The sequence below is a fragment of the Flavobacterium hungaricum genome, assembly GCF_015182285.1.
In the GTDB taxonomy this organism is placed as follows: domain Bacteria; phylum Bacteroidota; class Bacteroidia; order Flavobacteriales; family Flavobacteriaceae; genus Flavobacterium; species Flavobacterium hungaricum.
Genome location: NZ_PRDM01000005.1, coordinates 287,480 through 345,150, shown reverse-complemented (window position 1 = coordinate 345,150; position 57,671 = coordinate 287,480). Strand labels below are relative to the sequence as shown.

The 57,671-nt window shown below is 36.4% G+C and carries 39 protein-coding genes (1 of these 39 cut by a window edge); 24 read left to right on the top strand and 15 right to left on the bottom strand.

From position 1 onward, the window contains the following. Positions 1-47: 47 nt before the first annotated feature. The 3 genes from bioB to C4F50_RS20930 form a co-directional block, all read right to left on the bottom strand. Positions 48-1,136 carry a biotin synthase BioB gene (bioB, locus tag C4F50_RS20940; RefSeq protein ID WP_194140594.1) on the bottom strand — a complete coding sequence of 363 codons (1,089 nt, stop codon included), beginning with the start codon at positions 1,134-1,136 and terminating at the stop codon, positions 48-50. 169 nt (positions 1,137-1,305) lie between these two features. Then, on the bottom strand, positions 1,306-1,743 hold the full coding sequence (locus C4F50_RS20935) for a hypothetical protein (protein WP_194140593.1): 438 nt from the start codon (positions 1,741-1,743) through the stop codon (positions 1,306-1,308). A gap of 114 nt (positions 1,744-1,857) precedes the next feature. Next, positions 1,858-2,790: a bifunctional riboflavin kinase/FAD synthetase gene (locus C4F50_RS20930; protein ID WP_194140592.1), complete on the bottom strand. Its 933-nt coding sequence runs from the start codon at positions 2,788-2,790 to the stop codon at positions 1,858-1,860. Positions 2,791-2,985: 195 nt separating this feature from the next. Between C4F50_RS20930 and C4F50_RS20925 the strand changes: the two genes are divergently transcribed. Further along, a complete protein-coding gene (locus C4F50_RS20925; protein ID WP_194140591.1) occupies positions 2,986-5,670 on the top strand; it encodes a zinc-dependent metalloprotease in 2,685 nt (894 codons plus the stop codon). An 81-nt stretch (positions 5,671-5,751) separates the two neighbouring features. Here C4F50_RS20925 and C4F50_RS20920 read toward each other — a convergent pair whose 3' ends face one another. Beyond that, on the bottom strand, positions 5,752-6,432 hold the full coding sequence (locus C4F50_RS20920; protein WP_348537026.1) for a ComF family protein: 681 nt from the start codon (positions 6,430-6,432) through the stop codon (positions 5,752-5,754). A 98-nt stretch (positions 6,433-6,530) separates the two neighbouring features. On the opposite strand from C4F50_RS20920, the gene C4F50_RS20915 reads away from it, so the two are divergent. The 5 genes from C4F50_RS20915 to C4F50_RS20895 all read left to right on the top strand — a co-directional run bounded on the left by C4F50_RS20915 (position 6,531) and on the right by C4F50_RS20895 (position 12,410). Then, positions 6,531-8,069: a glycine--tRNA ligase gene (locus C4F50_RS20915; protein ID WP_194140590.1), complete on the top strand. Its 1,539-nt coding sequence runs from the start codon at positions 6,531-6,533 to the stop codon at positions 8,067-8,069. Between the two features lie 271 nt (positions 8,070-8,340). Further along, the gene (locus tag C4F50_RS20910) at positions 8,341-9,147 is read left to right on the top strand and encodes a LytR/AlgR family response regulator transcription factor (protein ID WP_194140589.1); all 807 of its coding nucleotides are present in this window, start codon (positions 8,341-8,343) and stop codon (positions 9,145-9,147) included. Positions 9,148-9,320: 173 nt separating this feature from the next. After that, entirely contained in the window at positions 9,321-9,575 is a 255-nt protein-coding gene (locus C4F50_RS20905; RefSeq protein ID WP_194140588.1) for a hypothetical protein, read from the top strand. Between the two features lie 95 nt (positions 9,576-9,670). Further along, a complete protein-coding gene (locus C4F50_RS20900) occupies positions 9,671-11,722 on the top strand; it encodes a tetratricopeptide repeat-containing sensor histidine kinase (protein WP_228012101.1) in 2,052 nt (683 codons plus the stop codon). After that, a complete protein-coding gene (locus C4F50_RS20895; protein WP_194140587.1) occupies positions 11,712-12,410 on the top strand; it encodes a response regulator in 699 nt (232 codons plus the stop codon). Before C4F50_RS20900 ends, C4F50_RS20895 begins: the two co-directional genes overlap by 11 nt. An 86-nt stretch (positions 12,411-12,496) precedes the next feature. On the opposite strand, the gene thiL is transcribed toward C4F50_RS20895, so the two are convergent. Together thiL and C4F50_RS20885 are read right to left on the bottom strand one after the other, a co-directional pair. Then, entirely contained in the window at positions 12,497-13,543 is a 1,047-nt protein-coding gene (thiL, locus tag C4F50_RS20890; RefSeq protein ID WP_194140586.1) for a thiamine-phosphate kinase, read from the bottom strand. A gap of 277 nt (positions 13,544-13,820) precedes the next feature. After that, complete coding sequence (locus tag C4F50_RS20885; RefSeq protein ID WP_194140585.1) at positions 13,821-17,870, bottom strand: T9SS type B sorting domain-containing protein; 4,050 nt, start codon at positions 17,868-17,870, stop codon at positions 13,821-13,823. Positions 17,871-18,103: 233 nt separating this feature from the next. On the opposite strand from C4F50_RS20885, the gene C4F50_RS20880 reads away from it, so the two are divergent. Beyond that, complete coding sequence (locus C4F50_RS20880; RefSeq protein WP_194140584.1) at positions 18,104-18,583, top strand: DinB family protein; 480 nt, start codon at positions 18,104-18,106, stop codon at positions 18,581-18,583. A 37-nt stretch (positions 18,584-18,620) separates the two neighbouring features. Here C4F50_RS20880 and C4F50_RS20875 read toward each other — a convergent pair whose 3' ends face one another. Further along, entirely contained in the window at positions 18,621-19,601 is a 981-nt protein-coding gene (locus C4F50_RS20875) for a helix-turn-helix transcriptional regulator (RefSeq protein WP_194140583.1), read from the bottom strand. Positions 19,602-20,033: 432 nt separating this feature from the next. Between C4F50_RS20875 and C4F50_RS20870 the strand changes: the two genes are divergently transcribed. Continuing rightward, complete coding sequence (locus C4F50_RS20870; protein ID WP_194140582.1) at positions 20,034-20,318, top strand: hypothetical protein; 285 nt, start codon at positions 20,034-20,036, stop codon at positions 20,316-20,318. 313 nt (positions 20,319-20,631) lie between these two features. Here C4F50_RS20870 and lepA read toward each other — a convergent pair whose 3' ends face one another. After that, a complete protein-coding gene (gene lepA / locus C4F50_RS20865; RefSeq protein ID WP_194140581.1) occupies positions 20,632-22,428 on the bottom strand; it encodes a translation elongation factor 4 in 1,797 nt (598 codons plus the stop codon). Positions 22,429-22,898: 470 nt separating this feature from the next. On the opposite strand from lepA, the gene C4F50_RS20860 reads away from it, so the two are divergent. Next, the gene (locus tag C4F50_RS20860) at positions 22,899-23,132 is read left to right on the top strand and encodes a bacteriocin (RefSeq protein ID WP_194140580.1); all 234 of its coding nucleotides are present in this window, start codon (positions 22,899-22,901) and stop codon (positions 23,130-23,132) included. Between the two features lie 41 nt (positions 23,133-23,173). Here the strand turns inward: C4F50_RS20860 and C4F50_RS20855 are convergent, their stop codons facing one another. Beyond that, positions 23,174-23,872 carry an NUDIX hydrolase gene (locus C4F50_RS20855; protein ID WP_194140579.1) on the bottom strand — a complete coding sequence of 233 codons (699 nt, stop codon included), beginning with the start codon at positions 23,870-23,872 and terminating at the stop codon, positions 23,174-23,176. A 49-nt stretch (positions 23,873-23,921) separates the two neighbouring features. Then, positions 23,922-24,638, bottom strand: a complete 717-nt coding sequence (locus C4F50_RS20850) for an NUDIX hydrolase (RefSeq protein WP_194140578.1) — start codon at positions 24,636-24,638, stop codon at positions 23,922-23,924. Between the two features lie 627 nt (positions 24,639-25,265). On the opposite strand from C4F50_RS20850, the gene C4F50_RS20845 reads away from it, so the two are divergent. The 11 genes from C4F50_RS20845 to C4F50_RS20795 all read left to right on the top strand — a co-directional run bounded on the left by C4F50_RS20845 (position 25,266) and on the right by C4F50_RS20795 (position 48,797). After that, positions 25,266-28,355: a SusC/RagA family TonB-linked outer membrane protein gene (locus C4F50_RS20845; RefSeq protein WP_194140577.1), complete on the top strand. Its 3,090-nt coding sequence runs from the start codon at positions 25,266-25,268 to the stop codon at positions 28,353-28,355. A 12-nt stretch (positions 28,356-28,367) separates the two neighbouring features. Further along, positions 28,368-29,945, top strand: a complete 1,578-nt coding sequence (locus tag C4F50_RS20840; protein ID WP_194140576.1) for a RagB/SusD family nutrient uptake outer membrane protein — start codon at positions 28,368-28,370, stop codon at positions 29,943-29,945. A gap of 18 nt (positions 29,946-29,963) precedes the next feature. Further along, entirely contained in the window at positions 29,964-30,833 is an 870-nt protein-coding gene (locus C4F50_RS20835) for a hypothetical protein (RefSeq protein ID WP_228012100.1), read from the top strand. Positions 30,834-30,971: 138 nt separating this feature from the next. Beyond that, the gene (locus tag C4F50_RS20830) at positions 30,972-33,470 is read left to right on the top strand and encodes a glycoside hydrolase family 2 TIM barrel-domain containing protein (RefSeq protein WP_194140574.1); all 2,499 of its coding nucleotides are present in this window, start codon (positions 30,972-30,974) and stop codon (positions 33,468-33,470) included. Positions 33,471-33,693: 223 nt separating this feature from the next. After that, positions 33,694-36,093, top strand: coding sequence for a glycoside hydrolase family 31 protein (locus C4F50_RS20825; protein WP_194140573.1), 2,400 nt, complete (start codon positions 33,694-33,696; stop codon positions 36,091-36,093). A gap of 272 nt (positions 36,094-36,365) precedes the next feature. Then, on the top strand, positions 36,366-38,372 hold the full coding sequence (locus tag C4F50_RS20820; protein ID WP_194140572.1) for a glycoside hydrolase family 97 protein: 2,007 nt from the start codon (positions 36,366-36,368) through the stop codon (positions 38,370-38,372). Positions 38,373-38,667: 295 nt separating this feature from the next. Further along, positions 38,668-40,224: a GH39 family glycosyl hydrolase gene (locus C4F50_RS20815; RefSeq protein ID WP_194140571.1), complete on the top strand. Its 1,557-nt coding sequence runs from the start codon at positions 38,668-38,670 to the stop codon at positions 40,222-40,224. Positions 40,225-40,327: 103 nt separating this feature from the next. After that, positions 40,328-42,565, top strand: coding sequence for a glycoside hydrolase family 3 C-terminal domain-containing protein (locus C4F50_RS20810; protein ID WP_194140570.1), 2,238 nt, complete (start codon positions 40,328-40,330; stop codon positions 42,563-42,565). Between the two features lies 1 nt (position 42,566). Continuing rightward, the gene (locus C4F50_RS20805) at positions 42,567-44,072 is read left to right on the top strand and encodes a cellulase family glycosylhydrolase (RefSeq protein ID WP_194140569.1); all 1,506 of its coding nucleotides are present in this window, start codon (positions 42,567-42,569) and stop codon (positions 44,070-44,072) included. A gap of 113 nt (positions 44,073-44,185) precedes the next feature. Then, a complete protein-coding gene (locus C4F50_RS20800; RefSeq protein WP_194140568.1) occupies positions 44,186-46,132 on the top strand; it encodes a sialate O-acetylesterase in 1,947 nt (648 codons plus the stop codon). 262 nt (positions 46,133-46,394) lie between these two features. Then, the gene (locus tag C4F50_RS20795) at positions 46,395-48,797 is read left to right on the top strand and encodes a glycoside hydrolase family 95 protein (protein ID WP_194140567.1); all 2,403 of its coding nucleotides are present in this window, start codon (positions 46,395-46,397) and stop codon (positions 48,795-48,797) included. 963 nt (positions 48,798-49,760) lie between these two features. Here the strand turns inward: C4F50_RS20795 and C4F50_RS20790 are convergent. After that, positions 49,761-50,312 (bottom strand): CvpA family protein, encoded by a 552-nt coding sequence (locus tag C4F50_RS20790; protein WP_194140566.1) that lies wholly within the window; start codon positions 50,310-50,312, stop codon positions 49,761-49,763. Between the two features lie 366 nt (positions 50,313-50,678). On the opposite strand from C4F50_RS20790, the gene C4F50_RS20785 reads away from it, so the two are divergent. From C4F50_RS20785 to C4F50_RS20770, 4 genes are all read left to right on the top strand, one after another. Continuing rightward, positions 50,679-51,035 carry a hypothetical protein gene (locus C4F50_RS20785; RefSeq protein ID WP_194140565.1) on the top strand — a complete coding sequence of 119 codons (357 nt, stop codon included), beginning with the start codon at positions 50,679-50,681 and terminating at the stop codon, positions 51,033-51,035. A gap of 178 nt (positions 51,036-51,213) precedes the next feature. After that, on the top strand, positions 51,214-51,663 hold the full coding sequence (locus C4F50_RS20780) for a hypothetical protein (RefSeq protein ID WP_228012099.1): 450 nt from the start codon (positions 51,214-51,216) through the stop codon (positions 51,661-51,663). Positions 51,664-51,750: 87 nt separating this feature from the next. Next, on the top strand, positions 51,751-52,770 hold the full coding sequence (locus C4F50_RS20775; RefSeq protein ID WP_194140563.1) for a phenylalanine--tRNA ligase subunit alpha: 1,020 nt from the start codon (positions 51,751-51,753) through the stop codon (positions 52,768-52,770). Positions 52,771-52,934: 164 nt separating this feature from the next. Continuing rightward, positions 52,935-53,342: a hypothetical protein gene (locus tag C4F50_RS20770; RefSeq protein ID WP_194140562.1), complete on the top strand. Its 408-nt coding sequence runs from the start codon at positions 52,935-52,937 to the stop codon at positions 53,340-53,342. Between the two features lie 244 nt (positions 53,343-53,586). Here C4F50_RS20770 and C4F50_RS20765 read toward each other — a convergent pair whose 3' ends face one another. The 4 genes in view from C4F50_RS20765 to C4F50_RS20750 are tightly spaced (at most 11 nt apart) and all read right to left on the bottom strand, a layout consistent with a single transcriptional unit that may run on beyond the window. Further along, complete coding sequence (locus C4F50_RS20765; protein WP_194140561.1) at positions 53,587-54,726, bottom strand: cytochrome-c peroxidase; 1,140 nt, start codon at positions 54,724-54,726, stop codon at positions 53,587-53,589. Positions 54,727-54,729: 3 nt separating this feature from the next. Further along, positions 54,730-56,319: a DUF6850 family outer membrane beta-barrel protein gene (locus tag C4F50_RS20760; RefSeq protein WP_194140560.1), complete on the bottom strand. Its 1,590-nt coding sequence runs from the start codon at positions 56,317-56,319 to the stop codon at positions 54,730-54,732. 11 nt (positions 56,320-56,330) lie between these two features. Continuing rightward, positions 56,331-57,641, bottom strand: a complete 1,311-nt coding sequence (locus C4F50_RS20755) for a DUF4876 domain-containing protein (protein ID WP_194140559.1) — start codon at positions 57,639-57,641, stop codon at positions 56,331-56,333. A gap of 11 nt (positions 57,642-57,652) precedes the next feature. Beyond that, positions 57,653-57,671, bottom strand: partial view of a TonB-dependent receptor gene (locus tag C4F50_RS20750; protein WP_194140558.1) — the final stretch only. The gene runs 2,672 nt beyond the window's last position; only the last 19 of its 2,691 coding nucleotides appear in the window; its start codon lies off the right edge, out of view; it ends in the stop codon at positions 57,653-57,655.

Below are 57,671 nucleotides of genomic sequence, written 5' to 3'. Positions count from 1 at the left end.
TTACAAGCAATTTAATACTGTTTTTTGAAATGTATGAACTCTTTTGCTTAAATTTTTGACTTCATCGATGCTTCAATATTTCTTTCTATAGTATGTCCTGGTCTTGACCATCTTGGTTTTTCACCCAATGGAAGAAATTGAGATTCTGATGCCTCGATTGTTTGGGGCTGCGAAATTTTTATGAAAGGCTTTTGAGGAACCAGTCCCAGCATTTCAAACATTTTCATGTCTTCGTTTACATCTGGATTTGGGGTAGTGAGCAGTTTATCTCCTGCAAAAATAGAATTTGCACCCGCAAAAAAGCACATCGCTTGTCCTTCTCGGCTCATATTGGTTCTGCCTGCAGACAAACGAACCTGCGTTTCGGGCATTACAATTCTAGTGGTAGCAACCATGCGGATCATTTCCCAGATTTCAACTGGTTTTTCATCTTCCATCGGCGTTCCTTCTACTGCGACCAATGCATTTATAGGAACAGATTCTGGCTGCGGATTTAGCGTTGAAAGCGCGACAAGTATTCCAGCTCTGTCTTCTATACTTTCGCCCATTCCGATAATACCGCCGCTGCAAACCGTAACATTTGTTTTACGAACATTTTCTATCGTTTCCAGACGATCCTCAAAACCGCGTGTAGAAATAACATCTTTATAATATTCTTCAGAAGTGTCTAAGTTGTGATTATAAGCATACAAACCTGCCTCAGCCAAACGCTGTGCCTGGTTTTCGGTTAGCATTCCCAGTGTACAGCAGACTTCCATATCAAGTTTATTAATCGTACGAACCATTTCTAAAACCTGATCAAACTCTGCTCCATCTTTTACATTTCGCCAGGCAGCCCCCATGCACACGCGCGAAGAACCGCTGGATTTGGCACGCAGAGCCTGAGCTTTAACTTGACTTACCGTCATTAAATCATTTCCTTCAACACCCGTATTGTATCGTGCCGCTTGAGGGCAGTAACCGCAATCTTCAGGACATCCTCCAGTTTTTATAGATAAAAGCGTAGAAACTTGTACGACATTAGGATCGTGTTCTTGTCTGTGAATAGTGGCTGCCTCATAAAGCAAATCCATTAAAGGCTTGTTGTAAATGCCGATTATTTCTTCTTTGGTCCAGTTGTGTTTTGTCTTGCTCATTAAATACTGTTTTTTGGAATATTAAAAGTAAGTAAATTATTATAATGAAGACATCTGCGAAGTATAAATGAATTTTTAGAAGCTTTTTTCAAAAAAGAAGCGCTCTAAAAGCAAAGAATTTTTACTTTCTCTGCTTTTAGAGCGCTAAAATTTTAATTTTATTGAAAGATTAATCAGCGGCGTATTTGTTGTTCCAATACAGCATCATCATCAAAGTAACAATGACAGATGAAGCAATTCCCTCAAACAATAAACAAATGCAGTAAGTTGGCACCGAAGGATTACCTCCAAACATAAAAGTTTCGGATAAAGTTCTAACATAAGCATCACCGCCTCGAGCATAACTGTAAACCAATAGTCCAAAAACACTCATCGATACACCGACTACAGAAGTCGTCATGGCAGAAACGGCGTTGGATACAAAATTGGTTTCACCTTCGTGAAGATTCATCTGCATCGTCCTGTTAACCCCGTAAAATATAAAAAAGACGTTAAGTGTTCTTAGATAAAACAGATCGGCTAAACCTAAGACATTCATCAATAAAAAATAAATGCCAATTCCGAGAAAAATCAGAAAACCGTTGGTAATTTCTTTAGGTAGTTTCATAGTGGTTATTTTTAAAGAAGTTAATAGTATGTGTTTGAAGAACAGATCTCTATCAAATTTACTAAAAAAATAACTACGCTGATTTAAAAAGGCAGAAAACTCGTTTACAGCCTGTTAAGAAAGCTGGCCTATAAAAGATAATGCGTTTAATTTGTCCTGATTTAATTGGTCTTTCAACAACTCTACAGAACCAAATTTTTGTTCCTCGCGAAGATAATGAAGAAGGGAAACTTCTATTTTTTGGTCGTAAATATCTTCGTCAAAATCAAAAAGATGAATTTCGATACTTTGTTTTTCTCCGTTTACCGTTGGATTAAAACCGATATTCATCATTCCAAATACTTCTCTGCCCTGAATCTGTGCTTTTGCAGCATAAACTCCGTTTTTAGGTATCAGTTTGTACTCTTCTTCAATTTGAATATTGGCGGTTGGAAAACCAATTGTTCTTCCCAGCTGTTTCCCTTTAACAACCTGACCCGTCAAAAAGTATTGATAACCAAGATAGTCGTTCGCCAGACTCATGTTTCCTTCCTTTAAAGCATTTCTGATTTTTGTCGAACTCACCGATACATCTTGAATTTCCTGTGCCGTAATTTGTTCTACTTCAAAACCATATTCGGCACCAAATGCTATAAGATTATCAATATTAGCCGTTCTGTTTCTTCCAAAGCGATGGTCGTGGCCAATGATTATTTTGTGAATGTGAAACTGATCCACCAAAATAGAATGTACAAATTCTTCGGCGGTTAATCGGGAGAAGTTTTCGTTAAACGGATGAATAACCAGATTTTCTATTCCAGTATTTTCAAGAAGTTTTGTTTTTTCTGAAATCGTATTCAGTAACTTTATTTCCGATTTTTCCTGAAGAACCATTCTCGGATGCGGAAAAAAAGTAAGTACTAAACTTTCATACTTTCCGTTTTCAGTCTGCTGTCTAATGCGTTCTAGAATTTTTTTATGTCCAATATGAACGCCGTCAAAAGTACCAAGAGTTAAAATGGTTTTTTTATCGGACTGAAAATCGTTTATAGAATGAAAAAGCTTCAAAACAAAAATTATTTAAACATGCCGCAAATTTATACTATTCTATTTTAAATTTGGTGTTAATGTGTTACTGATTTTTGAGCAGGTTGGGTTTCTTTTTGTGAAAAATGGCCGACTCGTCGATAAAAAAGCGTTAATTGTCTTATAATTGTAAGAATTAAATTAAATTGAACTAATTTTGAATTTCAATCCCCAGATATGAGAAAAAAATTACTCTACATATTTTTTAGCCTTTGCTGTACAGCTGGTTATGCGCAGAAAGAAACTTTATGGCAGCAAGTTAACGCTGGTTCCGTTTCAAGTAAAAAAATAGAAACTTCGAGTTCTGATAAGTTGTATTTTGCTTTGAATTCGGACTTATTGACATCGAAACTTTCTATTGCAGATAAGACGAATTCAGGAAATGCTGTCGAATTGACGTTTCCCAATTCCGAAGGTGTTTTGGAACGTTTTTCTGTTTGGGAATCTTCTAATTTTGAACCCGAACTTCAAGCCAAATATCCCGAAATTAGAGCCTACGAAGGAAAAGGAATTGATGATAAAACGGCAAAAATACACTTTAGCGTAGCCCCGATCGGAGTACAGACAATGATCTTTCGTGCCGAAAAACCTACTGAATATATCGAGCAGAATACAGAAAATAAATCACAGTACGTTTTATTCAAGTCTGCAGACAATGCCGGTTCCAAGTCACTTTTAGAATGTAAAACAGCCAATTTAATTACAGAAAATGCTGCGTCTTCAAAAACAGCCAAAACAGCTTCTAACACAAAACAGTTTAGAACATTTCGTCTGGCATTATCATGTACGGCAGAGTATACAACTTACTTTGGAGGAACCAAAGCAGCGGCTTTGGCAGGAATGAACGCGACAATGACACGTGTTAATGGTGTTTTTAATAAAGACCTTGCGCTAAAATTGGTGTTGATTGCCAATAATGATGCTATTATTTATACTAATGCTTCGACAGATCCGTATTCTGAGGCTGAAATTGGGGTACAATCGCCTGGCGGTACTTGGGGACAGCAGCTTCAGACTACTTTAACCAATACAATTGGAAACGCTAATTACGATATTGGTCATTTGTTTGGTGCTTCTGGCGGCGGCGGTAACGCCAACTGTATTGGCTGTGTTTGTGTTAACCCGACTACGACTGTTCCTTTAGGAAAGGGAGCGGCATTTACTTCTCCATCTAACAGTAGACCTGAAGGAGATACTTTTGATATTGATTACGTTGCGCACGAAATGGGACATCAATTGGGAGGAACTCATACTTTTTCTTATGAATTAGAAGGAGCCGGAACAAGTTTTGAACCAGGAAGCGGATCGACCATTATGGGATATGCTGGTGTTACCAGAAATTATGATGTACAAAGCAATTCTGATGATTATTTTGCATACGGAAGTATTATTCAAATTCAAAATAATCTTGCGAATAAATCCTGCGCAGTTATTACATCGACTGTCAATAATCCGCCGGTTATTTCTGCTGGTTTCGATTACACTATTCCGATCAGTACGCCTTTTATTTTGACAGGAACAGGTTCAGATCCAGAAGGAAATACCATAACTTATACTTGGGAACAATACGACAGCGCTACTACAACAAGTCAAGGCAATAGTATTGCCTATGCACTAAAACCCAATGGCCCAATGTTTAGGTCTTTGGCTCCTACAACTTCTCCAGTTCGTTATATGCCAGCCTTAAGTTCGGTGCTGCAAAACATGCTGACCACCACTTGGGAATCGGTTTCGGCTATTGGTAAAACAATGAATTTTACTTTGACAGCAAGAGACAATGCACCAGATGGTACGGCTCAAACGCAGACAGATGCTATGGTGGTAACTGTTAATGCGGGAGCAGGGCCGTTTGCAGTTATATCGCAAAATGCAGACAACGTTGCCTGGGATAAAGGTTCTTCTCAAACCATAACCTGGAGTGTTAATAATACCAATAGTTTAGCCGGCTCTGCAAACGTTACTATAAAATTATCTACAGACGGCGGTTTGACTTTTCCGATTGTTTTAGCTTCTAATACACCAAACGACGGCTCAGAAACGATTACTGTTCCAACAAGTGTAGATTCTTCTACAAACTGCCGAATTTGGATACAGCCAACAGATAATATTTATTATGCAGTAAACAGCAAGCCTTTTGCAATAGGTTACACAGTTACAACAAATTGTAATACTTACAGTTTTGGCAGTGCATTTGCTATACCATACGGAAGTGCCTATACAACGCGAACAGTTTCTGTGCCAGCCTCAACCGGTACGGTTTCAGATGTAAATGTTTCTTTGAATGTCACGCATCAGCGAATGTCGGACCTTGAAATAGAAATCGTAAGCCCAAGCGGGAATCTTATTAGTTTGTTTAATAGAAATTGCAGCGGGACTTCAACTACAAGCTTAGCTCTTCAGTTTGATGACGACGGAACAACATTAGATTGCAGTAAAACCACAAGCCAGATTGTAATTCCGGTGGATTATTTAGGTACGTTTATTGGTGAAAATCCCCAAGGGAATTGGACTTTAAGAGTACGAGATAATGAATCAGGTCTTTTTGGAACCATAAATTCGGCGTCAATAAATATTTGTAATAAAACAACAACACTTGGAACAGCTGATTTTGAAAATATTCCTTTTGTGCTTTATCCGAATCCAAACCAAGGAAGTTTTACAATTTCTTTTGAAAGTGAATCTGCAAAAGGCGTACAAATAGTAGTGCACGATATTCTGGGTAAAAGGGTATACGATAAAACATTTGAAAGTACGGGAACATTTAATCAAAACATACAGCTTTCTAACGTCGCTTCGGGAATTTATCTGGTTACCGTAATTGACGGCGAAAGAAGAACTGTAAAGAAAGTTGTAGTTAACTAATTTTAGATTTTAGAGTTTAGATTTTAGAGTTTAGATTTTTAAAAGTTTGGATTTTGGAATTTAAAAAAATTGGAATTTTCCCTAATGTGCCATCGCCATACAAACGATGCTGATTTTTGCACCTGGAATTTTTAATAAAGCACGAGAACAAGCTTCGAGAGTAGCGCCGGTCGTAAGAACATCGTCAACTAGAAGATAATGTTTGTGATGATCGGTTTCGGTAAATACTGTATCAAAAATATTCTCAATATTTTCTGTTCTTCCAATTAGATTTTTTTTGGATTGCGTTTTTGAATACACTTTTCGAATTAATATTTTTTCGCTAAACGGAATATTAAGTTCCGAGGCAATAATTTTTCCAAAAGTACTGACTTGATTGTAACCTCGTTCTCTGAGTTTACGCTTGTGCAGCGGAACAGGTATAACGGCATCAAACGGAATTTCGAGCTGCAGTTCTTTTAATTCTTCGGCCTGCCAGCTTCCTAAAACCGATCCAATTTCTTCGTGCCCTTTGTATTTTAAATTATGAATCAGTTCCTGAACTATTCCTCTTTTATTAAAATACAATAAGGCAGAAACATGTACAGCATCGACCCGTCCATAGAACTTTTTAGCGGCTTCATTTTTGGGGTCCAAATAATATTGGGTCAGAGGCATTTCGTGTCGGCAGCTCGTACAAAAAACAACTTCGTTAGACATTAAAAGCGTGCGGCAGGCACTGCAGACCTTAGGGAAAAAGAGGTTAATTAAAGATTTAATCACAAATTACAGGAATTTATTTACAAAAATAACAAAATAGAATCCTCAATCTTTATAATTTTTCTTTTTTTTACAGGTACTTTTTATATTTTTGCATCACTATGGCAAAACAAGAAGATATATTTAAGAATGTGGTTTCGCACGCAAAAGAGTACGGATTTATTTTTCCGTCAAGCGAAGTTTACGATGGATTGAGTGCAGTTTATGATTACGCACAAAATGGAGTCGAATTAAAAAAGAATATCCGTGAATATTGGTGGAAATCAATGGTTCAGATGAATGAAAATATTGTCGGCCTTGACGCTGCGATATTGATGCATCCAACAACTTGGAAAGCTTCTGGACACGTTGACGCTTTTAACGATCCATTAATTGATAATAAAGATTCTAAAAAAAGATATAGAGCTGATACTTTAGTCGAAGATTATGCTGAAAAGCTAAATCAAAAAGCTGAAAAAGAAATAGAAAAAGCAAAAGCTCGTTTTGGGGATGCTTTTAATAGAGAAGAATTTGTTACAACAAATGCGCGCGTTGTAGAATATCTTTCAAAAAAAGAAGAAATTTTAGCAAGACTTGCAAAAGGAATGACTGATGATCTTCAGGATGTGAAAGCATTAATCGAAGAATTAGGAATTGCTGATCCTGAAACAGGTTCTAAAAACTGGACAGATGTTAAGCAGTTCAACTTAATGTTCGGAACAAAACTGGGTGCTTCTGCAGAATCTGCAATGGATTTATATTTACGTCCAGAAACAGCGCAGGGTATTTTTGTGAACTTTTTAAACGTTCAGAAATCAGGTCGTATGAAAGTTCCTTTTGGAATTGCTCAAACGGGTAAAGCATTCAGAAACGAAATTGTTGCAAGACAATTCATTTTCCGTATGCGTGAGTTTGAACAAATGGAAATGCAGTTTTTTGTACGTCCAGGAGAAGAAATGCAATGGTACCATCATTGGAAAGAAACGCGTTTAAAATGGCATTTGTCTTTAGGATTAGGAAAAGAGAACTATCGTTTTCATGATCACGAAAAATTAGCGCACTATGCAAATGCAGCGGCAGATATTGAATTTAACTTCCCATTCGGTTTCAAAGAACTAGAAGGAATTCACTCTCGTACCGATTTCGACTTAAAAGCACACGAAGAATATTCAGGAAGAAAACTTCAGTATTTTGATCCTGAATTGAATGAAAACTATGTGCCATACGTAGTTGAGACGTCTGTAGGTCTGGATCGTATGTTCTTAGCAGTTTTCGCGACTTCATTACAAGAAGAAACATTAGAAGACGGATCAGAAAGAACAGTTCTGAAATTACCAGCAGTTTTAGCACCAACAAAAGCAGCAGTATTGCCATTAGTTAAAAAAGACGGATTACCAGAAATTTCTAAAAAAATCATCGAGGATTTAAAATGGGATTTCAATGTGGCTTATGATGAAAAAGATGCTGTAGGGCGTCGTTACAGAAGACAAGATGCTTTAGGAACTCCGTTCTGTATTACAGTAGATCATCAAACACTTGAAGACGAAACGGTAACCATTCGTCATAGAGATACAATGAAACAGGATCGTGTAAAAATTACAGAATTAAGAGGAATTATCGAAAACGAAGTGTCGATGAAAAACTGGTTAATGAAAATGTAAATTTTTTAAAATCTCAAAATATAAATCCCAAATTCCAATCGGAGTTTGGGATTTTTGATTTTAAAAATGCGTAGTTTGTCGGTGTTTATTGCATTTAATCTTTATGTATCAACATTTTTATGTAATGTATTAACAATGAAACGCTTGAAAAATTATAATGCGTAAATTTAATTGCAGGCAAATACCAAAACCAATTTTTTTCGATATTACGTTCAATTAAAAATATTTTTTAGTTATTATCGCGTAGTGAGAAAAGCAATAAAAACAAAAATTGAAAAAGTATTCGTATATTATTATTGATGATGACGCTGCAAGTATTTTGAAAACCAAAACAGCTGCAGCCTCTTTTCCTGAATTGTCTTTTATGGCTTCGGTCTCCAATTTTGAAGATGCGCTTGATTTGGTTTTAGAGCAAAAACCGTCTTTGATTTTTCTTGAAATCAATCCAAAAAATAAAGAAAGTAATTTATCCTTACATTTTATCAGTGAACTGCATCGGTTTCTAACAGAGATTCCGAAAATAGTAGTTACAACTTCCAAAAAAGATTTCGCATTCGAAGCGATTAAATACGGTGTTTTTGATTATATCTTAAAACCGTTATCCAGCACCGATCTACTCAAAATGATTCTTCGCCTTAAATCTAAGCCAGAAATAAAACCGGCAGTTTATCCAGAAGAAACAATTCCGGTTATTGTAAAAGAATCCGCGATGCCGTTTCGCGCAGAAAAACCTTTAATTATCTGCATCAAATCGTATGGCGATTATCGCTATATTAATGCTTCCGATATCTGTTACTTTCAAGCCGATAATAATTCGACAGATATTTATTTGAATTCAGGCGAAATGATTACGGCTTTTAAAACCTTAAAGCATTTTGAGAGTCTTTTGAGCTATCCTTTTATCCGAATTCACAACAGTTATGTAATCAATAGAAATTACATTTCGAGAATTCACAGCGGAAACTCAATCTGTTACATCAAAAACTCTTCAAAAAAGATTCCGTTTTCCAAAACCTACAAGGCAAATGTGGATCAGGTTATTGCCGATTTTGCTGCTGGAAATTACCTAGAAGTCTAAAAATTAAGCATTTACATGAATTTGCTGTCCATTGACTATCAATTGGGTACGATCTACCACAAACCTATTTTTTTGTATAAATTTTTTTCGATTACGGTATTAGTTTTACACCATGATTCACGCACAAGTGATGATGTCCCAAAAAAATAAATTAATATAAAAAAACCTCAGTCATGAAAAAAACAGCTTTAACAATCGGATTATTTTCTTTAGTAGTAGTAGCAACTTCTTTTGCTTCAACAGAAACACCAATTTATTTGGCAGCTAATGATTCTATTAAAATTTTACCAATCGATGGTGGTGCAGCAGGAGGAGTTATTAAAAAACATGATTTTCATGGTTCTAATACTGAATCATTCCAGAGAAGTAGCAACACAAACTTTGCAAGTGTTAATCAAGCTTTCGGAAACGATAAAAAAGTAGATTAAACTTCAATAAAATTATATAATCAAGGCTGTCAATTTTTGACAGCTTTTTTTTTGTGTGTATAGTTTTACTATTTTTGATAAAACTTGAGTCACAATTGAAGAAAATAAATAAAATACTACTGCTTTTATTCTTTGTTTTATTGGCTTGTACCAAGAAGACAGAAAATGCGGTGAAGAATTCTTCTGTAGACAGCCTTTCTACTTACCTTACGTTAGCAAATGAGGATAATCTGCCTTTACAGATTAAACAAAAGTACGCGCAGAAAGCATTAAATGTGATCTTAGAGCAGAAAGATGACTCGCTCAATAAGGTAAATCTCTTTAAAGTTGCCAATCGTTATTACAATATGAGCGATTGGAAAGCTTATCTTAAAACGACTAAATTAATCTTAGAAAGAGCTCAAGCATCTAAGGATTCAGTACATATGGCTAAAGCTTATACGTATTTAGGAGATTACTATTTGTCTCAATCCATTTCTGATAGTGCTTTTATGAATTATTATAAAGCAGAAAAGACCTATCTGAAACTTCATGATGAATTAAACTTGGCTAAAACTTTTTTAAACAAGGCAAATCTGCAATACAATGAGGGTGATTTTTTTGAAAGTGAAATAGCTGTTTTTAAGGCTTTGAGCATTTTAAAAAATGAGAAAAATGTAAATGAGCTGCTTTATGAAAGTTACAATTTATTGGGTATTTTATACAATGAAAGAGAAGAATTTACCAAAGCCTTGGAGTTTCAGAACAAAGCGTTGAATATATTGAAAGATAAAAAAATTGCATCGGACTTTCAATTTAAAGCGGCTTCATTAAACAATTTGGGCTTTATCTATATGCACATGGGCAGTTACAAACGAGCAAAAGGTTTTTTTGAAAGAGGACTTCAAGAAAAAAACCTTTTTGTCGATAGATCCAGTTTGTATGCAATTTTGCTGGATAATTTGGGATATGCCAAGTTTAAACTAAATGAATCGGATCAATTGCCCGATTTGTTTTATGAATCTTTAAGAATTCGAGACAGCCTTGATATTACATCTGGAGTGGTGTCTAGTAAAATACACTTGTCGGAATATTATGCTTTTAAAAAAGATACTTTTAAAGCAGTTCAGCTTTCAAAACAAGCATTGGCACTTTCTCGTACTACAGAAAAGTTTGTTAATACTTTAGAAGCTCTCAAACAAACCGCGGCGGTTGATCCTAGAAATGCTTCTCGATATTCAAAAGAATATATTCAGCTTAACGAAAAAATGTTGAAAGCAGAACGGAAAATGGGAGAGAAGTTCTCTCGTATTGAATATGAAACCAACGAAATAAAAGATCAAAACTCTAACTTACAGGAAAAAAACAAAACCTTAGTCTACGTTTTCAGTATCTGTACCTTGATCGGACTTTTTTTTTATGTCTATAAAACCCAGCAGGCAAAAAATCGCGAATTACTTTTTAAACAACAGCAGCAAGTTGCCAATGAGGATATTTATAATCTGATGATTTCGCAGCAAAACGAAATTGAACTTACTCGTATAAAAGAAAAGAAAAAAGTAGCGCAGGAATTGCACGATGGTGTTTTGGGCAGAATGTTTGGAATACGAATCAGTTTGGACAGTTTGGATAAGCTGGATGAAGAGCAAGCGGCTGCTAAGCGAAATAAATATCTTATGGAACTTAAGAATATCGAACAGGATATTCGAGAAATTTCTCATGATTTAAATAGAGAAAAGTCAGAATTAATTAATAATTTTGTTGTTATCCTCAATAAATTATTTGAAGATCAGCGAAATACATTTAGTTCTAAATTAATTGTTTCTTTTGATCCTAATATCAAATGGGATGTAGTGAGTAATATGGTCAAGATCAATCTGTACCGAATTATTCAGGAAGGCCTGCAGAATTGTAATAAATATGCTGCTGCAGATATTATAAAAATCACTTTTGAAACTAGCAGGGAAAATTTGGTTTTAACTATTGAAGATGATGGTCAGGGATTTAATACCAAAAGAACCAAAAGCGGCATCGGACTGCATAATATCGATTATCGTGTGGCAGAATGTAATGGTACACTCTCGATAAAATCTGCCAAAGGTGAAGGAACCATTCTTTATATAAAAATCCCAATTGACCCCAATAACCTGCTAACTAATGACATCTGATTTAACAACTCCAACAGCACAATTGAAAACACAAAATGTTCTAATAGTAGACGATCATCCTTTTATTATAGAAGGATATAAAAATGCGATAACACGCTATAATCCGAAGCAATATGAATTTGTGATTTCGCAGGCACACGACTGCCGGTCGGCCTATGAATTGATCGAAGACAAAAATACGCCTCAATTTGATATTGCTTTTCTAGATATCAGCATGCCGGCATACGAAGAAAGAGAGATTTTTTCGGGCGTAGATTTGGCAAAACTTCTTTTAGAAAAAATGCCTTCCTGCAAGATTGTACTTTTGACGATGTACACAGAACTGCTGAAGATAAAAACAATCATCCGTACCATTCAGCCAAACGGATTAATTATTAAAAATGACCTCACATTTGACGAACTCCTTTTTGCTTTTGACCAAGTAATGAAAAGTGAAAAATATTACAGCCAGTCTGTAGTCAAAATGTTGAATCAGTCGACACACAATGCCATAGAAATTGATCAATACGATAAGCAGATATTGCATCATCTTTCTTTGGGAACCGAAACTCATGAAATCCCCCAGCACATTCCGATTTCTTTGAATGCTATTGAAAAACGAAAAAGCCATTTAAAAGAGCTGTTAAAAATAAAAACCAGTTCTGATGAAGATCTAGTGAAGGAAGCCAAAAGCAAGGGGCTTTTTTAGAAATAAAATTCCAAATAAAAAATTCCAAATTCCAATCGCTCAACTAGCATTTGGAATTTGGAATTTTTTTATTGATTTTAAAATTTTTATTCGCTCAAAGAATCCCAGCCGCGTGCTTTTAAGGCAATTTTTGTGTTTGCACGGGTTACAAGATGAATTCCTTCACTTTCTTGTGCCATATGGCCTATAATGGAGAAATTTGGGTTTCCTTTTATTTTATCGAAGTCATTAATATCAATTGTAAATAAAAGCTCGTAATCTTCGCCTCCGTTTATAGCAACCGTTGTGCTGTCAATATTAAATTCTTCACAAGTTGAAATAAATTGAGGATCAAGCGGCAGTTTGTCTTCGTATAAATTACAGCCTACCTTAGACTGTTTGCAGATATGAATAATTTCTGAAGATAATCCGTCCGAAATATCAATCATTGCAGTTGGTTTAATGTCTAAAGCATGAAGCAAAGTGCGGACGTCTTTTCGGGCTTCAGGTTTCAATTGGCGTTCTACCAAATAAGTATACGGATCTAAATCTGGCTGATTGTTCGGATTCACCTGAAAAACTTGTTTCTCACGTTCCAAAACCTGTAATCCCATATAAGCAGCACCAATATCTCCAGTTACTACAAGCAGATCGGTTTCTTTGGCGCCGTTTCGATACACTATTTCATTTTCATCAGCTTCGCCAATTGCGGTAATGCTGATAATTAATCCTTTTTGAGATGAGGTCGTATCGCCTCCAATAACATCAACATTATATTCTTTGGCAGCGTGCGTAATTCCGGCAAATAATTCTTCTAAAGCTTCCAGCGGAAAACGATTAGAAACTGCAACAGAAACTGTAATCTGAGTCGGTTTGGCATTCATGGCGCAAATGTCAGAAACATTTACAACAACAGCTTTGTATCCTAAATGTTTCAACGGCATGTAGGACAGATCAAAATGAACGCCTTCAATTAATAAATCGGTAGAAACTACTACTTTTTTGTCTTTGAAATCAAGAACCGCAGCATCATCTCCAATGCTTTTTAATGTCGACTCCTGATTGACATCAAAATTTCGGGTTAAATGTTCAATCAAGCCAAATTCGCCCAACTGTGCTATACTCGTTCTTTGTTGATTCTTATCTTCAATCATTTCTTTTAAGGTGCAAAGGTTTTAAGATGCAAAGGTACAAAGGTTTTTTTTAAAGATGCTAAGATTCTGAGATACTAAGGTTATGAGTTTTTATAGAGGCTCTTTGGTGCTTCTTTTTGCAAAATCTCAAATTTCCATGAAAGTTCTTTTGAGACCGCGTGAAGGATGGGAGCAGGTTACCGAAGTAACGCGAACAGCCTGACAGCATCACGATAAGAGGGCGAATGACCACAATCTGAGTTTGCCCTCTTATCGCGATGGTGGCACGCCCAAAGTATTAACGTTTTAAAGTAAAATGTGCTTTAAATTCCTGAATCATGCCGCCTTGGGTGTAGGTTGCCCGAAACCAATAATCTGTAGAAGGAAGTGCAGCGCCATCAAAATTACCATCCCAACCGGCTCCCGAAGGCTTGATCATTTTTAAGAGTTTACCATATCTGTCGTAAATCGTAATAGTTGCATCGGGCTGGTAAGCGAGATCCGGAATGTTCCAGGTGTCATTGTAGCCGTCACCGTTTGGAGTGAAAAATTTTGGATATTTGAGCACTTTGGCAAATAAAATAAGATTGTCGCAATTTGCTTTCGTGTCTCTTATCGTAATAGCATGTTCTCCAGAATCAACATCATGAAATATATTGCTCGTTTGAAAATCGCCATCATCTAGCTGGTATTCATAGGTTCCGAAACCATTTATCAGGTTTATTGTGATATCGACGTTATCGGTGAAATCATCAGAAACGGTAACGGTTGCTACAGCCTGACTGGATTTTTCGACCGTAACGGTGGCTGGACTATAACCACAGTCGCTGCCAACATCGGGTACATTTTTGACAGGTACAACGGTATAAATTCCTTCTTGAGTTGCAGTATAAGTGGGGCCTGTACCGACCTTTGTGTTTTTGAAATACCACTCAACAGTATAATCATTAGAATTTATTCCTGAATTTAATACTGCCGAATGCTGTAAAGTTCCTGTTTGGAAATCAACACAGATGATTCCGTTTGGTACAGAAAATTTTTTAAGTGGATAAATAGTAATATCAAAATCATCCTGAGCAAAACAACTGGAATTTGTCGACGCTTTTGCATAAATATACATTTTTTGGCTCGAAGTTATTTTTTGCCCTGCAGTATATTGAGTCCCCGAGGCGTTAGGTTCGCTATAATAATTCCCTAAAGCTAAAGGCGGTAAAGTATAGCTTTCACAAATAGCAATATCTGAAGCTGGAACTAATACAGGAGTTTTGGAAATCGTAACGGAGAAATTCTTTTCGCTGACGCAAGTTAGACGTGTACCAGAAATGGCATAAACGTAGATGGTCTGAGAATTGGTAATGACGGTTCCGGCTGGAATAACAGTACCTTTTCCTCCGGGCTGTGTATAATAATTTCCCAAATTTAATGAAGGCAAAGTATAACTATCACAAACGTTTATATTGCTAAAATTACCAACATCTATTCCGTTATAATTCACTTTAAAAAAGGTTTCATTATTACATGACGTAAAATCTGCCCATTCATTATAAATGTAAATAGTCTGAGTGGTATTAATGAGTGTTCCTTCAGCAAGCTGTGTTCCTAAACCTTTTGAGCCTCCTGAAGCAGTGTAATATTTTCCATTTTTCAATTTTGGAAGTTTAAAATCAGTACAGGTTACCACATCCGTAAAACTGTCAACCGGAGGAAGAGGTCTTATTTCTACAGTAAAACTATGTTCATTGGTACATTTTGGCCCAACGGAATAAACATAAATAACTTGTGTTGTGGTAATGACATCGCCGGCTTTTAATGCTTTTCCTCCGCCTTTGGTGTTTGTGAAATAGTTCCCATTTGTCAACGGAGGTAATACATAACGGTTGCATTCCAATCTATTAGCTGGTGTATCTACTAATGGAAGCGGGTCTATAGTGATGACATACTTAAGGTTTTCGGTGCAATTGGGAGACGTTGTCGTGGCAGCGTAATAATAGACGGTTTGCGAATTGGTAATAACAGTTCCGGGGGCAATATTCTTTCCCTGACCACCAGGGCTTTCAAAATAACTGCCAACGGAAACTTGAGGTAAAGTAAAACTTCCACAGCGTGTTATCGGAATAAAAATCGGAGAATTAATAATGTCAATTTTAAAAGAAGATTCGTTTGTACATCTTCCGTCATTTGAAAAAACAAAAACGGTCTGGCTTGAAGTTATTCTGTCTCCAGCTTTCAATGCTCTACCTAAACCCCCAGGTAAAGTAAAATAATTTCCGTTTGTTAGTGGAGGCAGTGTATAGGAATCGCAAGTCACTACATTATTAGGTTTATCTACTAATGGTAACGGGTAAACTGTAAAGGGTACCACTATATCACGGCAGACTGAACCATTGATTACAGCATAGTAGTAAATAGTCTGACTTGTTGTAAAAGCTGTTCCCTCCAGAATTGGATCTCCACGTCCCCCAGACTCCGTAAAAAAACCGCCTGCAGGAACCGTAGGAACAACATATTGGCCACAAGCTTCTTTTTTAAAACCAATTTCGTAAATCAGCGTTACATTAAACTTCGTCTCATTGGTGCAATTGTTTTCATTGGGACCTTTGTATATGTAATAAACACCTCCTTTTGTAATGATATCTCCAGCATTTAATTTAGTTCCGGTTCCATTTGGCGCCGTATTGTATTCGCCATTTTGAATCGGTGGCAGCGTATAACTAGTACAGGCAATGACATTCGGAATTTGATCTACTGCAGGAAGTGAATTAATTATTACATTGAAATTAACTGTGGTATAACAAGCCGAGCTTGAAATATTTTCAATTCGTACCCAAATTGTTCTTGGCGATTGTGATAAAGATGTAACATATTTTTTTGGATCTGCAATATTGTTTCGGGTATTATTAGCATCTGTTTCGCTGTTGTAATATCGGATTTTGTATTCAGAAGGATTTAATCCATTTAAGATTATAGCTTCTTGAACAGTCAGATCAACAGATATATTTTTGGTGTCACAAATATTTATGTCAGGTGGTTTTACAGCATTAATGGGTTGTGTTACTAATAATTGAAATGAAACTAAATTATTGCAAAAGAAACTTTTATCATAAATGGGTACAGCCTTTATATATAGGGTTTGATTTCCTGAACTTACATAAGATTTTAATTGATTTTCGGGTATTGTTGGTCCGTTTGCATTAGCTGCAGCTAAAGAATCAAAATAGTAAATAGCATATTTAGCTGGATCAATACCTAATGAGGCTAAGTTATTAAGAGTTAAATCATATTGATAAGCAGCAGTTGTGTTGTAACAGGCAGTTAAGTTTTGGGGAGATTTAATAATAAGATCTTCAATAACGACTTCATCTTTAATAACGCAGCCCGAAAGTGTTGCTGTAACCCCGTAAGTTCCGGCTTTGTCAATTGTCAAAGAATTACTGGTTTCATTTGCAATTATTCCTCCGTTTAATGTCCATGTATAGCTGAAATTCCCCACGAGATCAGACTTAAGGGTGATTTTTTCGCCTTCACAAATTGTTCTGTCAGGGCCTAAATTCATCGTCGTCATAAAACTGCCTCCTTTTATAAATACCGCTGAATCATAATTACTATCGTTGTAATCACCAATCGCCAATTTTATGCGGTAAGTCCTGTTAGGGATAACCGTTGAAGCAGCAGTTAAGACTTTAGTCTCACCTCTCATATTGATAGAGGACTGAGAGGGATTGTTCAAATTATAACGGTCAAATAAATTGGCATTGGCAGATAAGCAGGACGAATTGTATTGCTGATCTCTAATATTCTTTACAGAAACGGGGATATTTTTTCCTGGAACAACAGCAAGATTTGTAGAAACTCCTGTAGTAAGATCGGTCAATATAAAGGCAAAAACATCGCTGAATCCACATTGAAATTCGCCGTATTCGTTTGAGGCAAAAAGGAAATCAAAGCTAAATTTACTGGATAAAGGAGTAAAATCAAATTCAAGAAAACTGACATCGGTAACAGGAACAATCTGCCCGCTATTATCACTGATATTTTGTAAATCGCTGTCAGCAGCATTATTTAGTTTACTGCTTTCATTCGTTCCGTTGTATGGACCTTCGGTGTATTTGGCAACTCCATTTCGTATAATGATACCACTCGATATGGGAAAGTTTGGATTAGTATTTGTGAATTTACCAATACCCTGTCGTGAGGAGAATTTAAAATTACTTTCGTTTGAACAGCCATTCTGCATCAATTCCATTCTTATAAGTTCAGGGATGCTCAAAGTGGTAGTGTCGACTGCAATTCCTTGTGATAAAGATAGGGTCGAATACAATAATAAAAGCAAAAGCAAAACACTTTTCATAATTCACGTTCATTAGTTGCCAAACTTAAAGTTACAAAATGTTTTACTTTAATTTCTTGATTGTAAGTATTTTATGATTTTAAGGCATTATTTGAATAAAAAGTGAAAACGAGTCGAATTTTTGTTAAAGTGAAAAATTTAAGGAGAATCAAAAAAATATTTTTTCCTGCTGACAAACTGTTGTCACCGGCCCATTTTAATTTTGAAGTATAGAAATTTAAAAACTAAAAATCATGAAAACGTTAGAAGCACAAGTAATTACTTCAGAAGATTTATTAAAACACTGGCAAGGGCATCGCGCACTTACGCGCCGTTTGATCGTGATGTTTCCTGAAAAAGATTTCTTCGAATTTTCAATTGGCGGCATGCGTCCTTTTGCAAAATTAGTTGACGAACTTTTAGCCATTGCTGCTCCAGCCTTAAAAGGAATTGTAAACCGTGAAAGCCAGCCTTATAAAGAAGAAACAGAAAAATTGATTTTTAAAGCGCAGTATCTGGAAAAGTGGGATGAAGCTACAGAGGAAATCAATAAATATTGGGAACAATTGTCGATTGAAGATTTTAGTGAAACTTTTAATCTTTTTGGACAATACGAATTTCCTATCATTCAAAATATATTGTATTTTATTGATAACGAAGTGCATCACCGCGGACAAGCTTATGTGTACTTAAGAGCTTTGAATATTGAACCGCCATTTTTCTGGGAAAGATAAACATTGATTTCCAGCAAAAAAACTTCTCAATTAAGCTTTATGCTTTTGAGGAGTTTTTTTGTAAAAGCCTTTCTTTGTTAATTTCCAGCAATTCTAAAGTGCGGGTTTTTAAACTTTCGGGTTCCAGTATTTTGGCATAATCACCAAACATTAAAAACCATCGCGGAAAACCATCATGAATGTTGTGACATCTAAACGTCATCTCGATTTCGTCACCCCTTTCTTCTTCAAAAACAAAACCGTGATATTTTCTTTCGTGGGATAAATATCTTGCGATTTTCTTTTCAACCAAAATTCGAACTTTTGTCGTTGGAATCGTTTTTTCATTTTTATCCAAATACGTTTCCAGAGAATCATGTTCTATGGTAAAATCAATTTCCGTTTTTTTAATTCCCTGAATTCTATCGGTTCGAAACTGACGGTAATCTTTTCGAAGATGGCAATAGCCTAAGAAATACCAGTTATTGTTATCATGAAAAACACCGACAGGTTCCAAATTTCGCTGCGTAGTTTCTTCCTTGTCAAAAGTTTTGTACGTTAAGAGAATCTGTTTTTTTTCGGCAATTCCTTCAAAAAGAACCGCTAATGTATTGGGAGAATTATCATTAAACATGGGTTCTGCCGTCTGCATTAAAATTCTCGATTCGATATTCGAAAGATAATCCTTGTCATTGCTTTTTAAAACCGATTTTAGTTTGTACATCGCCGATGCGTAATGCGTTCCCAAAGACGGATCGGTAAATTTCTGCATCAGCTTTTCTGCCGCAATAAAGCTGCTTACTTCTTCGCGCGTAAACATAACAGGCGGCAATCGGTAACCGTCCATTAAAGCGTAACCAACCCCAGCTTCACTATAAATAGGAACGCCAGAAGCTTCGAGTGTTCGAATGTCTCTGTAGATCGTTCGTAAACTCACTTCAAAACGATCGGCCAATTCCTGTGCTTTCACAATTTTTTTGGATTGTAATTGAATCAGAATAGCAACAATTCTATCAAATCGTTTTGGGGTTTCGTCCATTTTTTTCTTTTGAGGTTCAAAGGTTCAGAGTTTCAAAGATACAAAGGTTGAATATTTATAGAAATAAAATGCTGTTCCAAATTGGGACAGATTTTAATCTGCATCTTAGAGGCACAATGGAGTTTGTCTCACGCAAAGTGTATAAAAATGGCGAAAATTATATCAATAATATCTTTTTCCTCAGATTTTTGTACATTTATGTATGTCTTTAGAATCATTATCATTTGTAAGTAAAAACTTAATTAATAGAATTGAATTGTATCTTTGTGATGTCAAAATACAATACAAGGAGAAATCCTGAAACTTAATTATTAAGTTAACATAACGAGCCCTCATTCACGTTGCTGGAGCTAGTGATAGCCCTAATTCCACTCCTTGTAGTGTTTTGACACAACCGAAGATGAGGGCTTCGTGCGTTTAATATTTTCGAATATGTCAAAAGAAAATCAAAAAACACAAAAAGATGTAATGCTTTCCGTTACAAATCTCCTTTCAGAACTTTGTTTTGAGGGAAACTTTAAAGAACAACCTTTTTATCTGCAGGAAATCTTCGAGCTCATACTTGAAACAGAAATGGGTAATAATCTCGATTTAAGGCTCAAAATGTTAAGCTGTCTTAGAACAAGCCGAATTCTGGCAGAAACTTTATCACCATTTTCAGATCGGCAGATTCAAAATTCTTGCAACACTATAGCTTTTGTGCCAGCCAACCGATAACAGCTAAAACCCTGCGAATCAATTTGCAGGGTTTCTTTTTCGCAGGCATTTTATTTTAAGAATATTTTGAAAGCACTTTGCGTAAGACGCACTGCTGTGCGTCTCTACAGATGAAGATTGTGGTTACAGGATTACGGCTATAATAATTTGAATGAAATTTGTCATCATATTCTCGACACAGAATTGTAGAGACGCACAGCAGTGCGTCTTTACGCAACGGGTATTTTAAAAATGAAACAAAAAACCTGACAACTTTCGCTATCAGGTTTTCACTATATTCTATTCTCTATTTTCTTTATTCTAAAAGAAGAGCTTAATCATTCAATTTCAAAACAGCCATAAATGCTTCTTGCGGAATCTCCACGTTTCCTACTTGACGCATACGTTTTTTACCTTTTTTCTGTTTTTCAAGAAGTTTACGCTTACGCGAAATATCTCCACCGTAACATTTTGCGGTAACGTCTTTACGAAGGGCTTTAATCGTTTCACGAGCGATAATTTTGGCACCAATTGCTGCTTGAATCGGAATGTCAAATTGTTGTCTCGGAATCAATTCGCGTAATTTCTCGGTCATTTTTTTACCGATATTATAAGCGTTGTCTTCGTGAATTAAAGCAGAAAGTGCATCAACTGTCTGTGCATTCAAAAGAACGTCTAGTTTAACCAATTTAGAAGTACGCATTCCGATTGGTGAATAATCGAAAGAAGCATAACCTTTAGAAACTGTTTTAAGACGGTCATAAAAATCGAATACAATTTCGGCCAAAGGCATATCAAAATTCAATTCAACTCTTTCAGTTGTTAAGTAGGTTTGATTGGTAATTAAACCACGTTTTTCGATACATAAGCTCATAACGTTTCCAACGAAATCAGCTTTTGTAATGATCGTAGCTTTAATAAAAGGCTCTTCTACTCGGTCTAGTTTTGAAGGTTCTGGCAGATCGGATGGATTGTTTACCACCAACGCCGTTTCTGGGTGTTTTTTAGTATAAGCCAAATACGAAACGTTAGGTACAGTTGTAATTACCGTCATATCAAACTCACGCTCTAAACGCTCCTGGATAATTTCCATATGCAGCATTCCTAAGAACCCGCAGCGGAAACCAAAACCTAAAGCAGCAGAACTTTCTGGAGCAAAAACTAAGGATGCATCGTTCAATTGTAATTTCTCCATTGAAGAACGCAAATCTTCGTAGTCCTCTGTATCAACAGGATAAATTCCCGCAAATACCATTGGTTTTACGTCCTCGAAACCAGTAATCATATTGGTTGTCGGCACTTTTGCATCTGTAATCGTATCACCCACTTTTACTTCGCGGGCTTCTTTAATTCCAGAAATCAAATAACCAACATCTCCTGCAGAAACTACATTTTTAGGAACCTGATTTAATTTTAAAGTTCCAATTTCGTCAGCAAAATATTCATTATCGGTCGCCATGAATTTGATTTTCTGGCCTTTTTTGATTTCACCGTTTACAACTCTAAAGATTACCTCGATTCCACGAAACGGATTGTATACCGAGTCAAAGATCAAAGCTTGTAAAGGTTCATCAGGATTTCCTTTCGGAGCAGGAATTTTTTCGATAATAGCCGCTAAGATATTTTCTACCCCAAAACCTGTTTTACCAGAAGCATGAATAATGTCTTCTAGTTTACAGCCTAATAAATCGATAATATCATCACTTACTTCTTCTGGATTTGCACTTGGTAAATCTACTTTATTTAAAACCGGAATAATTTCCAAGTCGTTTTCTAATGCTAAATAAAGATTCGAGATAGTCTGTGCCTGAATACTTTGTGCAGCATCAACAATTAAAAGTGCTCCTTCACACGCTGCAATAGATCGCGAAACTTCATACGAAAAATCTACGTGGCCCGGAGTATCAATTAAGTTTAAGATATATTCCTCGCCTTTGTATTTGTATTCCATCTGAATGGCATGACTCTTAATGGTAATTCCACGCTCGCGCTCCAAGTCCATGTTGTCAAGCAATTGCGCTTTTTCTTCACGAGCCGTAACGGTTTGTGTTGCGCCCAAAAGCCTGTCTGCTAATGTACTCTTACCGTGGTCAATGTGTGCAATAATGCAAAAATTACGTATCTTCTTCATTTTAATATATCAGTTCTCTAAACGAGTTTTAAGTATTTTTTGGGAAATAAATCACGATTAAACAATTGCTTTAAAACGTGTTGTTAAGGCGCAAAGATAGCGCAAAGTTTTGGATTCTGGAATTTACTTTATCGATTTTGAATGCAGAAGTCAAAAAACTGTTTTTCAGCATCTTATCATTTTGGTCAGATAAGGGTTTTTGCCGCAAAACATGAAAAATAGTTTTTAGATTTAGATTAACGGTATCAAAGTTTAATTAAAAAACAGAAAAAATGGCGTTTGGATGGTATAAATGTATTTTTTGTACGAATAGTTATCTTTTTAAATAAATAGAAGTAACTTGTAGTCGTTTTAACCATAAGCTTATTTGCTTTTGGTTTTGAATGTTTTATTGAAATGGCTTGTACAGGATAAATCCAATACTGCAAACAGCGATTGTGTTTTTATTTACTAATTAAACCCAGGAAATTATGGAAAAAGAAACCATTAGGCTTATTCTGAAATATGAAAAGCTTACCAAAGAAGAAATGAAAAGCATTACAGGAGGAGCATTAGGAACGGTCTGTGGTCCAAGAAATGGCGTGCCGACTTCGATCTGCCCGAGCGGTAAAGGAGTTGCAGCGAATTCGGGAACAGAAGATCCGTCTAAGTTTCCAGGAATAGTGGGAGGTTTTTGCAATGTCATAATCCTCTGTATTCCGTAAAGAATACTCAAACTGCCTAAAGATTTCTTTAGGCAGTTTTTTTAATACTCAAAATTGAATCCTTTTTGAGTGAGTTTTTTGTACATTTCGTCATCAAATTTGTAGAGTTTTGCGGCTCTATGCGACACGTCTTTTTGTTTTTCGTCCAATTCTGTCAGTAGTTTCATGTGCAGAATTTTTCGTCTGAAATTCGATTTGTCCATTTCGATTCCCAGAATTTCTTCGTACAAATGCATTAACTGTAATAAAGTAAATTTTTCCGGCAGGAGATTAAATCCGATAGGAGCCTGGCGTACGCGATTGCGCAGCTGCATTAAACTGACATTCAGAATTTCGTTATGATCAAAAATCAAATCCGGGATCTCGTTTATTTTATACCACTTCGCTTCAATAACTCTTAGACTGGCTTTAATGTTATAATCTTCGCGGTTTACCAAAGTATAATATCCGATAGTAACAACACGTCTTTCTAATACACGTTTCGGATTTGTAAATGCTTTAAGCTGTTCTAAATAAATGTTTTCAAGACCTGTAAGTTCCTGCAGAATTCGCTGTGCGGCATCATCAGCGCTTTCTTCTCTTTGAAGCCAGCCCCCTAGGAGTCCCCATTTGCCTTTACTTTCGCCTTGAGCGTGCTGTACCAGAAGTACTTCAAGACTTTCTTTATTAAATCCGAAAAACACACAATCGATTGTGATTCCGTCTACTGCTGTTTTGTTATGGTGCTCTGTTTCTGCCAATTTCTACTAAATTTTATGAAAACGAAATTTTTCTCGGTTTAGACGAATTTTAAAATTCAAAATTAAATCCTTTTTCTGTAAGTTTTTGATAGATTGCGGGATCAAATTTATATAACTGTGCCGCTCTATGCGAGACATCTTGTTGCTTTTCGTCTAAAGCAGCCAGTAATTTCATATGTAGAATTTTACGTCTAAAGTTTGATTTGTCCATTTCTACTCCCAAAACTTCTTCATAAAGCTGCATGAGCTGTAATAAAGTAAATTTCTCTGGAAGCAGATTAAAACCAATTGGTGCCTGACGAACACGTCCTCTGAGATGTTTTAGACTGTAGTCCAGAATTTCGTTATGATCGTAAATTAGATCCGGAATGCTGTTTATTTTGTACCATTTAGCGTCAGACGCTGTAAAACCGGCTTTAATGTTGTAATCTTCTCTTTTTACCAAAGCATAGTACCCAATCGTAATAACACGACGAAGCGGAAAACGATCAGGATCGCCAAAGGCTTTTAATTGTTCAAGATAAATATTATCAAGGCCCGTCAGTTCATTTAATAATCGATGGGCGGCATTGTCTGTGCTTTCTTTTTTGTAAATCCATCCTCCCGGAAGACCCCATTTCCCCTTACTGATTCCTTCTCCATGTTGTACCAAAAGTACTTCAAGACTTCCTTTATCAAAACCAAATATGACGCAGTCAATCGTGATCGCGTTCATGGCACTTTGTTCGCTTTTTGCGAAAGGTTTGTCGTCTTCATTTTCTACCATAAGTTGATATAAATTTTGACAAATTAAGCAAATAAAATGCTAAACTGTCTTTGTTAGTTACTTAATATTTTTTTAACAAATTAAAAATTTGATAATCAAGGCTTTGAAATTCATAAAAAGAACCGTTTTAAAATGTAAATCTTTTAAATACTTGATTGTCAAATCGCTAATTGGTTGTTTTTTGTTTAAAAATTATTTCACTAAAACAAGTCGGCTTGTTAGATTAATAAAAATGACTCCTCTTAAATCAGAATAAAAAAAAAATAACCTTAATATTTTGCTAAAATAGAAAAAAAGTTTTACACTTGTAGTCAAATTTACCATAAGATAAATTCAAATTGACTATAAGCAAAGAAGGCAAAGATAAAACTTAACTTAAACTTACCCGAATTGTTTTTTTTAAATTGTTTTTTAAAAGTTTTTGAGACATGTAAATGGATTGAAGAATATAAAAACAATTTTGAAGCTTTAAAACTTTCAGTTTTTAGTTTCTGCTCGTAGTCTGCAAGTGCGAATGTTAGAAATGAGATTCAGGCCCTCATTTGCGACAGGAATTGCTTGGGAAGTTCCAGATTTCTCTTAGGGTAAAGATTACTAACTATAACTTAAACTTAATCAATTCTTATTATGAAAAGCAAAAATTGTATTAAAACAACAAAGCTTCCATATTTTATGGGGCTGCTGCTTAGCGTATTTATGATGCAGTTTGGATTTGCACAAGAATCTAAAACTGTAAGCGGAACAATTACTTCGTCTGAAGACGGATTTGGGGTTCCGGGAGCAACTGTACAAGTACAGGGTACAAAATCGAGTACTGTTACCGATTTTGATGGAAAATATAAAGTTGAGGCCAAAACAGGTGATGTTTTAGTGATCACTTTTGTTGGGTTTAAAACACAAAACATTACAGTTGGATCTCAAAAAGTAGTCAACGCAGTTTTACAGCCAGAAACTTCGGAGCTTAAAGAGATTGTAGTAATTGGTTACGGTACTCAAAAGAAAAAAGTAAATACTGCAGCCACATCATTAGTATCAGGAAAAGACATTCAGCAGGTAGCAAGTCTTGATGTTGTAAATGCTTTGCAAGGTCAGGCAACTGGGGTTTCTGTTACTTCTTCTTCTGGACAGCCGGGAGCAAATATGGTGGTAAACATTCGTGGTGCAGGTACAGCAGGAAACAGTGATCCTCTTTATGTAGTGGATGGTGTTGTGGTTGATAACGGAATTGGATATTTAGATCCTTCTGTAATAGAAAGGGTTGACGTTTTAAAAGATGCTTCTGCGGCTTCTATCTACGGTGCAAGAGCAGCAAACGGAGTTATCTTAGTAACTACAAAAAAAGGAAAAGACGGTAAAATGAATGTGGCATTTAGTTCATACACAGGTTTTCAGCAAATCGCTAAAAAACTGGACTTAATGAATACACAGGAATATACAACTATAATGAACGAAGCTCGTGTAAATTCTGGATATGCTCCATTATACACTAAAGCGCAAATTGCTTCTTTCCCAAATCACGACTGGCAGAATGATTTGTTTAATGAAGGGGCGATGAAACAAAACCACTCTTTATTGATTACCGGCGGTGATCAAAAATCTACAATTGCGACAGGTCTGTCTTACTACGGACAAGAAGGTATGATTGGAGGAGTAAATAATCAATCTCAATATGATCGTATTACTTTTACAGTAAACTCAACTTCTCAAGTAATTAAAGATTATCTTAAAATTGGAGAGAACTTTACCTTATCAAACATCAAATCAAGCGGTGTTGCCGATGATGGTATTTACAGCAATGCAATTAGAAGTTTCTTAAATGCGGCGCCGATAGATGCAGCTTATGATGCAGACGGAGGTTTTGCACCATCAATTATTTCAGCAGATGTCAGCAATCCAGTGGGATCTTTGTATTACAATAACTTCAATCAGACTAAAACAAATCGTTATGTAGGGAATATTTTTGCTGAGTTGAAAATCATCAAAGACCTTACTTTTAGAACTAGTTTTGGTGTTGATATGACAGACAGTAACTACAGATCTTTCAGACCAGTTTATTCTCTTTCTTCTAGTGATAATAATACTGTTTCTAGTGTTACACAAAGTGCTACAAAATCTATGGGATGGATTTTTGAAAATACACTTCAATACAAATTCAATATTGCTTCTGCTCATAATTTCGATATTTTGGCAGGTACTTCTGCTAAAAAGAATACTTCTGATTACATGGAAGGACAAGGAAGAAACTTGATTTTTGACGATTTTGCACACGCTTATTTAGACAATGCAAAAGACCCGACGTCAAATGTGGTAAAAGGAAATCGTAGAGATTATGCTATTCAATCTTACTTTGGCCGTTTATTGTACGATTACAACAACAAATATTTATTTTCTGCGACAGTTCGTCGTGACGGTTCATCAGAATTTGGACCAAATAACAAATATGCTATTTTCCCTTCGTTTTCTGCGGGTTGGAACTTAGACAAAGAAGCTTTCTTTAAAGAAAACAAAGTTTTAAATTCATTCAAATTAAGAGCGAGCTGGGGACAAAATGGTAACGACCAATTCGGAAGAAGATTCGCGTATTTGTCAACTGTAAATTCTACAGACAAAACATATCACTTTGGTACAGGAGACGAAACATTATTAGTAGGTTCAAGCCCTGATCAATTAGCAAACCGTAACTTAAAATGGGAAACTTCTGAGCAGTTAGACTTAGGTTTTGATGCGACTTTGTTTACCAACTTTACTTTGACTTTTGATTATTATGATAAAAAGACAAAAGACTGGTTAGTACTGGCTTCTATTCCTACTTATGCTGGAGCAACTGCACCGTATATTAATGGTGGAGACGTAAGTAATAAAGGTTTTGAAATTGGTTTGGCTTACAGAACTCACTTTGGAAAAGACTGGAATTTTGGTATTAATGCCAACCTTTCTCGTAACCAGAACGAAGTACTTAGAATTGCTAACAACGAAGGAATTATTCACGGAGAAAACAACGTTTTATTCCAAGGTTTAGACGAAATGAATCGTGTTGAGGTAGGAAAACCAATGGGTTATTTCTACGGATTAAAAACAAACGGTATTTTCCAAAATGCAGCAGAAGTTGCAGCGGGTGTTCAGCCAAATGCACAGCCGGGAGACGTTCGTTTTGTTGACTTAAATGGTGATGGACAAATTGATGCTAACGATAAAACACAAGTTGGTAATCCGAATCCAGATATTAATTATGGTGTAAATTTAGAATTATCATACAAAGCATTTGATATCTCTATCAATACTTATGGTACTGCGGGAGGACAAAATGTTTTCGGAATTCACGATTACACACGTGCTTATACCAACAATACAACAGATGTATTAAACAGATGGACAAGCGAAGGAACTTCAAACTCAGTTCCAAGAGTAACTTACGGAACTGATGAAAATGGGAACTACACTAAATTCTCTGACTTATATGTTCAGGATTCAGATTTCTTTAGAATTAAAAATGCAACAATTGGATGCGACTTAACAAAGTTAACAGACAGATTGAAATTCTTCTCTAAATTCAGATTGTATGTAGCAGGAAATAACATTTACACATTTACAAAGTACAAAGGGATGGATCCTGAAATTGGTTTCGGAAACGTAAATCAATCTTGGGCAAAGGGAATCGATGTTGGGTATTATCCACAGCCAAGAACCTACATGATGGGTCTAAATGTTAACTTTTAAATTTTGAAAAACATGAAAACATATATAAAATTATTCGCTCTTTCAAGCTTACTTACTTTAGGAGCTTGTTCGGAAGATTTTTTGGAAAACGAACCGTACACAGATAAGGTAACAGAGAATTTTTATAAAACTCCATCTGATGCTTTTGAAGGTTTGGTAGCCGTTTATGATGTATTGCAAAGAGAAGCTTACGGTACACAATTGATTGTGAGTGAGCAGGCATCTGACAACTGTTTTGGAGGATTTGGTATTGCAGATCCAACGGTAGATTTACAATGGGACCGCTTTCAATATACTACAGATAAAGACATGAACTCACTTACGTGGACAAACTCTTATCTTGGAATTTATAGAGCCAACATTTTGTTAGAAAATTTAGACAAGGTAAATTGGGGAGCAAACATCGCTTTAAAAACAAGATACGAAGCAGAAGCTCGTTTTTTAAGAGCGCACTTTCACTTTCAGGCAGCAAAAATGTTTGGAGACATTATTCCGTTGGATCATACTGTTACAACCAGCGAATTTGAATTGCCAAGACAAGCACCAGAAGTTACTTATGCCTTAATTGCAAATGATTTGAAATTTGCTGCAGATAACTTAGGACCAGAAAATTATTCTCAACCTGGAAATGCAAACTACGGACGTATTACAAAATGGGCTGCTGAAGCTTATTTGGCAAGAACATTTTTGTTTTACACTGGAGCATACAACAAACCAGATTTGGCTGGAGTTATTACAAAAGCAGAGGCTACAACTTATATTAATGATGTGGTAAGTAACAGCGGACACGGATTGGTTGCAGATTTTGCGAATCTTTGGCTGGCAGCTTCTTTAGAAAATTTTGCTGGAGAAGACAATACAGAAATGGTTTGGGCTGTTCGTTTTAACGGTTCAGGAAAAGGAAACTGGGATCTTCACGAAGGAAACCGTTTTCAGGTAAATATTGCGCCTCGTGGAGGAGCGATTGGAAGATATGCAACAGGATGGGGAGGAGCAACTGTAAATCCTAATTTGGTTGCAGCTTATGACGCAGGTGATACCAGAAAAGCAGCTTCTTTTATTGACTATGCTGGTGAAGGATTAAACTTTGATCCGCAAGCGAGAGAGCAGCGTCAATACACTGGATATTCTTGGAAAAAATACTGCCCGATTACCAATGCTGCAGGAGTTGCTGTGGTAGAAGCAAACGGAGGAAACTTCCAGATTGACAACTACCAAGATTATGCAGTTATCCGTTTTGCAGATGTATTGTTAATGGCTGCAGAATTAAATCTAACATCAAATGCAGGATTGGCGCAAGCAGATTTTGACAGAGTGCGTGATCGTGCTTTTAAAAATACAACTAATAGAAAAGTGATAAGCTTACCTGTTATTATGGAAGAACGCCGCTTAGAACTAGCTCTTGAAGGATTGCGTTATTTTGACTTAATCAGACAAGGAATGCCTGCTATGAAAGCAGCTATTGATAACAACACAGGAGATCAATTTGCTGTAACTTTTAGAACAGAAACACAAGGCTGGTTTGCATTACCGCAGTCTCAAATAGTACTTTCAAATGGTACCATTACCCAAAATCCAGGCTGGAATTAACTAAAAAACAAATTGATTATGAAACGTATATTATATATAGTATTAGCGGCTGTAACGATCAGCTCGTTTTTATTCTCATGTGAAGCAATCGAAGATCGCGAAAGTCTTCCAGCTGTAACACTTACGCCAGAGACCATAAAATATTCTGTGACTCAAAATGCGGCAAAAAAGAATGAAGTAATTTTGAAGAATGATGATCCAACTGTAATTCCGTATTGGAAATACGTAGATGCACAAGGAAATGAATTAGGACATTCTAACAAAAGCGAAGACAAAATTACTTTTCCTTTTGCAGGAAAGTATACGGTTTTTTATACAGCATTTGTTAGAGGAGGTTCTGTAGAAGCAGCACCTGTAGCAATAGATGTTCCAGAAAATGATAATGCTTTTTTCAGCGATCCGAGATGGAACAAATTGACCAACGGTCAAGCAGGAAAAACTTGGGTTTTGTACATGACTGCCCCACTAGAATTTATCGGAAACACACCTTCTTATGTTAACAGAGCAGTAAGTGGTCCAGGATGGTGGCCAAACCTTACTGATATTTCTTGGGCTGGTCTTGAAAATAAAGATTGGGGAGAAATAACATTTGATTTGGATGGAGGTTATAATGTTTCGGTAACGCAGACAAACCCAACTTTAGGAGCAACACAAAAAACAACCAAAAAAGGAACTTTCAATTTTAGTTTAACAACGGGTGAAACAAATGACAGAATTTCTTTTAACGGAGGCACAGAAATGCTGCATCCAAATGAACCAAGTTATTTTAGTCCATCATTTAGTTTTACTAATGTAAAAATTGTTGAATTGACCGATACAAGTTTATGCTTTATTGCAATAAGAGCAGATGGAGATTATTTAATTTACCATTTAGTTCCAAAATCATAATTAGTTAGTTTTTGAAGTCTCAGTTTTAAATAATATCAAAAAGATACTTTAAAGCTGAGACTTAAATTGTTTTTATGAAGAAATAAAGGGACTCAGTTTTTATTTCTATCTTCAAATTCCGAAAACATAAAAAGTACCATGCAAATTAGAAAGAACATAAAAAACTTAAGCCTATTAGCAATGGCAGCGGGAATTATTTTTTTGAATTCCTGCACCCAAAAAAACGATGCTTTTGTAAACAGAAAAGTTTCTTTTAATGAAGATTGGAGTTTTCACTTAAATGACAGCATTATTGATAAAGATACCATCGGCACTTCGACAAAATGGAGAACATTAAACGTTCCTCACGATTGGAGCATCGAAGGGAATTTCGATGAAAAAAGCCCTGCAGGTTACGGCGGAGGCGCACTAAACGGCGGTTTGGGCTGGTATAAAAAAACATTTAAAGTCGCTGCAGCAGACAGCACAAAAATAACCTCAATCACTTTTGATGGTGTTTATAAAGACAGCGAAGTCTGGGTAAACGGCCATTATTTAGGAAAACGTCCAAACGGATATATTGGTTTTCAATATGAAATCTCCAAATATTTAAATTACGGAGAAAAAAATAATGAAATAATTGTTAAGGTTGACAATTCAAAACAACCCAATTCACGCTGGTATTCGGGATCAGGAATTTTTAGAAATGTCTGGATCGAAACCACAGATAAACTTCATGTTGCACAGTGGGGAACTTATGTGACAACGCCAAAAGTTACTGCTGACACAGCTTCGGTAAATATTGAAACTACAATTCAGAATCAATATTCGACTTCAAAGAAAGCAACAGTAACAACAACTATTTTTTATGGTATAGGAAATGATCTTAGAAGAATAAAATCGACTAGTCAAAATATAACAATTGGTGCAAATGCCAATCAAAAAAGTAAGCAAAAAATACAAGTACCAAATCCTGTTTTATGGTCTGTTGAAAAACCAGAATTGTATACCGCAGTTACCGAAATTTCGATTGACGATAAAATCATTGATCAATACAAAACCAATTTCGGAATCAGAGATTTTAAATTCGATTTGAATAAAGGTTTTATTTTGAATGGCAAGCAAGTTAAAATAAAAGGAGTTTGTCTGCATCACGATTTAGGTCCATTAGGCGCTGCAATCAACACGCGCGCCATCGAACGCCAATTGGAAATCATGAAAGAAATGGGAGTAAACGGAATCAGAACTTCTCATAATCCGCCTGCACCAGAACTTTTAGACCTTTGCGACAAAATGGGTTTCATTGTCATGGATGAAGCTTTTGATATGTGGAAACAAACCAAAACCAAATACGATTACGGAAATGATTGGGACAAATGGCACAAGAAAGATTTAGTAGATCAATTGCTGCGCGACCGAAATCATCCAAGTATTTTTGTTTGGAGCATAGGAAATGAAATCCCAGAACAATGGAATGAAAAAGGTGTTGAAATTGCCAAAGAATTAGCAGCAATCACACGCCAATACGACAAAACACGTCCGTTGACTGCAGCGATGAATCCGCCGGTAAACATGAATATTGATGCCGTGACTTTACAGTTTGAGAAAAAAGATGTTTCGATCAATCCGCTTGCCGGATCAGGTGTTTTAGATTTAATTGGATACAATTATGCGCATCAAACATATGAACATCATCTGAAGAATTTCCCTAATACACCTTTCATCGCAACCGAAACAACTTCGGGACTGCAGACAAGAGGATATTACGATGCCGTTTCAGACACCATAAAAAAATGGCCGGTAAGATGGGATCTTAAATTTACAGAAGGAAATCCAGGCAACACCGTTTCGGCTTACGATCAGGTGCAGACGCCTTGGGGTTCTACACACGAAGCAACTTGGAAAGTAATCAAAAAACACGATTTCCTTTCTGGAATGTACATCTGGACTGGTTTCGATTATATCGGAGAACCAACGCCATACGAATGGCCGTCAATAAGTTCTTATTTCGGAATCGTTGATTTAGCCGGTTTCCCGAAAGATGTGTATTATATGTACCAAAGTGAATGGACAGACAAAACGGTTCTGCACATTTTCCCGCATTGGAACTGGAAACCCGGACAAACTGTTGATGTTTGGGCTTATTATAACAAAGCCGATGAGGTGGAACTTTTTGTAAACGGAAAGTCGGTTGGAAAAAGAAGTAAAAAAGGAGATGATTTACACGTAATGTGGCGAATTCCTTTTGAAGCAGGAACCTTAAAAGCAGTTTCTCGTAAAGACGGAAAAGTGGTTTTAGAAAAAGAAATTAAAACAGCCGGAAATCCATCTCAATTAAAATTGACTGCAGATAGAAGTACGATAAAAGCAGATAAAAATGACTTGTCATTTATTACAGTTGATATTTTAGACGATAAAGGAACATTAGCTCCAAATGCCAATAACGAAATTAATTTCTCTTTAAAAGGAAACGGAAAAATTGTTGGAGTTTGCAGCGGAGATCCGGTAAGTCATGAACCGTACAAAGGAAATAAACACACCGCTTTGGCTGGAAAATGTTTAGTAATTGTACAATCTGGAGATAAATCTGGAAGATTGGAATTAACCGCTAAAGCGAATGGACTAAAACAAGCCACAATCGTAATTACAGCAGAATAATAATTTTTCTAATTTTTGAAATTTTAAATATAGCCGCAAATTAAAAATATTTTATGCTCTCGCAGATTTGCTTCGCCTGTTCGCTATCGCTCGGGTTGCAGATCAGACGGATTTATTTTTCCAGATCTGTTTAAAAAGATTTAAATCTGCAAAATCTGCGAGAGAAAATAAAAAATCCTTTTATCCCGATAGCTATCGGGAGTGGCAAAAAAATAACTAACTAATGAAAAAATCACATTTAAAAACCTTGTTTTCGATTTGCGTTTTTGGACTTCTTACAGTTCCAAATGCATCAGCTCAAATTCAGAACGCAGATGTACTGAACGCACCAATAGATATCAGTAAAGATTTTCAGAACTATCTGAACACTTTTTATTTTGCTGATGAATTGGCCTCTTTTGATCCTGCAACAGGAAAAGGAACAATCAAATATTTAAGATACAACTACAAAACGCGTCAGGCTTTCAACAACATGATGATGAAACCTGATGTAGAAAAAGCAAACGAATTCCCAACAACAGAATACGCAGAATCTCCGGTTTTGCCGTTTGAAATTCAGTTTGTTTCGGATAGAACCGTTCGAATCAAAACGACTTCCGGGCCGCAGTTTCATCCACAAAAGGAATCTTTAATGCTGGTTGACGGCGTTGCGCCAAATCACCCGGAATTATGGAAATATTCTAAAATCGAAGGAGGGCACAGTTATACAAGCAAACACGGAAGAGTTGAAATCCTGACAAAACCTTGGCACGTAAAAATCTACGATGAAAAAGGAAAATTGTTGACAAGCACTCTTCACGATACCGATTTTAAAAACACCTATACACCGACACTTCCGTTTTCTTATGTTCGCAGAAACAGCGATTACTCCAGAAGTATGGGCGCGGCGTTCAGTTTAGAACCGGACGAAAAAATATTTGGCTGCGGCGAATCTTTCACGCAATTCAACAAACGCGGACAAAAAGTAGTTTTATGGACGGATGATGCCAACGGAATCCAAAATGAAACGATGTACAAACCGATTCCGTTTTATATGAGCAGCCGTGGTTACGGTGTTTTCATGCACCATTCTACACCAATTACGGTTGACTTTGGAAAATATTTTTCAAGTGCCAACGAAATGTATATTGGTGATGACGAAGCCGATTTGTTTTTCTTTATTGGAGAACCAAAAGACGTTTTAGATCAGTATACCAATTTAACCGGAAAAGCTGCCATGCCGCCGCTTTGGTCATTTGGTTTCTGGATGAGCCGTATCACGTATTTCTCAGAAAAAGAAGGACGCGAAGTTGCAAGAGATTTGCGTAAATACAAAATTCCAACCGATGTAATTCACTTTGATACCGGCTGGTTTGATGTAGATTGGAGAAACAACTACGAGTTTGCAAAATCTCGTTTCCCAGACGCGACAAAAATGATGTCTGATTTGAAGAAAGACGGTTTCCAGGTTTGTTTATGGCAATTGCCTTATTTCACGCCAAAGAATACTTTGTTTCCAGAAATCATGGATAAAAACTTAGCAGTAAGAGACAGAAAAGGAAACCTTCCTTATGAAGATGCCGTTTTAGATTTCTCAAACCCTGAAACGATAACTTGGTACCAAGGAAAATTGAAAAAATTATTTGATGAAGGCGTAGCCGTTTTCAAAGTAGATTTTGGAGAAGCTGCGCCGCCGGACGGAATTTACCATTCTGGAAGAACTGGTTTCTACGAGCACAATTTATATCCGTTACGTTACAACAAAGCTGTTGCCGAAATTACGCAGAAAGAAAAAGGATACACTTTAATCTGGGCAAGAAGTACTTGGGCAGGATCGCAGCGTTACCCGTTACATTGGGGAGGAGATTCTGAAACTTCAAACGGAGCCATGTCGGCAGAATTACGCGGCGGACTTTCATTAGGTCTTTCTGGTTTCAGTTTCTGGAGTCATGATGTTGGAGGTTTTGCAACTAAATCTCCTGAGAATATTTACAGAAGATGGACACCATTCGGAATGTTGACGTCTCACGTAAGAAGCCACGGAGAACCGCCTCGCGAGCCTTGGTTGTACAGTAAAGAGTTCTTAGAAGGATTTAGAAAAGCAGATAATATGCGTTACGAATTAATGCCGTATATCTATGCTCAGGCAAAAGAAAGTTCTCAAAAAGGTTTACCGATGATGCGTGCTTTATTTGTAGAATATCCAAATGATCCGGGAGCTTGGTTAGTTGATAATCAATATTTGTTTGGTTCAAGTATGTTGGTTGCACCGCTTTTTGAAGAAGTAGAAGAAAGAGACGTTTACCTTCCAGAAGGAACTTGGATCGATTATCAAACTAAAAAAGTATACCAATCGGGATGGCATAAAATTAAAGCCGGCGAAGTGCCAATTGTAGTTTTAATTAAAGACGGAACAGCGATTCCACACATCGGTTTAGCGCAGTCTACAAAAGATATGGATTGGAGCAAATTGACATTAAAAGTATACGCAAGCGATAAAACAACAGCGGCAACAGCTAAAGTATTTTTACCAGAAGGCGATGCCGTACAAGAAATAAAAGTTACTAAAAACGGAAACAATTTTGATGTAACTGCAAATCCGTTAAACGGAAAAACCACTTTCAAAACGGAGTGGGTTAAGTAAAAAAGTTAGCCGCGAATTCACGAATTTAATTTTTTATAATTCGTGAATTCGTGGCGAAAAAAATAAACACATAGAAACATAGAATTTTTGTTTCTGAAAAAGAGAATAAAAAGAAACTAGTTTCCAACACAGAGCTATGTGAATTCAAACAAGTGAAACGCCTTTTTTTAGTTTCAAATAAACTATGATTCTATGTGTTTAAAATAATCTAGCCAAAGATTTAATTAATAAAATTCGTGAATTCGTGGCTAAAAAATATAATTCCAAAAAACATGAAAAACTATCTAATTCTCCCAGCCGTACTGCTTTCGATCACTATCGGACACAGTCAGAAAAACAAAAATGCTTACGAACTGGCCTCTCCAAACGGTCAGAATAAAATCAAATTTGAGTTAGTAAAAAATGCTCCAAAATATGGTGTTTCTCACGGAAAAACCGAAGTGATTTCATCTTCAGAAATGGGATTTTTATTAAAAGGAAATGAAGATTTAAGCACCAATTTTGAAATCAAAGGAGCTAAAACTTCAACCTTTGATGAAACTTGGGAACAAGCTTGGGGAGAAAAGAAAAATATTCGAAATCACTACAACCAATTGGTAGTCGATTTACAGCAGAAAACAGGAAACAAAAGAAAGCTGCAAATTCAGTTCCGTGCTTTTGATGACGGAGTTGCTTTTAGATATGTGTATCCAAAACAAAATGTAAAAGACAGTATTTTCATCATGGATGAAAAAACAACTTTCAACCTAAAAGAAGACGGAAAAGCATGGTGGATTCCAGCAAACCGTCCAGATCGTGACGAATACTTGTTTAAAGAAGCTGCAGTAAGTACATTGGATACCGTTTTGACTCCATTAACAATCGAAAGTAAAAGCGGTTTGTCCTTAAGTTTCCACGAAGCAAATCTATATGATTTTGCAAGTATGACTTTGGTAAACAATAAAGGAACAGAACTAAAATCAGACTTAGTGCCTTGGGCAGACGGAGTAAAAGTTCGTGTAAAAGATACCTTTACATCTTCTTGGAGAACGATTCAAATTGGAGAAAATCCAGGAGAATTGATTACTTCTTACCTGATTTTAAATTTGAACGAACCAGACAAATTAAAAAATACAGCATCTTATTTCAAACCCTATAAATACTTAGGAATCTGGTGGGGAATGCACATCGGAAAATATACATTTTGGGAAAGCGACAAACAAGGAGCAACAACCAAACACGCAGAAGAATATATTGATTTTACAGCAAAAGAAGGTTTCAACCACTTATTGATCGAAGGATGGAACAAAGGCTGGACGCCTGCTTGGTATGAAAACCGTATGCACATGTTCAGTTTCACGAAAAGCGCCGACAATTTTGATTTAGAAAAAGTAGTCGCTTACGGAAAAAGCAAAAACATTGAATTAATTGGATATCACGAAACAGGTTCGAACTTAATCAACTATTTAAAAGAAGTTGACGAAGGATTTGCTTTATACAAAAAACTAGGAATTCATACCGTAAAAATTGGTCACGTAGGTTCAAAATTGAATATGAAACAAATGCACTTTGGACAATTTGGAGTGAACTATTTCAGATACATTTTAGAAAAAGCAGCACAATATGATTTGGCAGTTTTATACCACGAATCAATTAAAGATACAGGAGAAAGAAGAACCTTCCCGAACATGGTTTCAAGAGAAGCAGCACGCGGACAAGAATACAATGCTTGGAGTGAAGGAAATCCGCCAAACCACTTAAGTATTATTCCGTTTACAAGATTACTTTCTGGACCAATGGATTTTACGCCGGGAATTTTTGATGTTGAGGTAAAACAAGGGTATCCAGGAAAAAGAATTCAAGGAACGGTTGGGCAGCAATTGGCATTGTATGTAGTGCTTTATTCTCCAATTCAAATGCTGGCAGATCTTCCAGAAAACTACGAAGGAAAACCAGCTTTACAATTCTTAAAAGACGTTCCGACAGATTGGGAAGATACCAAAATTATAGAAGGAAAAATTGGTGAATACATTACAACAGCTAGAAAAGATAGAAACAGCGCTGACTGGTATTTAGGAACATTGACCAATGAAAATCCAAGAAAAGTAGACGTTTCATTATCATTCTTAGATCCAAATGCGACTTACGAAGCACAGATTTATGTGGATGCAGAAGGAACAAATCAAAAAAATAATCCTGAAGCAGTGGCTATTTCTAAGAAAACAGTAAAAGCATCAGACAAATTACAATTGAATCTAGGCGGTGCCGGAGGTGGTGTAGTGAGATTTAAAAAATTGTAATTGGAGTTAGAGGTTAAATGTTAGAAGTAAAAAGTTAAACCCGACAGGTTTTTATCGCGAGGCTTCGGGACTGTCGGGTTTTGTAACGGAACGATTACGCATGATATGTAGAGACGCACTGCAGTGCGTCTAACATATTTTTAGAAAATAAAATATTTAGCCACAGATTAAAAAGATTAAAAAAGATTTGAATCTGCATGATCTGCTAAATCTGCGAGAGAGAAAAAAAAGAAAAAATCCTTTTATCCCGATAGCTATCGGGAGTGGTAAAAAAAATAAACCAAACTATTTCCAGATGAAAAAACTTTTAATAGCAGCAGTTTTAATTACTTCAGTCCATTTGATGGCTCAAGAACGAACGATAAAAGTAGATTACAACAAATCGGCTGGAAAATTAAACACCATGTTTAAAGAATGCATCGGTGCCGGAAGAGCAAACGAAGGTTTGAGAGCCGACTGGCAGCAACAATTGGCATTGGTAAAAAAAGAATGCGATTTTAAATACATTCGATTTCATGGTTTGTTGTCTGATGATATGGCGGTTTACCGTGAAGATCCAAAAGGAAATCCAGAATACAATTACCAATACGTAGATGTTTTGTTTGATTATATTGTGAGTCTGAAAATGAAACCTTTTGTTGAATTAGGCTTTATGCCGAATGCTCTGGCAAGCGGAAAAGAAACTATTTTTTGGTGGAAAGGAAATGTTACGCCTCCAAAAGATTATAAAAAATGGCAAGATTTAATTAAAAATTTAACTGCACATTTTACAGAACGTTACGGAGCTGAAGAAGTAAAAACATGGTATTTTGAAGTTTGGAACGAACCGAATTTAACACCAGGTTTTTGGACAGGAACTCAGGCAGAATATTTCAAATTGTATGATTATGCAGCTCGCGGTGTAAAAGCGGTAAACAAAGATTACAAAGTGGGCGGTCCAGCAACAGCAGGTGCAGGATGGGTTCCAGAAACTATAGACTTTTGTGCTAAAAATAACGTGCCGATGGATTTTGTTTCGACACATACTTACGGTGTAAACCAAGGATATTTGGACGAATTCGGAACTTCTGGAACCGTTTTGAGTCCAGATGAGAACAGTATTAGCGACGACGTTATTAATTCGCGTAAGCAGATTACCAATTCGGCTAAACCCAATTTAGAATTGCATTATACAGAATGGAGTTCTTCGTACACACCTGCAGATCCCATTCACGACAGTTATCACTCGGCAGCTTATATTCTGCAGAAATTAAAACAAGTTGGCAATGCGGCAAACTCCATGTCGTATTGGGTTTTTACGGATATTTTTGAAGAACCGGGCCCAAGATTTACGCCTTTTCACGGCGGCTTTGGATTATTGAATACACAGGGAATCAAAAAACCGGCTTATTTCTCGTATCAGTTTTTGAACAAATTGGGAGAAACAGAACTTCAAAATTCGGATAAAGCTTCTTGGACTTCTAAAAATGCAAAAGGCGATGTACAAGTTTTACTTTGGGATTTTACCAATACACATCCAGGCGAAAAAGTTTGGAATCAAACCTATTACATTCAGGATCTTCCATCAAAAGAAAAAGGAACTGTAAAAGTTGAAGTCGACGGATTGCAGAAAGGAAAATATACTTTAGAAATCTACAAAGTAGGTTACAAAGTAAATGACGTTTATGCAGATTATCTGGCGTTGAACAAACCAAATCAGTTAACGCGCGAGCAGGTAAACAATATGAAAAAGAAAAATAATGGCGATCCGATTGCAACAGAAAATATAACAGTAGATGCAAAAGGAACTTTCAGCAGAGCATTCAAAATCAATGAAAACGACGTTGTCTTTCTGAATTTAAAAAGACAATAATTTTAAAAACAAAAAACCACAAACAACATAATAATAGTAACACTAATTAAAGACCAAAATTCGATGAATTAAAAATCTTTAAATCTAAAACATCTAACTATCTATGAAAAACAAAATGATATACCTTTCGGCAGCTTTGGTTTTTGCCCTTTTTACTTCTTGTAAAAATGATGCTCAAACGACAGTTTCCAATTCAGATCAAACGGAAGAGTACGCAGGTAAAGAAATAGGAACAGAGCACGATGCAGAAATCGACAAACTGATTTCGCAGATGACTTTAGAAGAAAAAATCGGAATGCTGCACGGAAACAGCATGTTTGCTAACGCTGGAGTAAAACGTCTTGGAATTCCAGAATTAAAAATGGCCGATGGACCGTTGGGAGTTCGTGAAGAAATCTCACGTGACAATTGGGCGCCGGCAGGATTAACAAACGATTTTGCAACCTATTATCCAGCTGGAGGTGCTTTAGCGGCAACTTTTAATACCGCAATGGCACATACTTTCGGAACCAGTTTAGGAGAAGAATTGCGTGCAAGAGACAAAGACATGTTACTTTCGCCGGCTATTAATATGGTGAGAACACCGCTTGGAGGAAGAACATACGAGTACATGTCTGAAGATCCGTTTTTGAATAAAAAAATCGCTGTGCCGTTAATCGTTGGTTTACAGGAAAAAGACGTAATGGCCTGCGTAAAACATTATGCAGCAAACAATCAGGAAACCAATCGTGATTTTGTAGACGTACAGATTGACGAGCGTACCTTGCGCGAAATTTATCTTCCAGCTTTTGAAGCTTCGGTAAAAGAAGCAAAAGCATACAGTATAATGGGAGCTTATAATAAATTTAGAGGCGAATACTTATGTGAAAACGATTATATGCTCAATAAAATCCTTCGTGACGAATGGGGATTTAAAGGTATTGTTGTTTCAGACTGGGCTGCGGTGCACTCAACAGGAAAAGCATTGAAAAATGGTTTGGATATCGAAATGGGAACTCCAAAACCATTCAACGAATTTTTCTTAGCAGATAAATTAATTGCTGCGGTTAAGTCTGGAGAAGTTTCAGAAAAAGAAATTGATCTTCATGTAAAACGTATTTTAAGAACGCTGTTCCAAGTAAAAGCAATGGGCGGCGGAACGCGTGCAAAAGGAAGCATCGCAACCGAAGCACATTACAAAGATGCTTACGAAATTGCAGCTGAAGCGATCGTTTTATTGAAAAATGAAAACAACGCATTGCCGTTAAAATTAGACGGAGTAAAATCTATTGCCGTAATCGGAAACAACGCCACAAAGAAAAATGCCCTTGGCGGATTCGGAGCTGGTGTAAAAACAAAAAGAGAAGTTACACCGCTAGAAGGTCTTAAAAACAGATTACCTTCTACAATAAAAATCAATTACGCAGAAGGATATTTAGAGCGTTACGACGAAAAAAACAAAGGAAACTTAGGAAATATTACAGCTAATGGTCCAGTAACTATCGATAAATTAGACGATGCAAAAGTTCAGGAAGCAGTAGAAGCGGCTAAAAACTCAGATGTTGCGATCATTTTTGCAGGTTCTAACCGTGATTACGAAACTGAAGCTTCAGACAGAAGAGATTTGCACCTGCCTTTTGGACAAGAAGAATTAATTAAAAAAGTATTGGCCGTAAACCCAAAAACTATTGTAGTAATGATTGCCGGCGCTCCATTTGATATTAATGAAGTAAGCCAAAAATCAGCAGCTTTGGTTTGGAGCTGGTTCAATGGTTCTGAAGGAGGAAATGCTTTGGCAGATGTGATTTTAGGAAAAGTAAATCCATCAGGAAAATTACCTTGGACAATGCCTAAACAATTAAAAGATTCTCCAGCACATGCTACCAACAGTTTCCCTGGAGACAAAACAGTAAATTATGCAGAAGGAATTTTAATCGGATACCGTTGGTTTGATACTAAAAATGTGGCGCCTTTATATCCTTTTGGTTACGGATTATCGTATACAACTTTTGCCCTTGACAATGCAAAATCGGATAAACCAGAATATGCACAAAACGATGTTATTGAAATTTCTTTGAATGTTAAAAATACAGGAAAAATAGACGGAAAAGAAGTAGTACAATTGTATACTTCAAAATCAGATTCTAAAGTATCACGTGCTGCAAAAGAACTAAAAGGCTTCAAAAAAGTTTTAGTAAAAGCAGGAAGTTCAGAAGACATTACGATCAAATTACCAGTAAAAGAATTGGCATATTACGATGTAACGGCTAAAAAATGGACTGTAGAACCAGGGAAATATACCCTAAGACTTGGAACTTCTTCAAGAGATATCAAAAAAGAAATTGTTGTAACAATCAAATAAGATGAAAAAGTTACTAAGAGATTATACTTTAAGTATATTATTAAGTTTTGCCTTTTTAGGAGTTTTGGCCTGCAGTTCAGACAAAGAAACTGCTCAGGAAACTACTGTAAAAACCCTGACAGCAAGCACAGCAAAATTAGATTTTGAAAGCAAAGAAAACGCTGTTGATCTTACTATTACGTCAGAAGCCACCGCGTGGTCTCTGGCAAGTACAGCAAACTGGGTAAAATTCAGTCAGTCTGCCGGAACAAAAGGAACCATTATAATAAAAATTACGGCATTAGAAAATGCAGAAAAAACGGCAAGAACAGCTGTTATTACCTTAAGTTCCAATGAGTCAAAATCGGTAACAATACAAGTTTCTCAAGCGGCTGGAGCTGTTGCTGCAGGTTTGTATCCGAGTTATAACACGAACCCAATTGCAGCAGATCAAAGCGGCATGTCAAGTACGGCAGTCCAATTAGCAGCAAAAATAAAATTAGGCTGGAACATCGGAAACACTTTAGAAGCAACAGGCGGAGAAACAGCTTGGGGGAATCCAAAAGTGACAAAAGCGTTAATTGATTTGGTAAAAGCCAACGGATTTAATGCCATCAGAATTCCATGTTCATGGAATCAGAACTTAGAAAATGCTTCAACAGCAAAGATCAGTACCGAGTGGTTAAACCGTGTCAAAGAAGTTATTCAATATTGTGTTGACAATGATATGTATGTTTTGGTGAACATTCACTGGGACGGAGGCTGGCTGGAAAGCAATATTACCGAGGCAAAAAAAGTAGAAAACAATGCCAAACAAAAAGCATTCTGGGAGCAAATTGCAACACATTTACGCGGATTCGATGAACATTTGCTTTTTGCCAGTGCCAATGAACCGGCAGTTGATGAGGCAGAGCAAATGACCGTTTTAACTTCATATCATCAAACTTTTATTGACGCTGTTCGTTCTACGGGAGGGAAAAATGCTTATCGTACTTTAGTAGTTCAGGGACCAACCACCGATATTGAAAAAACCAATAAATGGATGACTGTTTTGCCAACAGATACAGCGGCAAACCGAATGATGGTGGAGGTTCATTATTATTCTCCTTGGAATTTTGGAGGGTTAACCAAAGACGAAACCTGGGGTAAAATGTTCTATTATTGGGGAGCTGGTTTTCATTCTACAACCGATACAGAACGAAATGCAACTTGGGGCGAAGAAGCTGATTTAGAGAAAAATTTTAAATTAATGAAAACTCAGTTTGTAGACAAAGGAATTCCAGTTCTTTTGGGCGAATTTGGTGCAATCCGCAGAACAACTTTAACGGGAGATGCCTTAACTTTACATTTAGCTTCCAGAGCTTACTATTTAAAAACAGTTGTAAAGACCGCAAAAGCAAACGGCTTATTACCTTTTTATTGGGATGAAGGAAGTCTGCAAAATAATGGTTTCGGAATTTTTAATAGAACCGATAATACTGTTTTTGATACTCAAGCTTTAAATGCTTTAAAAGAAGGGTTACAGTAAAAAATCTTTTTTAAACCATATAAGTGATATAAGATTTTTAAGTTTCTGTTTTAGATTGAACTTAAATTTGCTTATATCACTTATATGGTTTAATTCATTTAATAAATAAGAAAATGAAAAAGTTAATTGTTTTTACTTTATTGATATTTAGTATTTTAGCTAGTGCCAATGTTAGAATGCCTTTACTATTTTCTGACGGAATGGTATTGCAGCGCAGTAAACAAATTCCGATTTGGGGTTTTGCCGATGCGAGTGAAAATATCGAAGTGCATTTTAACAGCCAAATCAAAAAAACAACAGCCGATAAAAACGGAAAATGGACGCTGCATTTAAATCCAGAAAAAGCCGGCGGGCCATTCGAACTAATCATTATTGGAAAAAATAAAATCACCATCAAAAATGTTTTGGTGGGCGAAGTATGGATTTGCAGCGGCCAGTCGAATATGGAATTTCAGGTTTTTAAAACCATGAATGCACAGAAAGAAATTGAAGATTCTAATTATCCATTGATTCGTCATTTTGGCGTAGCGCAAGATTTAAGCGGTACTCCAAAAGACGATTTGAAACAAGGAAAATGGGAAGTTTCAAGCAAAGAGACCGTAGGCAATTTTACAGCCGTTGGATATTATTTTGCTAAAAAATTATATGCCGAATTAAAAATCCCAATCGGAATCATCAATACCTCTTGGGGCGGTACCAATGTCGAAACCTGGACAAGCCGCGAAGCTTTCGAAAAAAGCGACGAATTCAAATCGATGATTGCCAATGTTCCATCGGTAGATATTAATGCCATTTTCGAAACGTATAAAAAATCGGTTTTAGACAATCTGAAAAAAGTGCAGGGCTTTGAAGTTACTTTGGAAAACGAAGACCAGTTTAAAAAACCAGATTTCCAAGACAAAAACTGGCCCGAAATAAAAGCACCATCACTTTGGGAAAACCAGCAGATCGGTAATATCGATGGAATTGTCTGGATGCGAAAAACCATTGTTTTAACAGCCGAACAAGCCAAAAAAGAAGCCGTTTTACATCTGGCCAAAGTAGATGATGAAGACAAAACCTATGTAAACGGAGTAGAAGTAGGAACCAATAATCTTTGGGACAAACTACGAGTTTATAAAATTCCGGCAAATGTCTTAAAAGAAGGTACCAACGTAATCGCCGTTCGAATCACTGATTACAGCGGCGGTGGCGGCATCTACGGCGATCCATCCGATCTAAAAATTGACTTTAAAGACACAAATCTGCCGCTTGACGGACTTTGGAAATTCAATGTTGTAAAAGTTAGAATCGAGGTGTCGCCAAACAGTTATCCGTCTTTATTGTACAACGCAATGGTAAATCCGCTGGTTCCGTACGCATTTCAGGGCGCTTTATGGTATCAGGGCGAAGCCAATGTTTGGCGTGCTAAACAATACAAAAAAGCATTTCCGTTAATGATCAATGATTGGAGAACCAAATTCAAACAAGGCAATTTTCCATTCTACTTTGTGCAATTATCCACTTTCGACGAATTTGGCGGTAACAGCCAAAAAGGAAGCCGCTGGGCAGAACTTCGCGAAGCACAATTAGAAACTTTAAAATTACCAAATACGGGAATGGCTGTAACCACCGATATCGGAAACGCAAAAGACATTCACCCAACCAACAAACAAGACATAGGATTACGTTTGGCTGCCATTGCTTTGAACAATATTTACGGCAAAAAGCAAGTGCACAGCGGCCCCGCTTTTAAATCGCAGGAAATAAAAGGAAACCAAATCATCCTGACCTTCGATAATATTGGCGGTGGACTTTCAACGCCAAATAACGATGAATTAAAAGGCTTTGAGATTGCCGGTTCAGACAAAGTTTTTCATTCCGCGAAAGCGATAATCAAAGACAACAAAATAATAGTTTCGAGCGAAAATGTCAAAAATCCCATTGCGGTACATTACGGCTGGGCAGACGACGATACGACAATCAATCTTTTCAATAAAGAAAAATTCCCAGCGTCGCCGTTCAGAACCGATAATTGGGAAATGGTTACAGAAAATGAGAAATACAGTGTAAGCAAATAGAAAACACAAATAGGTTCCGCTAGGAACAATTCGTTGGCAGCAAAAGATAATTTGGGCGTGACCCCATCCCGATAAGCGGGCAAATATTCTTTACGCTTATTCGCCCGCTTATCGGGACGCGGTCGGGCTATCCGCGCTACTTCGGTAGCCTGCTCCTATCCCTCACGCGCGCAAAAACAACTAGCATGTCTTTCGACTAAGGAGAAATGACAAGTTTGTGTAAATTTGGTTTAAAAAAAATATCAAAAACAACAACCCGATTATGAATTCAAACATCATAAAAAAAACGTTTTACATTTTACTGCTCACCTCTTTTTGCGGAAAAGCACAATCCACTCAAAAATTGTGGTACAAACAACCCGCAGAATTCTTTGAAGAAAGCCTTGTTTTAGGAAACGGAAAAATGGGAGCAACCGTTTTTGGCGGCGTTAATTCAGATAAAATCTATTTGAATGATATTACACTTTGGTCTGGCGAACCCGTAAATGCCAATATGAATCCAGAAGCGTACAAAAACATTCCGGCAATTCGCGAAGCATTGCAAAACGAAAATTACAAACTAGCCGAAGAGTTAAACAAAAAACTTCAGGGAAAAAACTCAGAATCGTATGCGCCTTTGGCAACATTAGAAATCAGTAATGCAGAAAAAGGAAAAGCTGTAAATTATTACAGAGAATTAGATATTTCTAACGCTGTGACAAAAGTAACTTACGAATTAGACGGTGTAACATTTACCCGCGAATATTTTGTTTCGGCACCTGATCAGATCATGGCAGTCAAATTTACAAGCAGTCAGAAAGGTGCTTTAAATTTTGATGTTAATTTAAGAAGCCTCTTAAAAACAAATGTCGAAATAAGAAACAATACCATGATGATGACCGGAAACGCGCCCATTCATGAAAACGCAGGCTACACTGTACAGCCAAAATATTTGGAAGTAAAAGACAGAGGAACGAGATTTACAACTTTACTTCAAATCAAAAACACAGAAGGAAAAGTCAGCAATAACAGTTCGACTTTGACGGTAAAAAATGCATCAGAAGTTATTATCTATATTTCGACAGCCACAAGTTTTAATGGTTTCGACAAAAATCCAGCAACCGAAGGCTTAGACGATGTTACTATTGCTTGGCAGAATCTGAATAAAGCTATTGCAAAACCGTACAACAAATTAAAAGAAAATCATATTGCCGATTATCAGAAATTCTACAATCGTGTCCATCTAAATTTAGGGAAAACAACCGCAGCGGATCTCCCGACAGATGAACGTTTATTGCGTTACGCAGACGGAAAAGAAGATAAAAACCTCGAAATCCTGTATTTCAATTATGGACGTTATTTATTAATCAGTTCGTCCAGAACGCTGGGCGTTCCAGCCAATTTACAAGGATTGTGGAACCCGCATCTGAGCCCGCCTTGGAGCAGTAATTATACAATGAATATCAATCTGGAAGAAAATTACTGGCTGGCAGAAAACACCAATCTTTCAGAAATGCATCGATCACTTTTGAGTTTTATCAAAAATCTTTCGGTAACAGGAAAAGTGACGGCCAAAACTTTTTATGGCGTAAACGAAGGCTGGGCAGCAGCGCACAATTCAGACATTTGGGCAATGACCAATCCCGTCGGGCAGTTTGGAAAAGAAGACCCGATGTGGGCATGCTGGCCGTTGGCAGGCGCATGGCTGAGTACGCATATTTGGGAACATTATACTTTTACCCAAGATAGAGATTATCTAAAAAAAGAAGGTTATCCGTTAATGAAAGGCGCCGCACAATTCTGCTTGAACTGGCTCGTAACCGATAAGAACGGAAATTTAATTACATCGCCATCGACTTCACCAGAAAATCAGTATAAACTAGCAGACGGTTTTGTGGGGGCAACACTTTACGGTGGAACTGCCGACTTGGCCATGATTCGCGAATGTTTTGATAAAACCATAAAAGCGTCACAGGTACTCAATACAGATGCTGCTTTTAGAACAAAATTAGAAACGGCACTTGCAAAACTGCATCCGTACCAAATTGGTAAAAAAGGAAACCTGCAGGAATGGTATTTTGACTGGGATGATAACGATCCGAAGCACCGCCATCAATCGCAGTTATTCGGACTTTTTCCTGGAAACCACATTACTCCAGTTAAAACGCCAGATTTAGCAGAAGCTTCAAAGAAAACGCTCGAAATAAAAGGCGACGAAACAACAGGCTGGTCAAAAGGCTGGAGAATCAATCTTTGGGCGAGACTTTGGGACGGAAACCGCGCTTATAAAATGTTTCGCGAATTGTTGCGTTACGTTGATCCAGACGGAAAAAAAACGGCAACGCCAAGACGAGGAGGAGGAACGTATCCGAATTTATTTGATGCGCATCCGCCGTTTCAAATTGACGGGAATTTTGGCGGAACGGCCGCTGTTGCCGAAATGTTAGTACAATCAGACGAAAACGAAATCAGATTGCTGCCTGCTCTGCCAGATGCTTGGGAAGAGGGTTCTGTAAAAGGACTTTGTGCACGAGGCGGATTTGAAATTGAAATGTCATGGGGAAATAAAAAAGTTCAAAAAGTGACTGTTTCTTCTAAAAATGGAGGAAAAACCACTTTGATTTTCGGCGATAGAAAACAAGAGATTGTTTTGAAAAAAGGAGAAAGTATCGAAATCAATTTTTAGGGAAGCTTCCAAGAAGCGAAATATCTATAGAATAGAAAACACATTTGCAAAGCAGCTCCAGCGGAGCTAAATAGTTATAGCTTCGGAGAAGCGAAATATCGATAGAATAGATAACACATTTGCAAAGCAGCTCCAGCGGAGCTAAATAGTTATAGCAAATAGAGAACGTTCTAAATAAAAGAGCTCCAGCGGAGCGGCATTAGGTAATTGTAAAATTTAGATGTCGCTCCGCTGGAGCTTTTTTGTATTGGTAATTTCATTTCTACAAATATTTCGCCCCGCTGGGGCTCATTTTGTTTTCTACAAACAGGTCGCTCCGCTGGAGTTTTTTTTTATTGGTAATTTCATTCTACAAATGTTTTGCCCCGCTGGGGCTCATTTTTGGTTTCTACAAACAGGTCGCTCCGTTGGAGCTTTTTGTATTGTTAATTTCATTTCTACAAATGTTTTGCCCCGCTGGGGCTCATTTTTGGTTTCTACAAACAGGTCGCTCCGTTGGAGCTTTTTGTATTGTTAATTTCATTTCTACAAATATTTCGCCCCGCTGGGGCTCATTTTTGTTTTCTACATACAGGTCGCTCCGCTGGAGCTTTTTTGTATTGGTAATTTCATTTCTACAAATATTTTGCCCCGCTGGGGCTCATTTTTGTTTTCTACAAACAGGTCGCTCCTCTGGAGCTTTTTTTGATTGGTAATTTGATTTCTACAAATATTTCGCCCCGCTGGGGCTCAGATAAAATAGCTCCAGCGGAGCTAAATAGTTATAGCTTCGGAGAAGTGAAATATCGATAGAATAGATAACACATTTGCAAAGCAGCTCCAGCGGAGCTAAATATTTATAGCAAATAGAGAACGTTCTAAATAGAAGAGCTCCAGCGGAGCGGTATATAAATTTGTTTCCATTAATAAAAAAACCGACAGTCCCGAAGCCTCGGGATAAACCTGTCGGGTTTGATATACGAATTATTCTTTTTCAGATTCAGAATTTTCTTTTTCTTCTGTTTTTTGAGAATGTTCTTTTTTAAAACTTTCGTACCATTTTTCGATTGATGGATACACAAAACTGGCAACTTTTTTTACAGGATTATAAAAAATAGAATTGTCCAGAGTTTCTTTTTTAGCAAAAGTATTATTGAAGTTTATTTTTTCGAACAACGCGATAAAAATACTTAAGATCAAGATAGTCTTAAGAATCCTGAAAAAACTGCCTCCTAATTTATTCATCCATCCCAGCATGGCAAAATCCGCAATTCCAGTTAACATTTTGGCCAATAAATACACGCCGATAACAACCAGAATAAAAGTTAAGATAAAAGCCGTAATCTGAATATTGGTTGGATTCCAGGAAACATGTTTTGAAATGATCCCTGTCATTAAAGAAGAAAATTTAATAGCAAGATAAATTCCTAAAAGCAAAGAAATAAAAGAAGCTACTTCTACAAAAAGTCCGTTTTTAATGCCTTTGTATAAACTGTAGCATAAAAGTGCGCCAACTATAATATCAAAAAAACTCATGTTTGGTTTGGTGTTTAATGAAGGGCAAAGATATTGTTTTTTTTGAGGGGCAGAGGTTCAAAGGAGCAAAGTGACAAAGGTTTTTTTGGTAGAATTTTATTTTTAAAATCATAGAAACATAGTTTTTTATTGATGTAAAAATATTTTGAAAAAACTAACTTTCACACATAGTTATGATTGTTTAAAAAAGTAAAACGCCTTTTGCATTTGCTAAATTCTATAATTCTATGTGTTGAAAAAACATCAACAAAGCTTATATATGTATTTTATAGAAAGAGTGCGTATCTTTGCCAATTCATATTTTAGACTTCAGATTCAGATTTTAAATCGGGAATCTAAAATCTAAAATCTAAAATCATAAATTAAATGTCCAGAGATATACAATTAAAAGAGCGATGGGAAAAGCTCGTTGACCTGCTTTCTAATCAATTTTCGCAAGGCGAAGATTTAGACTTAGATGCCATAATTTACCTGATCGGAGTTCAGGAATACGGAAAAGTACACCGCGAATACAAAAAAGACGAAAAACTGAATTTAATGCACATTGCAATCTGTCGATTGTTAGAACCATACGGATTTTATGAATTCGAATATTTTGATGAAGACGGATGGCCGCATTATAAAGTAAAAGAAGAATTACCGCCGTTAAAAGCCGGAGAACAATCAGTTTTGATGAAAGAAGCAATTGTAAATTATTTTTTAGAAAGAAAGCTTATTGAGTAGTGCATCAGATTACAGTATTTAGTGTTCTCAGTTGCAACTTCAGACTGAAACTGAGTACTAAAACCTGATCACTAAAAACCTAACCACTGATTACTAAAAGATGTGTAGATACGCAATGACTGCTTATAAACCTCATTATGCTTGTTTTAATTGTCGAAAGACCTTTAAAAGACGATTGATGGGTGATATAAAAAGAGGAGAAGCAGCTGTTTTTGAAGCGAAATGTCCTCAATGTGCCGCATTAATGGCCAATATGGGACTCGATTTTGAATCGCCTAAAAAAGAGGATGTTAAAAAGTGGGAACACATTAAAACTTTATACAGCGTTGGGATCGGCTTTTATTCCTGCGGTTGCAGCGGACCAGGCTATATTCCGAATTCAAAAGAAAAACTGATAGAATATTTTGAGGAATTAAAGCACTCGTATCTTAAGAATCTTGATTTTTGGCGTTCCAGAATTGAACCAGCAGATAAACAAGAAAAAGAAAAAGATTATCAGCGAAATTGGTATGAATTAGGAAGAGTTTCCTCAAAATCCAAAAAAGAAACCATCACCAACCAGGAAGGGATAAATTATTGGCTGGAAAGAGTAAAAGAAATAGAAACAAAAATAGGTCTCATAAAATAGATAATTGTATTTAAACGAAACTTTAAAGTTATAACACTATACTTGGAACAAATTCCTTAAATTTGTTTCCTCAATTATTGAAGGAAAATGATAGATAAGATAAAACAACACATAGAGGAAGCCAAAGCCTTTAATGATAAAAACAAAGAATCTTTAGAACAATTCCGTATTAAATATTTAGGTAGTAGAGGTTTAGTAAGAGAACTTTTTAACGAGTTCAGAAATATTCCGAACGACCAGAAAAAAGATTTTGGGCAAGTAATGAATACCTTAAAAGCGGTTGCCGAAGAAAGGGTAAAAGCGATTCAGGAAGAACTTGAAAGCAAAGAAGAAGCAAAAGGTATTTTCGGAGATTTAACGCGTGCTGCAGAACCCGTAATTATTGGTTCTCGCCACCCCATTTCTATAGTTAAAAATCAAATCATTGATATTTTTGCCAATATTGGTTTCAACGTTTCCGAAGGTCCGGAAATCGAAGACGACTGGCATAACTTTACCGCATTAAACCTGCCAGAATATCATCCGGCAAGAGATATGCAGGATACGTTTTTCATTCAGACCAATCCAGATGTGTTATTGCGTACGCATACATCATCGGTTCAGGTGCGTTATATGGAAAATCACAAACCGCCGATTCGTACAATTTCTCCGGGACGTGTATTTCGTAACGAAGCAATTTCGTCACGTTCACACTGTATTTTTCATCAGGTAGAAGGATTGTACATTGACAAAGATGTTTCGTTTGCGGATTTAAAACAAACGCTGCTTTATTTTACAAAAGAAATGTTCGGAAAATCGAAGATCCGTCTTCGTCCGTCCTACTTTCCGTTTACAGAACCAAGTGCCGAAATTGATATTTATTGGGGCTTAAAAACCGAAACCGATTACCGAATCACAAAAGGAACAGGCTGGCTGGAAATTGGAGGCTGCGGAATGGTAGATCCAAATGTTTTGAAAAACTGTGATATCAATCCGGACGAATTCAACGGTTTTGCTTTCGGAATGGGAGTAGAGCGTATCGCAATGTTGTTGTACCAAATTGGTGATATCCGTATGTTTTATGAAAATGATGTTCGTTTCTTAGAGCAGTTCAAGGCAAATATTTAGGAGCTGTTTCCTGCTGTCCGCTGTATCTTTTGTTTTTTAAAGAAAAAAACAAAAGGATGCCGCTTCCATCAGGGCTAGGGCTTTACTTTATAAAATACCTTTACAAAAAAACAAACCTTTGTTGAAGTTCAGACTTTGACAAAGGTTTTTAAAATTTAATAAAAATGAAGAAAGATATAGTAATTCCAGAGGTAGAAAATGTATTTCTTGCAGCCGTGCAGGAATGGAGCGACGATTTTATGGAGAAAGTCTGGTACGCTTATTTAGTAAACGACAGCGACTTTAATTTAGACAGTGTAATGGTGGTTTCAAAAGCATTTGGCACCATTGACGGCGAAATGAAAAAAACGTCGATTCTGCGCCACGCATTTGTTGAAGTGCCGGCAGTTTCGGTTGTTAAAATCGAAATGATCGAGAAAAGCCTTTTGGTGATGAATAACGAATTTATGGTGACGTTCTTTATCGGAAATACTTTGTACGATAAGAAATTCATTTTTAAAGCCAATTCGCTTGACGAAAACAAAACGGAAGAAGTGCCGATTTTGTTTGTTGAAGGAATTATGGTGAAGTAGTTTTTTAGTGATCAGTTTTAGTGGTCAGTATTCAGTTTTTAGTATTCAGTTTTTAGTATTCAGAACAGTATCAAATAAAAGAGGGTCTGGAAAAAATTTCCAGACCCTCTTTTATTCTAATTAGAAAATATCTAAGTCATCATTTTCAACCCTGAAACTGACCACTAAAATACTGATCACTAAAAAACTGAATACTGACCACTAAAACTGAATACTGACCACTAAAAATACTGAATACTCAAAATCACATCGGCATCACAGGCGGACGCATTTTATAAGCACCTGTTGAAAGACTCGAAATAAAATCTTCTAAAGCATCCATCTCTGATTTATTCAACTGTAATTTTTTTATCAGTTTAGAAGTTGTTGGAAACAAAGTATCGTTTAATTGATTTTCTTTTCTTTTGGGCTGCGGCATTCCAGCGTTGTACATGTTTAAAACACCGCGTAAATTTGGAAATAAACCATTGTGCATATAAGGCGCATTTTGAGAAACGCCTCGTAAAGACTGCGTTTTAAATTCGCCTACATTTTCTGCTTTTTTAGTTACATTGTATCTTCCCAAATCTTCGTATTCTCTTCCGTAATAGGTTAAACCAATATTATGAAATTTATTATCCGTGAAATTTGCGGTATTATGACAGTTGATGCATCTTGCTTTGGTACGGAATAAATGCAATCCTTCAACTTGTCTATTCGTTAACTGAGTTGAATCTCCGGCAATAAACTTGTCAAACTTGCTTTTTGGACTTATTAAAGTTCTTTCGAAAGTAGCAATTGCTTTTAGAATTTCTTGCTGCGTTAGTTTTTCTTTGCCAAAAGCCTTTTTAAAATACGGTTTGTAACCTTTTATTTTGTTCAATCGTTTTGTGGCTAAGTCAATGTGAAAATTCATTTCTTTAGTATCCTGAATCGGGAAACTCGCCTGATCTTCTAGAGTTGCCGCCCTTCCGTCCCAAAAGAAAACTTTAGAATACGCGATGTTCATTAAACTTGGAGAATTTCTAATTCCCTGCTGTCTGCCTTCCCCGTATGAAACTCTTTTGGCGTCGCCCCAGCTTAATTCAGGATCGTGGCAGTTGGCACACGATATTTGTCCGGATTTGGACAATCTAGGATCAAAGAAGAGTACTTTCCCTAATTCGGCTTTTTCTTCGGTATACGGATTCTTTTCGGGGAATTCAGGTTTGCCTAAAGTTCCGATGTCTTCAAAACCCTGCGCGTAAACAATCGAGTCAACTTCTGGTTTTGGCCATTTTTGATAATCACCGCTGCTGTAAAGCGCTTTTAATTCTGAAATCGTAAAATTAGATTCAATCTTAGTATAAGAAAGAATAGCAAGGGAAAACAGCATTGCCATGACAGCAATAAATCTTGATTTCATTTTTTAATAATTTAATTGTACACCCATTTGAACCCAGTAGGTGGTATTGGTATTAATGCTGACTGGATAATCAGTTTGTTTTTTAAGTGCGATTTTTTCTTTCAGATTCGTAAAGAAAACCACTGTTTTATTGTTTTTTACCGGATAGCTGTATTCTAATCGCAATGCCGGTGCAAAATAATTGGTTGTATTCACTGCGTAATCGTGAATAATCACTTCATCAAAAAATCGGGCATTTGTCCCGCCTGAAGTGTCGTAATATTCTAGTTTTGATGGAAGCGGGAAATACATATTAAAACTTACCGTTGTATTCAATTTACTTTTTTGAAAAGCGAAATCTTTACTTCCAAATATTCCGGTGTTTAACGAATTTAATTCGATATGAGCTGCAGCTAAAATATCATCATATTCATTTTGCTGATACAACATATTTAAACCGAATAAATAATCAATTTTAGAAACTGTCCTTTTTGCAATTGAAGTAGTCCAATTTATTTTATTTAATGAATTGGTGTAATTGTAACCGTTACTTTGTTTGTCAAAATTTCGAGCTTCGCTTTGATCAAACTGTAAAGTAGATTGAATTTCTTTTTTATTCCATTTATGAAAAACAAATAATTCTGCATGATTGGACTTTGTTTTGATCTTCATTCTTTCGTTTTCAGTTAAATCAAGAGAATTGGTATAAAAAGTATTATTGGAATTCTGAGAATAATACAATGCCGTGAAAATTGAATTTTTGTTTCTCATTGTATAACCCAATCCAATTTTATCTACAAGATCTTGGTATAGATAACCAGATCCGGAAGATTTAAAATAATTCAATATTCTACCGTATCCACCATTAAAACGTAAATAGGTTTCTGGATATGCTTCGTAGTTTAAGCTTGTGTTATTGTATGTGTAATTAAAATCTTTTTGGTTTTCTGCATAACTTCCCAGAACAAATGCTTTGTGATTTTGTGAAATTTGATAGCCAATCTGCAATTCTGCACCCAAATTTCTGTTGATTATTTGTGATCTTGCATCTAAAGTTCTGCTGAATTTTTCAGCACCGTAATTGGCTTTAACCGCAACAGATAAATGGTTGGTAATATCTTTAGAAAAACCGCCGCTCAGCGCATAGACTTGATTGTCCCAATCGGCTTTTCGGGGAACGTAAAAATAATGCGGTGCAATAATTTCCTGCTCTTCTGCACGATCATCAGAAAGTACAAATCCCAGATTTTTTTCTAGTATTTTTTTGATGACTAAATCGCCAAATAACTTCCATTTAGATTTTGTGGTAAAATAGCCCTGCGCTGCAAATCGATACGTATTGATTTCGTTTGCAATCTGTTTTCGAGCGAATTCATTTTGCTGATGTTCGTATGAAACCTCAGTAAAAGTAAAATCTTTAATAGTGGGAGTTGTATAAACAATTGGGTATTTAAAAATTTGATTTTTAATCTGATTATCAATAAGATGATTTTGCACTTTTATAGTGTCTTGTGCATGTGCGGTAAAAACCAAAGGAAACAACAAAAGAAGTAATGCCCAGGATTTCCAGGCATTACTTTTAATGTTTTGTATTTTAATTTTATTGATTTTCATTAAAGAAAATTTTAGTTGAATCCTCTTGGATTTGCGGTTACTTCTACAAAATCATTTGTAGAATTATTAGTGTCCTGAAGAATAATTCTTCCGGCAATTGTAGTTTTCGTTTTTCTCATTACCGATTTAGAAGAATAGGCTCCAGAAGGGATGTAGGTATTTCCTCCATCAATCTGAGAGGGTAATTTTTTAGGAACTAAAAGTGATCCTAAGTCTCTCGTTGTGTCAACACCATCAATAAGTGCAGTTACAGGAATCTGAAGAAACAAACTCGCATCTCCTTTAGGGTTTTTGTATTTCTTCAAAGCTGTAAATTCAGCATCAGTCATTTTAAAAATAGTATACGCTTGTCTTCCTAATGAATCTAATATCAAATCGTTGTTACTATTTCCCCAATATGCGATATCTACATCTGGAACAGCAGGATTTTGAATATCATATTGATAGGTGCTGCCAGAGTAAATTCCTAAAAATGCTTCAAAATCTGCGGTACTTAAATCTACGGTCAACTCAGGACTTACAATGCTAACCGCTTTACCATTATTGTCAACATAGTTTGCTTTATGGTTAATAGCGTTTTGAGCAATTACAATACTTTTTCCTGGTTCTACAGGATATTGTGTGCCGTTTCCAGGAATTTTAATGATGTTGATTCCATAAACGTAATTTGTATTGGCTTCGCTGCCCATTGTCATTCCTTCTGATTTGCTCCAGTCAAACTGCCCGTTTGGCTGAGAGTAAGTTAAAACGGTTGAGGTAGTCGCTCCTGTAAGTTGTGCCATGTACAAACCATCTGCATATTGCACTGTGTTAGAGTTATTGTAAATTTCGATAAACTGATCTCTGAATACCGCTCCTTTTTTAGTGTCAGATCCGCCATAATAAATTTGTTTAATTACGAAGTCACCCACTTTAGAAGTTTTCATTTCGATGCTAGTTGTAATAGCAGCTGCATTTACAATAACACTGCTTGCGGAACCATTAAAATTGATTTCAGCTTCTGTTGGAGTATAACCAAAAGTCTCCGTAAATTCTGCTGACTGAATCACTTTGGTTGCAGAAATGGAATAGGTTCCTGGTAAAATTTGTTTGAAAGTGGCAGTGCCATTTTCATCAGATTCTACAGTATATTTATTGGCTGTTTCTGTATTTACAATTATTACACTTGCTTTCTTAACATTTAAGCTGTTAAAATCGGCATCGTATTTAAGCGACACCGTAAAGTCTACAGGTTTTAATGCTTCACTTTCGTTATCGTCATTGCTGCAGGATTGAATGATTAATCCAAAAAGTATTATAAAAATAGAGAGTGTTTTTTTCATAGTATATAGATTTAGAATTGATAATTAAGT

Bases quoted from the DNA above. Each gene is read 5' to 3' on its own strand.
- bioB (WP_194140594.1), bottom strand. From the start codon at position 1,136: ATGAGCAAGACAAAACACAACTGGACCAAAGAAGAAATAATCGGCATT.
- C4F50_RS20935 (WP_194140593.1), bottom strand. From the start codon at position 1,743: ATGAAACTACCTAAAGAAATTACCAACGGTTTTCTGATTTTTCTCGGA.
- C4F50_RS20925 (WP_194140591.1), top strand. From the start codon at position 2,986: ATGAGAAAAAAATTACTCTACATATTTTTTAGCCTTTGCTGTACAGCT.
- C4F50_RS20915 (WP_194140590.1), top strand. From the start codon at position 6,531: ATGGCAAAACAAGAAGATATATTTAAGAATGTGGTTTCGCACGCAAAA.
- C4F50_RS20905 (WP_194140588.1), top strand. From the start codon at position 9,321: ATGAAAAAAACAGCTTTAACAATCGGATTATTTTCTTTAGTAGTAGTA.
- C4F50_RS20895 (WP_194140587.1), top strand. From the start codon at position 11,712: ATGACATCTGATTTAACAACTCCAACAGCACAATTGAAAACACAAAAT.
- thiL (WP_194140586.1), bottom strand. From the start codon at position 13,543: ATGATTGAAGATAAGAATCAACAAAGAACGAGTATAGCACAGTTGGGC.
- C4F50_RS20885 (WP_194140585.1), bottom strand. From the start codon at position 17,870: ATGAAAAGTGTTTTGCTTTTGCTTTTATTATTGTATTCGACCCTATCT.
- C4F50_RS20880 (WP_194140584.1), top strand. From the start codon at position 18,104: ATGAAAACGTTAGAAGCACAAGTAATTACTTCAGAAGATTTATTAAAA.
- C4F50_RS20875 (WP_194140583.1), bottom strand. From the start codon at position 19,601: ATGGACGAAACCCCAAAACGATTTGATAGAATTGTTGCTATTCTGATT.
- C4F50_RS20870 (WP_194140582.1), top strand. From the start codon at position 20,034: ATGTCAAAAGAAAATCAAAAAACACAAAAAGATGTAATGCTTTCCGTT.
- lepA (WP_194140581.1), bottom strand. From the start codon at position 22,428: ATGAAGAAGATACGTAATTTTTGCATTATTGCACACATTGACCACGGT.
- C4F50_RS20860 (WP_194140580.1), top strand. From the start codon at position 22,899: ATGGAAAAAGAAACCATTAGGCTTATTCTGAAATATGAAAAGCTTACC.
- C4F50_RS20850 (WP_194140578.1), bottom strand. From the start codon at position 24,638: ATGGTAGAAAATGAAGACGACAAACCTTTCGCAAAAAGCGAACAAAGT.
- C4F50_RS20845 (WP_194140577.1), top strand. From the start codon at position 25,266: ATGAAAAGCAAAAATTGTATTAAAACAACAAAGCTTCCATATTTTATG.
- C4F50_RS20840 (WP_194140576.1), top strand. From the start codon at position 28,368: ATGAAAACATATATAAAATTATTCGCTCTTTCAAGCTTACTTACTTTA.
- C4F50_RS20835 (WP_228012100.1), top strand. From the start codon at position 29,964: ATGAAACGTATATTATATATAGTATTAGCGGCTGTAACGATCAGCTCG.
- C4F50_RS20830 (WP_194140574.1), top strand. From the start codon at position 30,972: ATGCAAATTAGAAAGAACATAAAAAACTTAAGCCTATTAGCAATGGCA.
- C4F50_RS20825 (WP_194140573.1), top strand. From the start codon at position 33,694: ATGAAAAAATCACATTTAAAAACCTTGTTTTCGATTTGCGTTTTTGGA.
- C4F50_RS20820 (WP_194140572.1), top strand. From the start codon at position 36,366: ATGAAAAACTATCTAATTCTCCCAGCCGTACTGCTTTCGATCACTATC.
- C4F50_RS20815 (WP_194140571.1), top strand. From the start codon at position 38,668: ATGAAAAAACTTTTAATAGCAGCAGTTTTAATTACTTCAGTCCATTTG.
- C4F50_RS20810 (WP_194140570.1), top strand. From the start codon at position 40,328: ATGAAAAACAAAATGATATACCTTTCGGCAGCTTTGGTTTTTGCCCTT.
- C4F50_RS20805 (WP_194140569.1), top strand. From the start codon at position 42,567: ATGAAAAAGTTACTAAGAGATTATACTTTAAGTATATTATTAAGTTTT.
- C4F50_RS20800 (WP_194140568.1), top strand. From the start codon at position 44,186: ATGAAAAAGTTAATTGTTTTTACTTTATTGATATTTAGTATTTTAGCT.
- C4F50_RS20795 (WP_194140567.1), top strand. From the start codon at position 46,395: ATGAATTCAAACATCATAAAAAAAACGTTTTACATTTTACTGCTCACC.
- C4F50_RS20790 (WP_194140566.1), bottom strand. From the start codon at position 50,312: ATGAGTTTTTTTGATATTATAGTTGGCGCACTTTTATGCTACAGTTTA.
- C4F50_RS20785 (WP_194140565.1), top strand. From the start codon at position 50,679: ATGTCCAGAGATATACAATTAAAAGAGCGATGGGAAAAGCTCGTTGAC.
- C4F50_RS20780 (WP_228012099.1), top strand. From the start codon at position 51,214: ATGGGTGATATAAAAAGAGGAGAAGCAGCTGTTTTTGAAGCGAAATGT.
- C4F50_RS20775 (WP_194140563.1), top strand. From the start codon at position 51,751: ATGATAGATAAGATAAAACAACACATAGAGGAAGCCAAAGCCTTTAAT.
- C4F50_RS20770 (WP_194140562.1), top strand. From the start codon at position 52,935: ATGAAGAAAGATATAGTAATTCCAGAGGTAGAAAATGTATTTCTTGCA.
- C4F50_RS20765 (WP_194140561.1), bottom strand. From the start codon at position 54,726: ATGAAATCAAGATTTATTGCTGTCATGGCAATGCTGTTTTCCCTTGCT.
- C4F50_RS20760 (WP_194140560.1), bottom strand. From the start codon at position 56,319: ATGAAAATCAATAAAATTAAAATACAAAACATTAAAAGTAATGCCTGG.
- C4F50_RS20755 (WP_194140559.1), bottom strand. From the start codon at position 57,641: ATGAAAAAAACACTCTCTATTTTTATAATACTTTTTGGATTAATCATT.